Raw genomic sequence first — 57,671 nt, 5'->3', positions numbered from 1 at the left:
AATTGCTTAAACTAGGATTTAACCTCTGATTCGGATAATTTAAGAGTTGAAGTTTCGGTATATATTCCCTCAACTGGCGCAGTCGCCGCAGGTATTCATTTCCGTAGATTTCTTTTTGGGCAAAATCAACTCTGCTGTTAATTTCGGAAATTAGCAGGTACATGACCAAGGTTAACGGTATTGCAAATAGAAAACCAATTAAGGTAAATTTTTGAGGATAGCTCAGCCGATTCATTAAATGGATTCCCAGGGATTTTCTGTTCATAATCGATAGATTTTAAGAATATTGTACTAAAAAAGTAGCGATCGCTACTAAAGTAGTTGCGGGGACGATCGCTCTAGAAAACCCGAATGCTAATATAATTAATCAGCGATAAGCTGTGGATCATTTAAACCAGTAACGAGGCTTGTAGGTGCGTCAGGAGTAAACACTTACGCGCTTATGCGAGAAACAATTCTGTAATGACGCACCCTACTATCCTCTTTTAAATGCCGAACAGCTTAGCTGATTTAATTTCTAATGCGTTTTCGTCCAGTGGCAACAATTTTTGTGGCATCCCTGTGATATCCTTGGCTGAGCTCGCCTCCCCCAGTCTAAAACACGTTTAGCAGTTTTGGAACGAAGAATAGTAATTTGTACTGAGATTCGGGGGCAGGAGTAGAGGCTTTTAAGAATATTTACTTAAGCATAAATTTTTCTTAATACCCGGAGACAACAAGTAAAAATTAAGTAATAACTGGGTAGTGCAAGTTTCCTGAAACACAACTGCCGACAGCGAGTAGAAAATACTTGCCCCCCACGCACCAGCAGTCAAATCGGTTCTGCACAAAGGAACCAATAGCACCAGCAATAGTGTCTAAATAAGTATCTGCAGTTGAGTGTTCAGGAGCGATCGCGCATTGTGTAAAGTGAGGCAGAGGGCATATTATGAAAAGAATCTCCCAAAATAAATTTCAAAAAAATAAAAACCGAGACCAAAAGCAGCCCAATCCAGTAATCTTGGCTTTGGTGCTCACAGGAATTCTGGTATGGGAAATGTATCCGGCACTAAGACACACCGCAGCAGCTAACGCGGGCGCCATCAAAGATTCCCTTGCCCAGTTGGAAAGGCAACAGCAGCAAACCGCGCAGCAATTTTCCTCAGCCGCAGTGCCCCAAAACATCAGCTATTCGGTATTGGCACTCGATACTCTCACTTCCGAACCGGGGAATTTTGCCGAGGGTACGCGCAAAAATCCCCCGAAGCAATTGCCCGCAACCGTAGCAGAAGCAGTTCGCCGAGAGTTGTCGGACTCCACTGGCATTGCTGCTGACAAGTTGAAAGTAACTGAATCAAGCGGACAAAGTTGGCCGAATACTTGTTTAGGACTCGCGAAAGCGGATGAAATTTGCGGTCAAATGATTGTCGAAGGTTGGCGGGTTGTGGTTTCTGATGGTAGGCAAACTTGGGTTTACCGCACTAATGTTAGGGGAAATGTGTTGCGTTTGGAAAAAAAGTTACCTAGGTAAATGTACGTGAAAGGAAATATAAGTTTCCTTTTGGAACAGGCTTTTCGGCCTGTTCCACAAAGAGTGAATTTTCTTGTGGGCTTCTGGGAACAGGCTTTTCGGCCTGTTCCACAAAGAGTGAGTTTTTTTGTAGGTGGGTATCACAAGCAGGCTTTTCGGCCTGTTCCACAAAGAGTGAAGTTTCTTGTGGGCTTCTGGGAACAGGCTTTTCGGCCTGTTCCACAAAGAGTGAATTTTCTTGTGGGAAGTTTCTTGTGGGGAGTAGGGGTTGGGCTTCTAGCCCGCCCCTTGCCTTAATTTGGGACTTGGTTTCTTTCGATAATGCCACCGCCCAACAGCACATCGCCGTCATACCAAACAGCCGCTTGTCCGGGGGTAATGCTCAACTGCGGTTCGTCAAAAATCAACTTAACTCTTGTACCGCCGACTTTTTCCTCTGCTTGGGATGGTTCCACAGGAATAATTGTAGCGGGGACGGGGCGCGATCGATATCGAATCTGTACCTGAGCCCGAATCGGAGTCGTCGGTGCAGCTACAGAAACCCAATTCACTTTCTGGACTGTACATTCAGATTCTACTGCCAACTGTCGATCGCCCACAATTACCCGATTGCCAGCAGCATCAAGTTCAATCACATACAGCGGTTCCGGTGCAGCAATCCCAAGTCCTTTCCGCTGGCCGATGGTGTAGTGGTGAACACCGTCATGCTGTCCGAGCACCCGCCCTGACTTGTCCACAATGTCACCCTTTTGTGGCGCAATGTACTTATCCAGAAAAGCCCGCATCGAACCGTTACTTTCCACCAAGCACAAATCCTGACTTTCCGGCTTATCCGCAGTTGTCAAGCCAAATTCTGCCGCGATTCTGCGAGTTTCTGTCTTGGTAATTTCCCCCAAAGGAAACTCCGTACCCGCCAACAAATCCTGTGTTAGATCGTACAGGAAATAAGACTGATCTTTCGCAGGGTCGATCGCCCGCAGCAACTGATAGCGACCAGTAGCAGCATCGTAAGTAATCCTAGCGTAGTGGCCTGTAGCGATTTTTTCAATTCCGAGTTCTTCGCGAGCAAACTTAAGCATCGGCCCGAACTTCACAGTTTTATTGCACTGCGAACAAGGCAGAGGTGTAACTCCTGCACTGTAACCCTCCACCAAATAATCAATAATACTTGCCTGAAAGACCTCGCGGCTGTCAACAATGTGGTGGGGAACGCCCAAATCTTCGCAAATTTTAGCGGCATCGACCATTCCCTCAGAGCAGCACTGGCCTTTGCCCTTCATCAACCACAGCGTTAAACCCACCACTTCATATCCTTGATGGTGTAAAATTGCGGCTGCTGCGGAACTATCGACCCCGCCGGAGAGGCCTACAACAATCTTGTTCATGGTTGGGGAGAAATTGCTATTTTACTGTTACTTTGTTCGATCGAGCTAATTTATTATACCACAAGTATACTACAAATTGCCACTGCTGCTGTTAGCTGAAATTTTAGCATTAATATGACCATTCAAAAATTTGTTGTCACCGCCGACCAAATGCGGCAAATAGAAACGAGAATTTTTGCTGCGGGAATGCCAGTCGCAGCTTTAATGGAAAAAGTCGCGGGACTGATTGCTAGACGCATTCAGCAGCTTTTGAAAGCGGAAGGAAGTTCGGCAACTAGCAGTGTACGGGATTTAACGGATAGAAGGAAAAGGGAAGAAGGGAAAAAGCTTGTTAATTCTCTATTGCCAGTTATCGGCGTATTGGTTGGGCCCGGACACAACGGCGGCGATGCTTTGGTTGTTGCCCGCGAATTGCACTTTCAAGGGTTCCAAGTAGTTATTTACTGCCCGTTTTCTAAACTTAAGGAACTCACGAAAACTCACGCTGATTATGCGCGTTCTTTAAATATTCCATTTATTGATAAAGTTGAAGGGCTGAAAAACTGTGAGTTGCTCGTAGATGGTTTATTTGGATTTGGATTAGAACGAGAAATTACTAACGCTAGCGCAGCAGCTATTGACGAAATAAATAATTTAAATATACCAATTTTAAGTATAGACATTCCTTCGGGAATTCATACAGATACCGGAGAAGTTTTGGGGACGGCAATTAGGGCAAAACATACATTATGTTTGGGATTGTGGAAAATGGCATTTCTGCAAGACAGAGCGTTAGAATATATCGGCATTTCCGAATTAATTGATTTTGATATTCCCACAGCAGATATTGCAGCAATATTGGGCGAAACGCCAGCAATACAACGCATTACAAAAGCCTCGGCAACTCAGCATTTGCCGTTACCCCGATCGCCAATTTCGCACAAATATACCAACGGTAACATACTAATTATTGCAGGTTCCCGCCGCTACAGCGGAGCAGCAATTTTGGCAGCCTTGGGAGCAAGAGCAAGCGGCATCGGAATGCTATCCATTGCTGTTCCTGAGTCGCTTAAACCGATGTTGAGCTGTCAGTTGCCAGAGGCATTAGTTATAGGATGTCCCGAAACCCAAAGCGGTGCAATTAGCGAGTTACCAGTAGCAATTGATTTGAGTTCTTATGATGCGATCGCCGCAGGGCCAGGTCTGACATTGGAAGCGGCAATAGCTGTAGAATCTGTACTGGAGAGCGATCGACCTCTGGTTTTAGATGCTGACGGTTTAAATATCCTCGCTCAACTCGGCACAGTCCCGATTTTGTCCGAACGCTCAGCACTGACAATTATCACGCCTCATCCGGGCGAATTCAAGCGTTTATTTCCCGAATTAGCCGACGAAACCGGCGACGATCGAATTGCCGCAAGTCAAGCAGCAGCTCAGCTTTGCGGTGCAACGATATTGCTCAAAGGAGCCAGAGTGTGCATAAGTTGGAAGGATGAGGGCGATTCCCTACGGGATAGCTACGCTTCACGTACCATCACCTACCTCAATCCCGAAAGCACTCCAGCCCTCGCCAGAGGCGGCAGCGGCGACGTTCTCACAGGCTTGTTAGGGGGACTATTAGCAAGTGCGATCGCCCGCAAATCCCCCCCCAAATCAGTTGCTGTAACAGCAGCTTGGTGGCACGCTCAAGCCGGAATCATGGCTGCTAAAGAACGGACGGAATTAGGAGTAGATGCCTTTACTTTGACACAGTATTTAATTCCAACATTGCGAGAATTTGCTAAGGATCGTGGATTAAATAACTTCCGTAGGTTGGGTTGAGGAACGAAACCCAACAATCAAGCGTGGCGTTGGGTGGAGTGAAACGGAGGGTTCGTTCCACGGGCCCAACCTACAAAAAATGCAAGTTATTTAATTCTCATTCCTAAGTAAACAATCGACATGAGTTGGTAGAGTGCGTACCCCCCATCTTTGTATTGGGTAGGTGTGCACCGCGCACCTTAGCCCTTGGTTTGTATTGACAACGGAAGTCCTCATAAAGATATTACAACTTGCATTCCTTACGACTGACATCTTGCAGCAATATCAATAAGAGGATTTTTCGTGGGGTCGGGCGGGTTTATAGAACCTATTTGCAAGCTTTAAGGCTGTTGGCGAACCCGCCCCTACGGCTAATTGAGAATGGTGCAATATCTCAGTTACGACAAACCAACGGGTAACTCAAACGAGCGACACTCACATGAGTGACACTCTAAAAAGTGACTGTGCATCCACAAATCCCACCAGTTATACCTGAAATATCAAACACCAAAACTTAAATATTGAGAGGAACCACATTATGTACACCGAAGAAAGAAGCTTGAACAATGAAACTATGGCTCTTGTCGCCGATACTACTGCTCAATCAACTCTGGCATTTGCTGAAACCACTGGAGTAAACAAACCGACTTTGCAAAGGGGTTCAACAGGTCAAGCTGTCAAGGAACTACAACAGCTTCTATTTCATTGGGGTTATTATTTCGGGTCGATTGACGGTATTTTCGGCGTCCAAGTTTACAACGGGGTCATAGGCTATCAACACCGCGTCTTTTTAAAAGAAGATGGGATTGTCGGCCCTCTCACTTGGGAAGCACTATACTCTGGTGCACCTGTGAATATGCCGATCGTCATGAAGGGCAGTTCTGGTAATGCTGTTAAAATTGTTCAGAATGTCTTGAAAATCAATGGATACTATTTCGGATTCATTGACGGATTATTCGGGCCGATGACAAATGTAGCAGTGCGACAATTGCAACTGAGCATGGCTTTACCGCAAGATGGAATTGTCGGCTACAGAACTTGGCACGCCCTCAGCAAGTTACCGCACTAATGACTGGTTGGATTCATATCAATTCCGGTTGTACGAGCGAAATGACTGTTGACTGTTGACTCGATTTTATTATTCTGATGCAACCGGAAACGATATCACTTTCAGTAATCGCAAAAAATCTGTAGATCAATTAGGGATTTAGGCTTTGCCTAAGTCCCTAATTCTCGTTAAGGGTAAGGCAGCGCGCGGGAATGGCGATTGATTCCCTGCGGGATAGCTTCGCTTCACGCAAATTCTGTTACCGTTCCAGGCGATGAAAAATATTCTCGACTTTTCCGTGTTTTTTTGTTAGTATATCTTAGGAAATTGGGAGCCACAATCCGGTTTATTTCCCTTCTGATTTAGTTGTAAATAGTTGCACTCAGAAAAATATTATTTCGATACTTACCTAACAAGACTTACCGATGGCAGGCTTATTCCCGGTTTCTACGAAAAATTCCAGGTTGAGTAACGAGAAATCTAGAAATCAACCGGGTTTTTAAGCCAAGCGCACGCAAGTCCCGAACTAGCCTTTGATGAACTTTTCTAATTTTTGAGCCATCTTCTCGACAATTCCCTCTGAAGTATCTGCAGCCGATGATTCAGCTTCAATACGCTTGACCACATCCTCTGAAAGATTCAGCAACTGCACTAATTTTTGATAAGCTGCGGCTTCTTCAGCGTTAATTTTTGGTTCATCGGGAGTGCGAGAACTAGATGAAATCACTTCATAGCCTAGTTGCAAGACTAATTCCTTTTCATCTTGAGTTTCTAGTTGGCCGATCAACTCGTCAAGGGGGATATTTTGCATGATGTAATCCCGCAGTTCTTGTTGCATTTGTTGTCCGTCGGTATCTGGGGCAAACAAACGACAAAAGCGATCGAGCATTAAATTAACTTCTTCTGTGGCGAGTTCGCCGTCAGCCCAGGCCATAGAAGCAACAATTCTCAGCAGATTCATTTGGCGGGGCGTAATTGATGGAGGAGGTGGGGTTTGCATAATCAAAATGGGTAATTGGTAATATTAATTCCGGTGCAACCGGAATTATTGTTGACTGTTGACTGTTGACTGTTGACTGTTGACTGTTAACTGTCAGTCGAAAAACTGAATGATAGTTGAGTATTGACGGGTGATTCAATTTTACCAGGAGGATGCTAGCGGAATTGGGAATTGGGAATTGAGCTTGATTTCTTCTGGTCTTTTCTTTCCCGTTCACCTTCTGTTAGGTCACAATTTCGATAAAGGAACTCCCAGCCATCCAGTAAAGTTTTGTTTCTGAATAGCAGTGGGCTGTTCCACCGGCACGATCGAGTAACGCATCGGGCGCGGCGGGGCGAGAGTAACAGGACAAGTCCGCAGTTCGTCTTGGTGAAAAACTGTCACCGAGACGATATCCCCAGGCTTGAAATCTTTTAGTCTCTCGCCCGCTTGTTCAGAATTTACACGAAAACCTTCGATCGCCAGCAACTCGTCCCCAGCATCAATTCCGGCCAATTGTGCCGGAGATCCTACTTCGACAAATTTAACCATTTCCCGCCCGTTTTCCGTTCCCAACGTCCAACCGATGCGAGGTATTTCGCTAGTTTCAGTTGCGGTGAGTTCCAGCCCGAAAGGTTCCAGATATTTGTTGTAAGGCAACTCTTCTGTGCCGTCTATATAGCGCGCGAAAAAGTCGCTCAAATCGATGCCGGCGACGGACTCGATCGCACTTTGCAACTGTTCTGGAGTAAAGCCTATTTCTGCGGGTAGCGAAGGAGAATTTAAGTGTCCGTTTGAGGTTAAATGCGCCGATTTGCCGTCTGTTTCCGACTTCAGGTCAAAATCGCCGTTTTGGGCAGAATTAGCATTGCCAAACTTCTGCCACATCAAACGCATCACGTCGTCGAGCGATCGCTCATTGCCGTGTTTGGCGCGAATCAACAAATCGAGCAAAAACGAAACAACTTCCCCTTTCAAATAATAGGAAATCTGCGAGTTGTCGCTGTTAGAATCCCGGCGATAAAGTTTAATCCAAGCATCCCAGCTCGACTCGCTCACAGGCTGTACACTCCGCCCCGGAGTCGTCTGCAAGCGAGTAATTTCCTTAGCCATACCTTGGAAAAAACCTTTCACGCTGTAGAGACCTGAGCGAAAAGGAATCACCAAATCGTAATAACTTGTAGTGCCTTCAGAGAACCATAAAGAAGGAGTATAATTCTCTTTTTCGTAGTCAAATACTTCGAGAGCTTTCGGTCGAATGCGCTTGACATTCCACAGGTGAAAAAACTCGTGAGCTACCAACTGAATAAAGCGTTCATACTTTTCCTTAGCCCGAAAACCAAAACGCGGATAGTTGAGAGTGCAACTCTCCTTGTGTTCCAAACCGCCAAAACCAGAGCCGGACAAATGTAGGAAAAACACATAGCGTTCGTAAGGCAAACCGCCGAACATTTTTGCCTCAACTTCGATCACTTTTTGGATGTCTCGAATCGTGCGATCGGGTTCTAAATTGCCTTTCCCCCAAACAACTAGCTGGTGGGGTTTTCCCATCACTTCAAACTCGTACACTTCGTGACAGCCAATCTCAAAAGGACTATCGACAAGGGTATCAAAATCCGCAGCAGCGAAAGTAAGATTTTGGCCAGAAACAGGCGGCAAAGTAGTAACGGTGCGCCATTCCGGCTGCGGCGGCACAACGGTTACGGTGTAGCAGTTGCTCTCAAAACCGGGCAAGAAAAAGCACAAAGCCGCCGGATTGAAATAACCGTGAGTCGAGTCTAAATGATTGGTTCGCACTGTCAGTTCGTTGGCAAAAATGCGGTAGCGAACCGTGATATCTGACACCGAATCGGTCTCGATTTGCCAGTGATTTTTGCTGAGCTTGCGCCAAGGTAAAGCTCGATCGCCCGATAGCGAGCTAAAATCTTGCAGGTGGCGGGCGTACTCTCGAACCAAGTAAGAACCGGGAGTCCAGACAGGCATTTTTAAATCCAGAACCGACTCCGACCAACCTTGCACGCGCAAAGTTACTTCAAAGAGATGGGATTCAGGATTGGGCATCGCCACCGAATATTGAATTGTCGGTGCTGTTAGTTGCCCCTCACGGTTGCCGGCAGCGGACGAGGTATCCAAAGAAGTAACATCAGTCATTGACTTGCCAAATTAATCAAGTGCTTGAGGTTGAGCAAATGGATAGTTTGGTGGTCTGGATCGATTTTGATCCAACCTTTACTATCGAGTTTTTCCATAATTTTGCTGGTTTCATCTAGGGTGATATCTGTGACATCAGCTAAGTCTTCATAAGGAATATTGAAGATATCTTTGCCCTCAGCAGTTTTCTGACCGTAGTTTTCTGCCAGCTCGACTAAAGTATTTGCTAGTTTAACCGCAGGCTGGCGGTTTCGGAGTTGATAGCGGAGATTGGTTTGGCGGAGTCGCCGCACCATCAGTTGCAGCATCCGGTGGTGCAATTGCGGGTCTTTAAACAGGGTTTGGATAAATCGCTGAGCTGTGACGCTGAGAAGTCGCACGGGCGATAGAGCAAGTACGTCATTCGATCGGGGAGATTCGTCCAGAATGGCCATTTCGCCGAAGAAGGCACCCCGTCCTAAAATAGCCATTGATACAGCTCGATCGTTTGACAAGCGGCGGACTTTTACCCAGCCAGACACGACAAAGTAAATCGCGTTGCCCCAAGAATCCTCCATCACCACAGCTCGGCCCGGGGGATACTCATGCTTGACGGCATTTGATAGCAGCCCTCCCAAGGTTTCTGGGTTAGCACCCTTAAATAGAGGGAATAGCTCACTGAAAGCTTCTGTCTTCATCAAAAAAATGGGTAGAAACTCCGTCCTTCTAGGACGGCTTTATATTGTCTTTTTTTGATTACTACCGCCTTGGGACTGGTTGGCGGGAGTGTGCTTTTGTGTTGCACTTTCAGCGGGACAATTACCGCCTCAAACTTCCCAGCCCTGTACGCATAGTGTTTTGCTCTTTCGAGCCTCCCTTTCGGGGTGATGTTAGCCTGCGCCTTGGTTTAGTGAGCTTGTTGGGCCCAAAGCACTGCCCCAGTGACATTAGGGCTGTTTAACCTTCAGCGACAGAGCCCAAAACTGGCTTCGCATTCAAGGAGTGTCGTGACTCAAAAAACGTAGTCAGTTAAGACGCAAGGCCCGTCAGAATGGCTTGTCAGATTACTCTTCCAAGCCTCACGCCGTCGGGGCTGAGGTTCCTGACGCAAACTCGCGGAGGTGGAAAATATGATTAGGCGACACCCAACAGCTAGGGAAAGATCGATGTTTGGGAACACAAACAATCCGTTGCTCCTTTAATTGATCATAAGGGTGGACAGGCCCGGTTCACGTAAAATTGGCAGATTCTTTAATCTTAAACGGGTTTACAAGCCTGCCACTGCCTTTTGAACTTTACCCAACAGAGGTTCTATGTATTCCGGCCAGCCGATCGCGATTGACTGCCTGTGGGCCAGAGTTTCCGGCTCGATCGCATCTTTACTCCACCTCAGCGGTTGACCTTGCAAGTCGCAACAAACCAATCCGGCTGCTTTTGCTAAAGCCAAAGGGCCGGCGGTATCCCACACTTTAACTCTGCCGTTGAGATACAGGTACAAACCAGCTCGACCGAAGATAACTTCCATAACTTTTAAGCCAAAGCTGCCCAGCGAGTAAAATTCTGCGCCGGGGATGCTTTGGGCGATCGCCAGGGCGTAGTTTTTCTGGTCTTTGTCTCCGAGAATAATTTTACAATTTTCCGCTGTCGGAGCCGGGGGTTTGCATAGGGCGATCGGCTGTGGCGCTTCGGTTCCGACACTTTGGAACAATCCCCAATCTTTGCCGCCAAAATACATTTGGTCAAAAGCCGGGGCGTAGAGCCAGCCGGCCACCGGGTTCCCTTCCAGCAGCAGCCCCACCATGGAAGCGTAGTGCAGTTTTCCCCGAATAAATTCTTCAGTCCCGTCGAGGGGATCGATGCACCAGAGGCGCTGGTAATTGGCGCAGTAAGCTGTTCTGGAGGCGACGTTTTCCTCGGTGATCCTGCCGTCTTCAGGAAACAAAGCGCTAAATGCTGCCGATAGTTGTCGGTCTAGGTATTGATCGATACTCGTCACGTAGTCGTTGGGCCCTTTCTCGGAAACTTCAAAAGGTTCGGCTGCTAGCTTGTAAGCTTCTTGACCGCACTCGCGCAGGGTGTAGCGAATTTTTTGGTCTTGCTCTGGAGAAATATACATGAGGTTAAACATAAATTCTTTAGCTAACTTCAGCATAAAAGCTTAAGTCCTTGGAATCGATCGGCGCGTGTCATTCGATTTTAGATTTTAGATTTTAGATTTTGGATTGACTTGCGCGAGATCAATTCGGGGGACGCAAGGATTTGAGATTTTAGATTTTGGATTGATTTGCGCGAGATAAATCACGTGGCGGTACCATCTAGAAATTCTTGGTCACTGTTTTTGATTCGTACAGGATTTGGGCGCGGGTGTCGATAAACCCGGTTTCCTAACCGTCAGCGCGGTTGCGATACAAGCCCCAGACAGGATCGATCTGATGTGCTGCACCATTGTCAATAATCCTTTTACAAACAGGCTTTCCGGCCTGTTCCACAAGAAATTTATCTTTTGTAGAACGGGCCCCAGAGCCCGTTCTTGAGAATGGTGCAAGATGTGAGATTGATGGAAATCAAAAAAATTTACACATGAGGGAGAACCCCCCAGATTTTTCTAAAATCTAAAATCTAAAATCTAAAATCTAAAATCGACCGATCGATCGTACCAGCACTTTCAACAGCAGAGGATAGAATCTTCAGAGGTTAGATAATTTGTGCCAGCACCAGAATAAATATAAGGAGAATACTTTGAAATACCATTTGGCATTAGGTCGCAAAATAGACCTAGATGGAATTGACCGCGATGCACAACTAGGCAAATGTCCTCGCCACGTCCTGCGGGCCCTCAGAGAGAGCTTAAATGCCACCGTTCACGCCCCGGATGGCGAAGCGATCTCGTTGAGCGACAAGCTGCGATCGAAAATTTCTTCTAAACCCGAACATTGGGCCGCCGCGCGCAAATTGTCCGAGCAAGTCAGCAGCGACGACGTGATATTTTGTAACGGCGAGGACATTGGCATTCCAGTGGCGGCGGTTTGCGGGGCTAAGCCCGATCGCCCGAAAATTGTTGTACATTTCCACAATATCGATCGGCTGCGCGGCCGCGTCGCCCTGAAACTATTTGGTTTGGCTGACAAAATTGACGTGTTCATGGCTTGCGCCAGCCCTCAAACTGACTTCCTCCGCAGTTATTTAGCTTTACCTGAATCCCGGATTTTAGTGCATCTAGACCAGACAGACACTAAGTTTTTCACACCCGGCCCCGTTTCTGGCGATAAAAAGCGACAAACGATTGTTAGCGTCGGGTTAGAAAAGCGCGACTACCGACTCCTAGCAGCAGCAACTGCTGACTTAGATGTTGACGTAAAAATTAGCGGTTTTTCTAAAGATGCCAAAGCTTTATCGCAAGCTTTCCCCGATACTATGCCAGAAAATATGTCCCGCAAGTTCTACGAATGGCCGGATTTAGTGCAGCTTTATCGCGATGCAGACGTAATTGCAGTTTGTTTGGCGGAAAATAAATATGCTGCTGGAGTGCAGGGTTTGCTAGAAGCAATGGCCTGCAAGCGGCCGGTCGTCATTACTCGGACTCAAGGTATGGTCGATTATTTAGCCACCCCGGATATTGCCAAAGTGGTAGATGTGGGAGATGCAGCAGGTTTGCGCGAGGCGATCGTCCATTTGCTTTCAAATCCTCAAGAAGCTGAATCTCAAGCGCAGCGGGGGTACGAAATGGTTGTGAACCAGCACAGCAGCGAACCTTATGTCGATGTTTTAGCCCAGAAGCTGCGATCGCTTTAAACTCGTAATATCAGCAACGGGATCTCCGGCCCGTTCCACAAAACAGAAACTTGGTTGTGGAACAGACCGGAGAGCCTGTTGATTAAAAACTGGTAAAACAAGCCGGAAAGCCTGTTGATTAAAAATCACGACTCGCGTCCACTCGCCCACTTATCCCGCCATTTCACAGTCCCTTCCGAAACTAAAACCCAGCGGCGACAAACCAGGTTTTCTCGCAGCGGCGACAGTCCTTCCCGTAGCAGCGCATACTTATAAGAAATCAACTTCCCCGCACTTTCATTAAAAGGAATTTCCCCAAACCAAGTATTAGTATTGATATACTCCAAGGGGTAGCCCTTACTAATATCCCAATTCCCCAACTCAGGGCAATCTCCAATCACCACAATTCTTTCCCCAGGCTGAGTTCTAACGCTGTTAAGCTGCGCCCGCACAATAGTTTTCGCCTTAACTCGTTCTCCGACGCGACTAAAAATCATTACTTCCCGCGAACCCAACTCTAAATTATACAGCATCCCGTCTTTAACTTCAAACTTGCGGCGCGATAAAACCTCCGTATGCTCTCCATCAGGCAACTCAGTATCCACCTCTTTAAGTGTCACAGAATTGCCACGATTCATCGCTACAAACACCACAGAATCGCGATAGCGGCGCACGTAACAATAAACATCAGGAGTTAGATACTTTTGCCACTGACTCCCCATCGAAATAGCTGGATTCAGCCGTCGCAATCCCGACAGCAAACGCACATCTCGGTAAATCGGCGCATCATTATCCCACTTTTCCATCATCGGGCGGTTGTAAGGGTCATTCCCCCCATCTGTATCATCGTGCAGATACTGTTCAGTGCCGTAATAAATGCAGGGAATACCGCGAGTCGTCATAATTAAACATATCGCCAAATGCAGCATTTCTGGATCGGGATTCAACGACTGAAACCTCGGCATATCGTGGTTGTCAATAAAAGTAATTAACTCCGTCGCCCCGTAGTAGCGGTGATCCAAATTCAGGACATCTTGGACTAACTTAAATCCCGCGCCCGCACCCTTCCCCAATACTTCTCGAATTGCCACGCACAGACCAAAATCTAAAATAGTCATCCCCGACTCGTTGGCAAATTCCACAGAACGATCGTTTCTAGGGTCGCTGTAAATCCATTCGCCAAAAATGAAAACATCAGGTCTGTGTGTTAAAATGTCAGCATTAAATTCCTGCCAAAACCAAATAGGCATATGCTTGACTGTATCAACCCGCAAAGCATCAACACCTCTGTCTAGCCATTGTTTAATTGCTGATTTAATGTAATTGCGGTAGGCAATATTGTTTTCGTTGAAAGTTGCTAAACCCGACAGTTCGCAGTTTTGGACTTGCCATTCGTCTTCCCAGTTTGTGACTTCGCCGTAGTGGTGATACCAGTCATCTTCATCGTCGTTAAAGTCAGCTATTTTTACGCCGTCGTCGTAGAGTTCCCCTTTTTTACCGCTAAAATCTGGGTTGCTGTGATTGCAGACAATATCGAGCACGAGTTTCATGTTTCGCTGGTGCAACTCGTATACTAATTTGTCAAATACGGTATCTTTAGTTTCTTGTGTTTGGTTGATAGAAGGATTGTCGCCTGTGGCAATGAAGCGGGGATTTAGTCGCTTGAAATCTTTAGTCCAGTAGCCGTGAATTGCAGCTTGTTCGACAAATAATGCTTCAACTTGCTCGAACAGTGGAGTCAGCCAAACTGCGCTAACTCCCATATCTTTTAAGTAATCGAGTTTGTCGATAACTCCCTGCAAATCGCCGCCCCAATATCTGCCCCAATCTTTGCCTTCTGGATCGTAAAGTTCTGGGTTAGGGCCTTCGTTATTTGCGGGATCGCCGTCGTAAAAGCGATCGACTACAATAAAATAAATTGTTTCTTGTCGGAATTCAATGTCTCTGGTGTAGAGGAACTCTAAATCGATTTCGCTTTCTGGCTTAACTTCTTCTACCAGAGACTCAATTTTTTCTTCTGGTTCGCTAACTTCGTATTGAGAAGAAGTTTGATTGGGAGTGACTGATGTCATGAGATGTATTTTTTTTTATTGTAAGATTGGTCAGTTATTCGGAGCTAGAGTCGGAGATAGCTTTCCCATCTGACTGACTTTTACAGCATCATACGGAATTTACTGGTTTAATGAAATCTTCCTTTAGAGAGAGGGCAGACTCATCCTTGAACATTAAGTGGATGAGAGTTAATATTTGGCTTCATTCTCAGTCAAAGAGGCAGAGACTCAAAAACCTGTGCTACCAGGCCGATCCTAGTAGGGATAAAAGGTAGAGTAATTGTGCTATCGTACTTTTTCCCTTCCTTTCTATTCCTCCCGCAAGTTTTGGATATCTTCAACGCTCAAACCAGTAGTTTGACTGATTGTTTGATTGTCAAGTACATTGAGAAGTTGCCTAGCAATTTCCAGAGCTTTTTCTCTCATTCCTTGCTGAATTCCTTGCTGAATTCCTTCTTCAATTCCCTTTCGCAAGATTCCCTGCTGATCCAGAATATACCTTTCGCGTGCTTCTAAATCTGCCAACTCTTCTGGATTCAAGTTAGTTTCATTAGCAATAGCAAAAGCTTGCTGTATTTCCGACACTGTTTGCATTGTTTGCGGTATCACTTCCAAACTGGGAGCATTTTTCATAAAATAAACCCACTTATCAGTCAAAGTTTCTAATTCATCCAATTGTTTGTTAAATTTGGGTAACTCGATAAATATCAGTTCTATCTCAGGATCGACATAATCAAATAAACGCTTTTTCTCCTTGAACACAAAGTGAGAAATTACTTCTCGGTCATTGTCTAACATTTCAAAATCGGTAATTGTCAAAGCAATTACAGGTTTTAACTTAAAGTAACCTTCACCGCGAATTAGTTGAGTTGAGTAAGTTTTCGCAGCATTGTAAACCACCCGTTTCGCAAAAGATTCTACATTTAAAACTTGCATCTCGATAATTACAGTTTCGCCTCCTGCAAGTCTGGCTTTGACATCCAGGTAAGAGTCTTTGAGATACTGTACTCTTGATGCTAAATACGGGTCGATGATTTCTAGGTCGGCGATGGTGGGGTTGCCATCATAAATCATGGCATTGAGAAAGCTGATTAAGATTGGTTTGCTTTGATTGGAACCGAATATTTTTTTGAAGGCAAAATCGGTTTTGGGGTTAATGAATCTCATGGTGATTTTTCGTTTTCTGAGCTTTTTAACGATTCAATCTATCTGGTAATCAGGAGCAAAACATTCTTATTCTGTCAAATCGACTTGTCGAATCTCTTCTAGCGTCATATCCAAGCATTGCGCGATCTGCTCGTCGCTCAAACCGACGGCTTGCAAGCGTTTAATCGCCTCCATTTTCGCCCGCTGCTTTCCCCGCAAAAACTCAGGCTACTCTTCCTGCGATGTGCAGACATTCAGCGCTCCGATTAAATGACCACGAGCAACATGATTGCCACTAATGACGCTTCCAGTAACATTGCTAATCCTGGACTTCCGAATCAGTGCCGATCGCAAATTTAACTTATTAACCTCTTCTCCAAAAGCATCAGAGAACAACTCCCATAGCTCGTAGCCCACATCTTTAGCATAACCCTCAGTACAATTCAGCGCTTGGGCAATATCGCCATACTTTTGCCGCTTCAAAACGCCCTCAATCACACCAACTTGCATATCATCTAAATGCTTGCCAGTTTTCGCAAAGACCACTTCATCTGCAAAAGCCAGTGCTTCCTTAACGTTCACCCGCGCCTCCTCACAATATCCGAGCGATCGAACTAAAACCGTCTAGATCCGACTATTTTCGCCTTGAATACAAAAACGATTAAAGCTTTATCAAAACTTTTTATATTATACGACTTTATCCGACCTTTTTCGACTATACAAATTAATTGGCAAGCTGTAGCATTGTGAAAGTAAAACAATCGCTCAAAAAGACTAACTTATGACGACTACCCAACTCGCTCTAGACAAAAAAGCAAATCCTTTGATGATGCACCTGAGCATCTTGCCCAAGTACGGCATCACCGCCGAGGAGACTTTTAGCTACGATCCCACCACGCAGACCTCCAACATCACCTCCATGAGTGGCTCCTGGTGTAATCGCAGTGGCTCCACTGTTAGGCAGTTTGACGAGAATGATGATGACCAGCAAGAGGACGACTAGAATTTGCTCTGGCTAAGGTCGTCTTTTGCTTGCCATCTGATTTCTTGAAAGACCTGCATGAATTTTTGCATGACAGGTCTTTCACTGTCAATTTTATTTCAATTGGTTTGGTTGTGATACCCGTTTCCAAAAATAATGCAATCCCCTATAAGATCCAAACCCATACAGAATCCGTAATTTTTCATCTCAAATCTCAAATCTAAAATATAAAATAGTATGACAGACCTTTTAATCGTGACTTCCGAGACAGACATTCATGCAGATGTCGTTATCAACGAATTGCAAAAATCAAATATTCGAGCAATTCGATTGAATTCAGAAAGTTTTATAAAAAAAAGCAAATATGCTTACTCGTGGCAAGCTTCGGGCAATCCCAGTCAAAGTTTTTTGTCTTTTGAAGACTCTTTGAGAGAAGTTCAAGATGTTGGCGTGATTTGGTGGCGAAAACCAGAAGATTATCAAGTGTTTCCAGAAGTTGATGATGCTTGGGCAATCAAGTATTGTCAAGAAGAAACAGAATCTTTAATGTACTCTCTGTCTGGCTTATATCCCAAAGCGAGGTGGGTCAATAACTACTACAAAATTAGATTGCCTTCCCATCGCATCAATCAGATTCCAATTGCTCAAAAACTGGGAATTACTATCCCTCCAACACTCGTAACCAATTCCTACGATGCTGCTTGCAACTTTGTGACACAACAGGGTAAGTGCATTGTCAAACCGATGCGCTACTCTGGATTCCTACATGATGAAAAGCAGTATGCTTGCTATACTCGCCCCATTGATGTAGAAACACTTGAAGCATTTCGAGAGAGCATTCGATTAGCGCCTGTTTTTATTCAAAAACGCATTCAAAAGAAGGCAGAATATCGCGTTACATTAATCGGCAAGCATGATTTTGTCTGTCGCATTGATGCCAAACATATCAACGATTCAGATGTGACTTTAGATTGGCGCGTCACCGAACCGGATAAACTCGTTCACGTTCCCGACAATTTGCCGATCGACTATCTCAACAAACTTCATCAAATGCTTGACGAATTTGGTTTGAATTTTGGTGCATTCGATATCATTCGCGATGAGGACGACACGCTCTATTTTATCGAACTCAATCCTAACGGACAGTGGTATTGGATCGAAATTCTCACTAAAATGCCTATGGTTCGCGCAATGGTGGAACTCATCGAAGATTTAGCGCTTCAATATCAACAGGATTGCTGAATATCGCCCGACATCCACCCCAACCCTAGCTAACTACAGCCACCGCCGACTTTGGAACCTGAGAATGCTCCACCCGAAAAACATTCGCGCTCAGATTAGCAACAACTTGTTTTCCCTGCTGCGTCAGTTCCAAATAGCCGATCGCATCCTTCACATACCGATGAACCACATTCCAATAAAACTTCGGATAACCATCCCGCAACTCCCCCGGATTCTGATAGCCCAAAACCCGATTTTGCCCAGTCTCCTCAAACTCGTAAAACAGCGCCGCAATCTTTTGCAAATATCGCGGATCGCTCAATTGACCAATTAAATCAGCAGCCCGAACTAAACCCGGATAATTTACAGTATCTTGATAATCTTCATCTGTAGGAACTGGGAAACGAGTCAGCTCAATATTATGCTTAACCAGCTCAGCGTCAATCAGTTTGTGACCGCCAAAACGCTCGTCAATAAACATTTTTCCGCGATCGACATGATAAAGCATCAAACTAGCATCCGTGGCCCCCGGAGGCAGCGTTAATTTCAGGTCGCCTATTCCCGTCGCATACAGTCCCAAATCTGTTCTATCTTGCCTGCAAACACCTTTAACATACCCGATATCGTGACATAGCAAAGCAATGTGGAAGTGCAGCCAATCTTCGCAGGAAACACCCCCTTCGCGGATGTGCTTCCCCCCCAGAATTGCTTGTCCCACCAAGGTCACTAAAATAGTGTGTTCGACATTATGGTAAAGAGCATCGCTATTAGCAATATTTTCTAAAGCCATACTCGCCACCCAAGCAATAATCTCACCATAGTCAGATTTAAACCCGCCATAAGTGTGGCGGTAGCCTTCAATCAGGCGATTGACAAAAGCCTTAATCAGCAGTTCAGTTGCGTTAAACATATTCACTTCCCTGAGCCCACGTAGATTATTAAATTATTTTTATAGTTATTGTTTTTGCTGCTACCGTTTGATGTTATTTTTGGCTTAAGCGCCACGATGGATACCCACTCCTATCGAGAGGCATCCATTGATATTATCAACAATTATGGCTTAAATTATGGCTCTCGCAACTACCAGAGCGACATACCCCATAAATAATTGATATCAAGGGGCGATCGAGGTATGACACCCCTCAATCAGTAGTACAGGGTTACATCTTCGGCGCATACCTCAGTAGATTTTAGATTTTAGATTTACTCCACAGATACATCTGGGGGCGGGAACTAATATCTAAAATTTTGGGTTGCTCACTACTGTTGTCGGAAACTTGTATCTGTTATGGCTGACCCCGCCCAACAACCAGAGCGAGCGAAAGCGTAACCCCATTAATTCCTCATGGACAGGATTAAGCTTGCACATAGGCAGTACGTGGAAAAAATAGTGTCCCAATAACTAGATATATCTCTGACAAGAACACCGTGCGAGTATAAGTTAGCACACCACTGAGTTACTGGTGGCTTTCCCACTGCAATGCTATCGAGCCACTGTCGCATTTGTTGCACGAGGATCTCGCAAAAAGTTAAGTCTTGGCACTGATTTTCCGGGAAAATACTTGTAGTCAACTTCACGATCGATCTCAGTAATCATTACTAACAAAAACTTATGAATCACCCGACTTAATCCTCAACGAAACCCACTGTTGCTCCAGTGACGTGAATAAGTTTTATGGGTGACACTCACAGTCGCAAAATGTGATGCGAAAAGCTAGCATTTGTGATTTAAAAGTCGCTAAAGTGTGAGACAGATCACGCCCTCTGTTCCCTCCAGAATGTATATTTAGATAGATGGCAATAAAATAAGACAGAATAACTAGCCGCCTCCCTCGCATATCCCCTCTCCCATCATCTGCGATCGACGACTCTGTATACTTACTAATATAAGGTTTCAGGCAATGATTAAACAAAAACATAAATATGCCGACCTTGCTCAACTCCCCCACACAGATACCGTGCTCCAAAAACTCCCTGTAGAAGTTAAAGAATGGGCCCAAAGCTTGCCTTGGAACCAACGGCGCTATGTCTTGTCTCTCTGCTACATATTGTGTGCATCTACTCCCGACTTGCAAGCAGAATTTTTAGATAATTATACAGCCGACGGTTTAGTTTCAAAAATGTTTGAAGATGTAGATACTCTACACCGAGTCAAAGAGTATTTAATCAGATTTAGGGTCAAAAAACAATTAAACGAATCAGATTTAAGAAGCTACATCAAACAATTTTATATCCACTCAGCTCAACAATCGCTCCGAGAAACTGACCAATATTTAGAATCTGCACTCCGCTTCGTGTTGAGTACAGAAGAACGCAATAATGTTTTTAACTACATTTTGGGCTTTGAATTTATTAAAATTGTGTTTCAAATGAGCTGGTTGCAACACGAAAGATTAGCGAGACTCCAAAAAAATCAGTCGCAGTTTATTGAGGCCTATATCAAGCCGATTCAACACGCACACAGAATTAATGGCATAATTCTCCCGAAAGATGAGAGAATATTTTTTGCCAGACGCACCTATTACGTTCAACTACCTAACATTTCCTATAGAAGACTTATTGAGTTAGTCATGGCAACTTTTACTACAGAAATGGTGAGTAATTGCGGATTTTCTATCAGTCGCCACTCTCAAGCTCTGCGTTTTGACTGCGATTACATTTATGATCCAGAACCAGAAGAAGAAAGATTTCCTACTGACTTGCAATTTATTCATTAACTGTACGCAGTAAGGTGTATCCTAAGTTGCTGTTTTCTATTTACTTTTATTGGCGCTTTGGGCACAGGATAGTTTTTGAAGTATGGGACTTCTAGTCGGCCGGTTAAAATCGGATGTTGCAGCCTGATTTCATAAAATAGAATGGCTGTATCCATTAACCTTCCGCTTGCATTTCTTCAATGTCAAACCAGCTAACTATCACTCCCGCTAGCGGAATTGCTAGAAATATGCCTAAAAGTCCTGCTGATCTTGCCCCCACTAACAGTGCAAAAAATACCACTACCGGATTGAGGTTAAGGGAATTTTGCATCAGTCTGGGATGAATAAAGTTGTCTTGAATTTGCTGCAAAACAATGCAAGCTGCCAATACTTTTAAAGCTAGCCACACATTTTGAGACAATACAATAAAACAAACTAAGCTAATCCCCAGCGTGGCTCCAATCCCTGGAACTAAATCAAACAATCCGATAATAAATGCTAAAATTAAAGGAAATCTCACATCTAACAGTAGGAAAATTCCAAAACTAGCTGTTGTCAAAAATAACATTAACAGAATTTGTGCCTGAAAAAATCCTAAAAAGTTTTTCTCTATTGTTATACTTAAACGCCTGTGCAGGTGTCGAGGTATAAACTTGAGAACTAACAGCCACAGCCTCTCTCCATCAAGTAACATGAAAGAAGCTACCACCATAATTAATATTAAATTTAATAAATTGGTTAAAAATACTTGTAAGAAAGCAATACTCCAAACAACTCCAGATAAAGCTTGATTTCGCAGTTGTTCCTCAATAACTCGCAGGTTAACTTGCAGGTTTCTCGCCCGCAGGAATGCTTCGAGGCGCTCGGACAGAGGCGCCAGAGCATTCACAAATTCAGTCAGGCTGTCAATTAATTGCTGTCCTTGAGATAAAAGAGTGACGCCTACAGTGACGGTGAGACCGCCAAAAACTAAAATGGTGAGCAAGACAACGAAGGCGACAGCTAAACTTCGCGGTAAAAATCTCTGGAGAGTTCGCACCGGATAGTTGAGCAAAAAAGCCACGAGTGCAGCAATGGTGAAAACCGCGACTGCTGTTTCAAAGTAAGCTAAAAGTTGCAGTCCAGCCCAACCAGAAGCAAATAAAAGCAAAAACCGGACTAAGGCTAAATTGCTTAGCATATTCCAAAAATTGGGAGGAGTTCTGTCTTGCTCTTTCACAGGGATTTTTAGGGGTTAATATTATAGCTCAAAAATATTGCAGAGCTCTCTTTTAGAATCGCACCCAATATATATCTGCGGCTATCCCCCTCAAGGCAGAAAACAGATGTCGAACTGAGGCAGGAGTGGGTTCTATTCACCATAAGTTCGATCGCCCCCAATACCGAATCAAACACAAGCGCGATCGAACAAACAGCCTTTCTGAGTCTAAAACCGCCTCGGAAACTCTTTGTCATGGCAGTATTTGTCGTGGCAGGCCCCCAACTAGGAAACAAATGCTCAAACAAGCTGGCGCAGAAAAACCCCGTTTCAGTGCCAGTCGCGAAAAAAGTCAACTCTGCCTCGTGGGAGATAGTATGAACAGGTCAATTTTTGGGATACTAGAAACTAGCACTCAACTTAGCTGAGGAATAAACGTGCTGCTATCAAAAGGCTTTGAAGTAGAAATGTATACCGGCACTCCCGAAGGTGAGGTTGTCGGTCTCTCCGATCGCATAGTCGCCGATCTAGAGGGATTTGTCCGGGAGCCTGATAGCCGCAATGTGGAGTACACGACCGCCCCGCTGTGCAGCTACGATCGCCTGCTGTGCGCCTTAGTCAAGCCACGAGTTCGGCTGCGCGAGTATTTAAAACAATTGGGCGACTATACCTTGCTGCCGGGAAGTACCTTGTCTCTCGGAGGGAGCGATCGATTTTACCGCTCCGATCCCAACAACCCCTACCACACCTACATCGAGCAAACCTACGGCACCAAAGTCGTCACCGCCAGCATTCACATCAACATCGGCATCTCCCAACCAGAAATGCTGATGCGCGCCATCCGCCTCGCCCGCGTCGAAGCACCACTGTACCTTGCCTTGAGCGCCTCTTCCCCCTTCCTCGACGGCGAAGTGACGGGCTATCATTCGACTCGGTGGGGTTTGTTTCCCAAAACTCCCGCCATCGTCCCCCTGTTTGAAAGTCACAGACATTACATCCAGTGGACTGAAGAACAGCTAGAACTCGGTACTATGCAAAACGTCCGCCATTTGTGGTCTGCAGTGCGACCCAATGGCGATCGTCGCCCCTACTGTCTCAACCGCCTCGAACTGAGAATTTGCGACCTCGAAGTCAATCCTCTGGCTTTGTTAGCCATCACTGCCTTACTAGAAGCTCGCATTTGGCAGATGATGGAAGACCCCAGCTTAGACCCCTTAGAACTCAGCACCTTACCGGAGGCCACGCGCAACCAAGACTTAGTTGCCCTCACAGACGCCAACGAAATTGCTGCATCCGAGCAAAGTTTGGATGCCGAACTTACCCACTGGCAAGACGGCAGAACTATTCTGGCACGAGATTGGATTGAGGAAATTTACCGAGAAGTCTGGCCTATAGCCAAAAAACGCGGCTTTAGTTGCTTTCTCTCGCCACTTAAAAAGATTCTCCGGGAAGGCAACACGGCCCAGCAGTGGTTGAAACTGCACGAGGGAGGTTCGGACACCCGCAGTATTATTCTGCAAGGGATTGATGGCATGGCTCACCAAGAATTGGAGCTAGAAGACAACTTGTGCGCCCAGTTAGTTGCCTGAAGTACCCGCCGTTATGATAACGGGGGCTTTCACTAGCCCCCTGGCTATGCGTACTCAGCGAATACAAATAGCCCGAACCTCCCGGTCAATCGATTTTAGATTTGAGATTTTAGATTTTAGATTGACTTGCGCGAGATAAATACGTTCGGCAAGTTTCATCGGATACAGGTTTTTTATTTCACCGGTCCTGAGTCTGCTTTTGGAATGAATCACGTGGCGGGTATCCTGGATGCGGGAATTGTCAAAAGTTGCAGAGCACCTCCCAAAAACCAATCAGAATATTTAATCAATGGATCTCGACAAAGGTTATAAATAAAAGCTATAAGGTATATCTACCTGTGGGTAGTTTTATAAATTTCCCAATAGCTGTATTTTTCGCTTTTAATTAGCTTCATGCCCCAACTTGTCTTGATTCACCCGCAAATCCCCCCGAATACTGGCAATATCGCCCGCACTTGCGCTGCCACAGGCACGGAACTGCATTTAGTCGGCCCGCTGGGGTTTGAAATTAGCGATCGCTACCTGAAACGGGCCGGCTTAGATTACTGGCCCTACGTCAACCTCCAGTGCCACGAAGACTTAGCGGCTTTTTTGGCCTATCGGGAGCAGCGGGGGGGACGCTCGATCGGATTCAGCACTGGCGGGCGATACAATTACGCGCAATTCCAATTTCAGCCCAGCGACTGGCTGATGTTTGGCTCGGAAACTGTAGGCATTCCCCAATACGTCTTGGATGCCTGCGACGCCACAGTTTTCATTCCGATGAGCCAGCCTGGAGTCAGGAGTTTGAACCTCTCCGTCAGTGCCGCTGTAGGTTTATTTGAGGCTAAACGACAGTTGGGGGAGCTGGGATAAATCATTATCAACACATAAATATATAGATATTTAATAGCTGGTGGAGGCTGCCAAGTCTCCATTTTCATATAAGAAATTTGTATCAAAGGGGTGAAAATCTCGATAGCCGACATTAATATATTTTATTCATTCAAAAACAGATTGTTATCAGCAACACCAAATTACTCCCAAGATGATTCAGCAACAAAAACAGAGGATTTTAGCGATTTAGGGCGCGAGCGAGTACCAGCTTGGGTCTGAACACTATATCTAGTAAATATACGGTTGTAGGCTGTCCGGAAATTAGCCTAAAGTCAGATAATAGGTAAGAGTTCAGAGCCTGTGCGGGAACGAAGATTTTATCTATTCGTTCCAGCTATTGCGGTGTAAGGCTTGTGGGGTTAATTGCAGCAGGTTTGACCGAGAATTTTAAAATTTCTGACGGTTTGAGCTTGTCTAAATTAAAAAAGCAAGGTAATCTGGCCTAAGCATGATAGCTGTCAACAATCAGAATATTTTTGCTTGTTGATTTAAACTCAGCTTCATGCGATCCCCTTGAGTGTTTCCAAGGACAGTTAGCGCTTCTCAGTAGGAGGTCGTTTTTTTGAAACGAACATATCCCCAAATTAAGCCTGTTCAGGCTAGTGAAATCGACAGAGAGGGTTCTGCGGAACCATCCAAACAGACAACGCTCAGCACAGGCAGAGTTCGCTCTCTCGCCACGATCGGGCTGGCAATATCGGTAGGTGCTTCTGGCATCCTGCTACCGAGAAATGGAGACAGCGCTCGCGCGTCTGAACTCGCACCGACATCAGAATCCACCGCTGTACAGCCAGTATCGGCCAACGGGCCGGCTACGTCCGCACAAGTTGACGGTTCCAGGGCCCAACAGCCCGGAACACCTTCTGAGTCGGTGACGGTTAAGGTGCAGGAAGGGCAAAGCCTTTGGGAGCTTTCTCGGGATTATCAAGTTGAACCGTTGGTACTAGCAACTGCCAACGAGATCCAACCCGATACCATACTCCAAGTTGGCCAACAGCTCAGAATTCCGACTGCGACGGAAGCCACACCACAACAGAACGCCGGCTATAGCACATCGGCTTCGCTAGATATCGCAGCGACGGTCAATCCAGAACAAGAGTTAAATCTGACTGGCTCCGAGCCATTGGATAGTGCAGCCATGACAGGGCTGCCATCAACCGCAGCGACCCCGCTGGTCACGACGGTACCGGAACAAAGTTCGATCGAGATCCCGAATGCAGACGGGGCGATCGACAGTTTGAAGAAACAGGAAAACCGCACCACAGAATCGGGTCGAACGATGTTCGGGTCGGAGGGGGGAGCAAATTTATCTACATCTGCGGCATTTTTGCCCGAGTCAGCACCGACGCTGACCTCCCCCGAATATGCAACTGGGACAACTATTCCTGACCTCGATGCCACACCTGTAATTCCCAATTCCGGGGGAGGTCAAGCAGCATCGCCCGATCGAGCATTCGAGTCAATTGAACAGTCTTTAGCAACACCCAGTTTGCCCACGGCTGTGCTAGTCCCCCCTGCAGGAAGTACCGCCGCGCCGGCTGAGGTTCTCTACAGCGTGCGTCCGGGAGATACAGTAGATGCGATCGCCAAAGGTCACGGCGTATCGCCCAAAGATCTGATCTCCGTCAACAAGCTCGGCAACCCCAACTTGCTGAATGTCAATCAACGGCTCAAAATACCCCAAGTTGGGTTTAAAAATCCAGGGGTGCAGGCGGCAGCCTCTTATTCTGCCTCCAACTCTACATCTGTCTGGGCGGCGAATTCGGTTCCCGCATCTTTGAACCCCAGTTCGTCTACTTCGGAAATAGTCGGTGCTGGCGTTGCAGCACCGGCGGCCACAGTGCCTCTTGTCTCTCCCCTGGAGAACCTGGAAGGTCTGAACAATATTTCAGCGCCGATGGTTCCCCAAATTAACAGCATTTCGCTGACTCAAGTTTCCCAAACCATTAGCGATCCACGGAAGCTGGATCTTCAAGGGGAACCAACATTTACAGGTGCTGTTGACACCAGTTCCCTGCCCTCGCCAGCCAGTGCAACTGCTACCGCCATCGCTACGGGAGAATACCCGCAGCCGATCGGGTTCGTGCCAAATACTAGCGCCCAGGGTTCAAATGCCGATCCAACTAGCGCTTTACCAGAATCGAATTCGGAGGCTCGGACTACCGCAGAAGCTCTCAACCCTTATTCCGAACGCTTGAGGGCAGAAGTTGTCAGACTGCGAGAGGAATATCGTGCCTCGCGCAATTCGATCGGCGCCAATGCGGTGTCCCTGGCTCCAAATGACGGGCCCTCGGTCAACCAGTCTGAGGATATGCCAAGTGTCAATCCATATCTCTACACCCCCGACTATACTGAGGCGGTGCAGAATGAAATCAGCAGACCGCCATCAAGAGCTTGGTCTGAGCAGGTTCAGAAGCAGCAGCAAGAGCGTTTAGACCCCGCTCGCGCAGCGGAACTGCAACCGATCAACCTGACGCCAAAAAGCACTCAGGATCAGCCGGTCGTGGCAACTGCTCCTTTGGGATCTGAGGCTTACGACCCCCTAAGCAACCCGTCTTTGGGACGCATGGTTTCTCCAGAACTGCCTCCGCTGTCGAGCCCTGACACTTATCTGCCTAACGGCAAACAACAGTCTGCTAGCCGGTTTATTTGGCCGTCTAAGGGCGTTCTGACTTCTGGCTACGGCTGGCGGTGGGGACGGATGCACAGGGGAATTGATATTGCAGGGCCGATCGGCACGCCAATTGTGGCAGCATCAGACGGGGTGGTTACCTATGCTCAGTGGAACGACGGCGGCTACGGGTATCTGGTGGAAATTACCCATCCTGACGGCACTGAGACTATCTATGCCCACAACAGCCGGATTTTGGTGCAAAAGGGTCAGAGAGTCGCTCAAGGGGAACAGATTTCAGAAATGGGGAGTACCGGCTTTAGTACCGGGCCGCACTTGCACTTTGAAATTCATCCCGCCGGACAGGGTGCTATCAACCCAATGGCTTTACTGCCCGACGATGCGTCCAGCGCTTCTCGGTAACGACTGGTCGAAAGTTATGGGTTTTGAATGATTACCAAAACTCATAACTTTTACTAGAAGTCATTAGAAATAGTGTTGTTTCAAAAGCAGACATAGCTAGCCCTACCGTGCTACGATAGTAAATCGTGAAGTAGATTTGGCTCAGTGGCGCAGTGGTTAGCGCAGGGGACTCATAAGCCCAAGGTCGCAGGTTCAAATCCCGCCTGAGCCATTATTTAATCAAAAAAACTGCGCTCTCAAATTTGAGAGCGTATTTTTTTGATCGATCGAGAAGATACTTGTAGTCGTTATGAGTATGATATATTTGTAACAGTTCGTAAAAAAGGAAACAAAATCTATGACCAGTGAATGCCTCCGGGTTGGTCAAGCTGCACCCGACTTCGCAGCAACAGCCGTAGTGGATCAGGAATTCAAGACAGTGAAACTGTCCGACTATAAAGGCAAAAAGTATGTAGTCCTGTTCTTCTACCCCTTGGACTTCACCTTTGTGTGCCCGACTGAGATTACAGCATTTAGCGATCGCTTCGAGGACTTCAAGAAAATCGATACCGAAATCCTCGGCGTATCCGTGGACAGTGAATTCTCTCACCTCGCTTGGATACAAACAGACCGTAAATCTGGCGGTGTTGGCGACCTCAACTATCCCTTAGTTGCTGACCTCAAAAAAACAATTAGTTCGGCCTACAACGTCCTCGACCCAGAAGCAGGCATTGCCCTCAGAGGTCTGTTCATCATCGACAAAGAAGGCATCATCCAACACTCTACTATCAACAATCTTGCCTTCGGCCGCAACGTGGACGAAACTCTCCGTACTCTGCAAGCTATCCAACACGTCCAGTCTCATCCCGATGAAGTTTGTCCCGCCGGCTGGCAGCCCGGTGACAAGACCATGACTCCCGATCCTGTCAAGTCTAAGGTATTCTTTGCTGCGGTTTAAGCAGATTATATTGGTAGGGACACGGCAGTGTCGTGTCCCTACCCGCAGAGGTATTCCTTTAACCTGACATCTTGCAGCAATATCAATAAGAGGATTTTTCGTGGGGTCGGGCGGGTTTATAGAACCTATTTGCAAGCTTTAAGGCTGTTGGCGAACCCGCCCCTACGGCTAATTGAGAATGCTGCAATATCTCAGTTTAACCGGATTTTTAAATTAGCAATTAGCAATTACCCAATTAGGAAATATGCTGACTTCTACTAATTTTAGCGGCTTGTTAAATGAGCGGTTTTTCCAAAATTTATTGCCTGTTCCGGCGAGTAATGTTCTGAAGCTGGGACAGATGACGCCAGATTTTGAATTGCCGGATATTAATAATGGCAAATTAGTGCGGCTGTCGAATTATCGGGGCGATAGACCGGTGGTTCTGGCTTTTACGCGGATTTTTACAGAAAAGCAATATTGCCCTTTCTGTTTTCCTCACATTAAAGCTTTGAATGAAAACTGGGAAAAATTTGCCGATCGCAATATAGAATTATTGATGGTTGCCAGTACCGACGATCGCCAAAGCCAAATTGTGGTTAGAGATTTAGGCTTGAAAATGCCTCTGCTTTCCGATCCGGGCTGTCAAGTTTTTCGGGCTTATCAAGTCGGTCAGGCTTTAGGTGCTCCTTTGCCCGCTCAGTTTGTTTTGGCTGCAGATGGAAAACTCCTCTTCAAACATTTGTTTTCTTTCATAGACCACAATGCTAGTGTGGACACTTTGCTGAAATATGTCGGTAAGGAAACCGCTGCTGTGTCCTAATTTGGAGTTTTTCACCGCTGATGTACGCTGGTTTAGGCTCATCAGCGGGATTTTTTCAGCGGTTGACCAAGAATTTCTTGATAGTACAAGCCCCCGGATTTATCCGTGGAATCAATCCAAAATCTAAAATCTAAAATCCTCAAGCCCCCGCCTTTATCTCGCGCAAGTCAATCTAAAATCTAAAATCTAAAATCTAAAATCGATTGACACTGGCTGCGACAGGTCTTTAGTAATAAATACTTATTGTGCCAATTTCGATGGCGGAATGTTGCCATGTTCGCTCGACATTAATCTAGGCTATAGCTTGAAGGTACTTAGTACAAGTTTAAGCCAATGTCGTCTCCCAAAGATCGATCGAGCAAAATTGAATTGAGCATCTTAGCGTCGCATCCTGAGTTGTTGACAGGTTTAGATGCGTGGCTGCGGCTAGGTTTACTTTCGCCCGCTGAAGTTGAGGAATTGTGCCGACAGTATTTAGTCTGCCCACTCAGAGATCCCGCTGTAGATTTTTCTGAAATTGAGAACCCGCGAGCTCCTATTGCCGATCCAAAAGTACCTGCCTTATCAACACAAAAAGCAGTACCTAGCAGCCGTGAAAGCGTTGCTAGACCCACAGAAACTACTCAAACCCCTAATTTTATCGCTCAAATTTTGCACTCGCTAATGGCAGAAATTAGCGTGATGTGGCTGTTGTTTTTAGGAGTGTTCATGGTAGTTGTCTCCTCTGGAGTCTTAGCTGCCAGTCAGTGGGAAAGATTTCCTGCCGCCGGACAATATGGAGTTTTATTAGCTTATACTTTAACCTTTTGGGCGATTAGCAGTTGGGCAAACAGACAGCAGAATTTGCACTTGACTGCTCAAACTTTGCAAGAAGTGACGCTGTTGCTAGTGCCGATCAATTTTTGGGCAATGGATACTTTTGGATTGTGGCGGTATCCTTGGGATTGGGCGGTAGCAATCGCAGCGGCACTTATTTTGACTTGGATAACTGCCCGGATTATCAAATATCAATATCAAAGCTGTTCAGGAAAAAACATCACTCGATCGATCGCCCTAAATCACTTGGGATTGAGTTATTTGCACTCTTGGTGGGCATTGGCCGGCTTTGCCCTCACTGCGGTTTATGTGGGTACAGTGGGAACTGCTGCTATTACAGTTTATCAAGTTCAGCAACAACGATTGCAATCTATCCAACGTGGGGGAAATACTGAAACATTCCCCGCTGCTTTCAGTTTGAGCAGAGATTTTTTGACTTACAAAAAAGCAGCTTTAGTAGCTTATTCGTTAGGAATTTTACTGGGTCGAGCGATATTTGTCAAGGATGTAAATATCGCTGAAATGGGTTTAGCTTTGGCGATTTGTGGCGTGCTTTTAGCATGGCTGGATTGGCAGCACCCCCTCGCATCTAGGACTATTCAAAACAATATATCCGACCAGCCAAATCCCAGCAATTTTTTTTACTGGCAATTAGCGGGAGGGGGTTTGTTGGGTTTGGGATACCTAGTTTGTTTCCGCGACATTCCGCTACAGGCGATCGCAGTTAGCGGATTGGCTGTTTGGTTTTTTTATAACCGTTTAGTGCGGTTTTGGCAAAACTTTGATTTGCTAATGCTGGAGGCGGTGGGACTTCAGAGTATTTGGCTGTTTTGGCGAGTGCTTCCTTTAGGGATTAAAACACAATTTGTTGCATTTTTAACTCAGCTTACAAACTCTCAGCAAACTCCTTGGGCTTTTTGGAGTTTTCTGCTGTTGCCTTATTTAATTTTAATGGTAAGTGTGGCGCAGTGGCTCTACCGCAAGCGAAAGTTTCAACTTGCCAGTTTTGGGGAAAACCTTGCTCTCGGTTTGGGGAGTGCTTTAACTGTTATTAGTTTTGTCAATCCGTTTTGGCGATCGCTCAATTTATTAGTCTCTACTTTAATTTTAGGTTGGATTACTTGGAAATACATAATTCCCGATAATTCCCGGCGAGTTTCGAGGCCGGCTTCTGCGGCTGAACAACAGGGAAATCCGGCAATTTTGGTTCTCATAACTCACATTATGGGTTTAGGCGCGATCGCTTCGGCAATTGAGTTATTTTTACCAAACCTGAAACCCAATATTTGGTCGGCAATATTATTAATATTTATGGCGAGTGAATGGGGATTTTTTGTCTGGATGAAAGCGGGACATTCCCGAGAAAGCTCTGCATTTTCCCGCTGGCATCCTGCATGGTTTAAAAGTTCCTGGTATCTGGGCTTAGTATTAGCAGGATTTAGCTTTATAGTGTTGCAAAATTATGTGATTGCGGGTACTGCCACTCATCGCCCTCAGTGGAGTTTGCTCTGGCTGGCGACTCCTTTGGCTTTGACTGCTGTTGCTAAATATACTGAGGTTCCTCACAAACGAGTTGCCAGTACCTGTAGTGCGATCGCCCTAATATTTGCACAATTTCTAATTTTTAGTTTTCCGGGATATCGGTTAATTGGTTTGGGGGTTGCCGCCGGATTAATGTTGGTCAATACTTACTATTTAGTCGAGATACCAGCGGCGGCGATTGGAGTTGGATTTGGCTTGAGTTTCGTAGCTGCGGTGATTTATGAATTAGGTTTTGTTTCGGGTTGGGATTGGGGAATTGCCGGGGCGATCGCACTTTTGTCTCTGTGGTTGCTTCGCAGCATGATTGTTCGTTTTTCCAGCCGTTTACCTGAGCCTTCTCAATTAGCTGAAATTTACGATCGAGCTGTAGATGGGTGGGCAATCTTACTCACCGGCTTACTGTTAACAACTATTACTTTTTATTCCTATGAACTCTACGCAGCCAGTAGCTTGAGTTTTCCGCCCTCTGCTGAAGTTTTGGCTGCTATTTTGGTGATAATGGCTGCGATAATTTTCCGAAGTTTACGCCAACTTTCCCCTCTGGCAATTTATGCCTTGGCTTGGAGTTTGGAGTTGTTGACAGCAGTCGGTTTAAGTTTTGTCGATCGCACTACGATTAATTTGGCAGTTGCTAATATCGCTCTCGGATTGTTTACGCAATTGTTGGGGGATTGGTGGCGGCGCCGTCACCGCGATCCCACACTTTTACCTAGCATTCATGTTATACCTTTGGTTTACGGGGTATTGGGTTTAACTTTCCGATCGCACACTTTGACGAATTGGACTGGTTTAACTGTGTTGGGGGCGTCTTTAATTGCGATCGGCATTGGTAGGCGGGAACCAGAATTCAAACCTTTGGTTTATTTAGGATTAATTGGCGTTTCCGTTGCTGCTTGCGAATCGCTACTATATCAAATTTTTCAAACACCAGGAGGAGCTTTTGGCGACGGCTTAATTGTCCTGGCCACTCTCGGCACAAGTTTAACATATATCTATCGCATTTTATCTCCTTGGCTCAGCAATTATTTACATTTAACTAACGCAGAGTTAAAAATATTTGCTCACCTGCACTGGGTTTTGAGCAGTTGGCTGCTGATTTGGGCTTCTGCGAATGATATTAAGTCCGGTATAAGTTTAGGATTAGTCACTGGTGCTTTATTAGTTCAATATGCTTTCTTGCAAGGGCGAAATAATCTCGATCGCCAATGGGCAGAAATTTGGATTTACTTGGGCTGGCTAGAAGCCTTTGGCATCCGGCTTTATTGGATCAATACGCCTTTAGTTAAGTATATTTCCGGGCCGCTGGGGCCGTGGAAAGTTGCCCTCGCTTCTCTATTTGCCTATTTCATTTACATTTTGCCTTGGGAAAACTGGGGTTGGTCAAAAAAACCTTGGCAGGTAATTGCTTCGCTGATTCCAATAGTGACTATTTTGGAAAGTCCGGCTAAGTTTTATCCGATTAGCTTGCTGATAGCTGCTACCTTCTATTTTTTCCTAGCTTGGGAAAAGGAGGAAGTCCGTTTTACCTATGTGAGTGTGGCGATAATTGACTGGATAATTCTGCGGTGGTTCTGGCAAATAGGATTGACTCAGCCAGAGTTTTATGTTACTCCTTTAGGACTTTCTTTACTTTACATTACTCAGTTCGTGAAGCGTAGCTATCCCGTAGGGAATCGTACTCTCAAATTACCCGCACAAAAACCGCTGCGCCACAATCTGCGAATGCTTGCAACTGCGCTGATTTGCGGGATGCCTCTTTTGACTCAGCAAAGCCACGGTTTAGTTGCGGGGGCTTTTAGTTTGGCGGCTATTGCCGCAGGTTTGGCGCTGCGAGTTCGGGCGTTTTTGTTTGTGGGAACGGCTGTATTTTTAATCAATGTTTTCTATCAGTTGGTGGTTCTGATATTCGATTATCCGCTGATTAAATGGGCGATTGGTTTGGCTTTTGGGATTGTGTTTATCTGGATTGCTGCTACTTTTGAAACGCGGCGCGATCGCATTTCCGCTGTCGTGCAGCATTGGGTTGTACAATTGCAATCGTGGGATTAAATTTTCCCTTAATCAACTTTTGTTGGGTGGTTAGGGTGGGTTTACCAAAACCCTAACCCTATGATTATTTGTTGATGAAGTTTTGAAAAATCGCCTTTTTTTTTTTTGGTAAAAAGCTTGACACTGTTAGCTTGACAATGTATTATTTAATAATGGGAATAGTGGCAATTTTAAAATTTAAGTTACTACTCCCATTATCTAAAATATACCTTAAAAGCAAACTAAGATCAATAGGTAAAAATTCCTTTTTTTGCGCCGCGATTTGAGATTGTGAAAGCAGCAAAGGCGATGAAACAGAAAAAGGGCAACTAAAAGGAGCGCCAAATAAATAAATTATGACAACTCAGTTTATGAAGCGCCTGTTCACAGTAAAAGAATATCATCAGATGATTGAATCTGGCATCTTGACAAAAGATGATAAAGTTGAATTGATTCGAGGAGAAATCGTTCAAATGGCCGCCGTTGGTAGAAGGCATACATCTCATGTCAAGCGTCTGACAGAGTTATTCTATATCCGTTTATTATCGAGAGTAACCATTGGAGTTCAAGATCCGGTAGAATTGGACGATCGCTCGGAACCTGAACCGGATATTTCTTTACTGCGGCGGCGCGATGATTTTTACGAATCGGGACATCCTCAGTCTGAGGATATTTTACTAATTGTGGAAGTAGCGGATGCAACCGCTGAAACTGACAGAAATATCAAAATTCCTCTTTATGCGGAAGACAATATTGTAGAAGTTTGGCTGGTAGATATTAACGAGCAATGTGTAGTAGTTTATCGCGAACCTTCTCCTTCGGGATATCAAAATATTCAAAGATTTCAGCGGGGTCAGGTTTTATCTATTCTAGCTTTTCCAGACATAGAAATTGCTGTAGATAATGTGTTGGGATAATAGAGTCATAACTCATACCATTTTAGATTTTAGATTTTAGATTTTAGATTTTAGAATTGGGAATCATATCGTTTCCGGTTGTATCGGAATGATTTAACCGCAGAGGGCGCAGAGAACGCAGAGGGAGAGAATACAGAGAGGAATAATGTCCGATGCTACCGAATTTGATATGACTGATTATATAAGGATTTGGAGCTTGCCTAAAGTTGCTTTTTTTCAACTGGTTTCATTTAATTAAAAACCCGGTTTCTCGGAGAAACCGGGTTTTTAATTAACAGTATTTATCCGTTGGTAGAGTGCATTAATGGCTTAATGCGAATTCGGGCAATTTCGGCTCAGATGGGCCATCGGGCACTATCTTAACCTGACCGTTTTCATCCACATCAACGATCGCCTTTTGGCCGTCTTTTAGCTTCCCAGACAGCATTTCCTCAGCCAGTACATCTTCCAACAACCGCATGATTGCGCGGCGCAAAGGTCGAGCACCGTAGCTGGGATTGTAGCCTTCTGTAACTAACAAGTCCTTGAACCGGTCTGTCACCGACAAAGTAATACCCTGTTCGGTTAAGCGGCTGAAGACTTGCTGCAACATAATGTCCGCAATCTGCTTCACTTCTTCCCTGTTCAACTGGCGGAAGACGATAATCTCATCCAAGCGGTTGATAAATTCGGGACGGAAAAACTGTTTCAGTTCTTCGTTTACCAAGCTGCGAACGCGGTTGTACTGAACGTCTGCTGCACTGTCAGCAAACTCGAAACCGAGGCCGCCGCCGCCTTTTTCAATTACTCGCGAACCGATGTTTGATGTCATGATCAGCAGTGTATTCTTAAAGTCTACTGTCCGACCTTTAGCATCAGTTAAGCGGCCGTCTTCTAAGATTTGCAGCATCATGTTGAAGACATCTGGGTGAGCTTTTTCGATTTCGTCGAACAAGATGACTGTGTAAGGACGGCGCCGGACTGCTTCTGTTAGTTGGCCACCTTCGTCGTAGCCAACGTAACCCGGAGGCGAACCGATGAGTTTGGAAACCGTGTGGCGTTCCATGAATTCGGACATATCTAACCGAATCATGGCTTCTTCGGAACCGAAGAAATATGTTGCTAGGGCTTTTGTAAGTTCGGTTTTGCCGACGCCTGTGGGCCCGGAAAAGATGAAACTGGCGATCGGGCGATTCGGATTTTTCAAGCCTACCCGCGCGCGACGGATAGCCCTAGAAACTGCGCTGACAGCTTCTTCTTGACCGATCAAGCGCTGGTGCAGCGTGTCTTCCATGTGCAGCAGCAATTCCGATTCGGATTCTGTCAGCTTGCTGACTGGTACTCCCGTCCAATTAGCCACGATGTGGGCGATGTCTTCTTCGGTGACAATGGGAGAAGTTTTGAGTTGGCTTTTGTTGATCGTAGCTTCGGCGATTTCGGCTTCTATTTCTAATTCGCGATCGCGCAATTTTCCAGCTTTGTCGAAGTCTTGCTCGCGCACTGCTGCATCTTTTTCTTTTGTTACTGCGGGCAGTTGCTTTTTGAGCTCTTTAACTTCGGGCGGGGTTTGCGAATTCATCACGCGGACGCGGGAACCTGCTTCGTCAATTAAGTCGATCGCCTTGTCTGGCAAAAACCGATCGTTAATGTACCTGTCTGACAGTGTGGCCGCTGCTTCTAAAGCTGCGTCGGAAATTGTCAGTCTGTGATGCTGTTCGTAAGCCGATCGCAACCCGTACAATATTTCTATTGTTTCAGCCACGCTCGGTTCACCGACTTTTATCGGTTGGAAGCGCCGTTCTAAGGCAGCGTCGCGCTCGATGTGTTTGCGATATTCGTCCAAGGTAGTGGCGCCGACACACTGCAATTCGCCTCTAGCAAGGGCGGGTTTGAGCATATTGGAGGCGTCCATGCTACCTTGAATTGCGCCTGCACCGACTAAGGTGTGAATTTCATCGATTACCAGAATGATGTTGCCTGCAGCGCGAATTTCGGCCATGATTTTCGTCAGCCGTTCTTCAAATTCGCCTCGGAACTTTGTACCAGCAATCAGCGAACCCATATCGAGGCTGATTACTTGTTTGTCTTCTAAAATTTCCGGGACGTTTCTGTTAACAATTCGCTGGGCTAGGCCTTCGGCGAGGGCTGTTTTGCCGACTCCCGGTTCGCCTACTAACACTGGATTGTTCTTCGTGCGGCGGCCGAGCACTTGGATCACGCGCTCGATTTCATTTTCGCGGCCCACTACGGGGTCGAGTTTGCCGGCTGCGGCTAACTTGGTCAGGTTTGTGCCGAATTCTTCTAAAGTCGGGATTTTGCGATCGCCGCTATCTCCCCTGCCTCCGGGTACCGCCGCGACTTCTCCCACGGCACGAATCACCTGGGTGCGTACTCTCTGGCGATCGATCCCCAAGTTTTGCAGCACCTTCGCCGCCACCCCTTCATCGTCCTGAATCAGCCCCAGCAGGATGTGCTCGGTGCCGATGTAATTGTGGCCTAACTGCCGCGCTTCGTTCAGGGCCGTCTCAAAAATGCGCTTAACGCGGGGCGTAAAAGGAATTTCTGGCGGGAGGAACCCAGAACCTCTGCCGATGATATTTTCGATTTCATTGCGCGCCTCTTTCAAGTTGAGGCCCATATCCAGTAATACTTTTGCAGCGATGCCAGTGCCTTCGCCGACGAGTCCCAGAAGAATTTGCTCGGTGCCTACAAAATTGTGACCGAGGCGTCGCGCTTCCTCTTGGGCTAGCATGATTGCTTTAATGGCTTGTTCTGTAAAGCGTTCAAACATATTTTTTCTATCCTACTGTCTTGGCGAGGGCTGTATCGCTGCTGGTGAGGAGCGATTTGGAACACTACACAAATTATAGATGTAAATTTTTGTGTATTTCCTTCTATAACAATGTATCTTGCTAAAGGGGTAGGGACAGTGGGGAGACCCGAATACTATAGGTGTGGTTGCCGTCTCGCAGTACGATCGACAAATGGCAGTGTAAATTAACTACCAGCCGGGAAGTCCCTCGGTATATTCAAAGGGGACGCATCTGAGCGCTGCGCCCCGTACCCCGAATAAATTACTCCTTGGGATGAAAGGCTCGTCGGGTTTCGGTACCGAAACCGACAATTATTCTTTTATACCCCAAGATGATCGGGAAATACTCTGATACTAAATTAGCAAGTGGGGGTGGAACTACCTCACTATAAAAAGCATGAGAAAAAAAAGGAAAAAGAAGCCTGCGGTCTAACTGTACTCAGTTGACCGTCAGGTTTGTTCACATTTGGCTACTATGAATCAATCTTCGGGAGCATCTTGATTTTTTGATGTACCTTCCAAGTATTGAAATAGTAATTTTTGGTATGGCATTTTGGACACACATAAACTATACTATCCAAAGGTCGAAAAAAGGAAGCTTAAAAATGCAGCTAACTTATAAATACCGCCTCAAACCCACAAAAGCCCAACTAACAACAATTGTGGCTCATCTAGAGCTTTGTCGTCGGCAGTACAACTACCGACTCAGCGAAAGATTTAGATGGTGGGAAGCCACGAGAACGCCCGTCAACGCCTGCCCTTTGATTGTTTCGATAGTCCCTGTGGAGGAGATTTATCGAAATATTCCTTTGACGAGAGTGCAGACTAGGGATGGTAGGAAGAAGGATGAATTAGGCAATCCTTTAACCAGGAAAGGCGACGTTTTCTCGAACCTTGAAGGCGGATATGTACAGTGGCAGACGATACAACTTGCCGACCTGAAAAACACTAAGAAGCTGTTTCCTGATTATAAAGTGTTAGATTCTCAGGTCTTACAAGATGTCGTTAACAGAGTTGAAACTTCCTTTTCAAACTTTACCACGCCCGACAAGAATGGTAATCGTAGAGGTAAGCCCAAATTCAAGGGGCTTCATTACTACAAATCCTTCACATACCCTCAACTAGATAATTTACATATCGTTAAGGACGAGCAAAACAGGATTTGTATTGACCTAGCAAAGATAGGTCAAGTGCCGATGGTATTCCATCGTCCAATACCAACAGGGTTCAAAGTTAAGACGGGCAGTGTTATCAGAGAAGCAGATGGGTGGTATATTTCCTTGACGCTAGAAGATAAGACGGTTCCCGTAACGGTTACAGAAATTCAACCGACGGTCGAAAATACTGTTGGTATAGATATGGGGATAACCCATTACGTCTATCTTTCCAATGGCAGAAGAGTTGAGAATCCTAGATTCTTGAGGAAGTCGGCCCAGAAGTTAGCAAGGCTTCAAGCGAAGTTAGCTGGTAGAGTAAAGGGTTCTAAACCTTGGAAGATTATCAAGGGCAAGATTTCCAGACTCCATCAGTTTGTAGCTAGAACTAGATTAGATTTTCAGTTCAAAACAGCACATGAGCTATTCAGTAAATGCGATGTTTTAGTTGTTGAAGACTTGAGCGTCAAAAATCTAACTAGACGTGCCAAGCCCAAGACCGATATTGAGGATGGTAATTTGGTTTACTTGCCGAACGGTCAGTCAGCTAAGAGCGGTTTGAATAAATCAATGCTTGATGCTGCTCACGGGCAATTTGCTAGCGTCCTAAAATATGTCGCCTGGAAGCTAGGTAAAAGCGTTTTGTTTGTTGACCCGAAAGGAACTTCTCAACATTGCTGGAAATGTATCAATAAAGTCCCGAAAGAATTATCGGAACGCTGGCATTCCTGTCAGTGCGGAGAATCTTTGGATCGAGATGAAAATTCAGCTAAACTTATTAGAAAGATTGGTCTGAGTTACAAAAGTGGCGGGGGAACTCCGTCACTCAAAAAAGCCTTTGCAAAAAAGGAAAAAGAAGCCTGCGGTCTAACTGTACCCAGTTGACCGTCAGGTTAGTTCACAGCCATCGTGAAAGCAACTGTTCAATTACTTCCACAAAGCCGATCGCAATTTGGATCAATGGCCAACCCACCAAACAAATTAACACCGCCCAGCGAGTTTTAATATCCAAACCTTGGCGAACCGCCACAATTACAGCTAGCAAACTCCACACAGCTAATATCCGCTCAATTCCTTCTCCCAGCAAAGGAATCAACGTTAAGAAATTCAGCACTTGGGGGGCGTAGGCAAAGCCGATCGGAACCAGCAACTCCCCATAAGTTACGTGTCCCGGCTTCAGCCACTCCCCGATTTTAAAGATAGTGAAAGTCCAAAAATAATAACCCCCCGCGACTGCCAAACCCTCTATCAAAAGTCCTAGAAATAATACTGATGGCTCAGTTCGGTTGATTAACAATATCGCAGCACTGCCCAACACGCGGGACAGCGCAGCTAAAATTACAATTGTTAAAGCTATTCGCTTAGTTCTGCGAGTGTAGGGAGTTTTTTCGTAAAAATTGCCGTTCAAAGAAAGTGCGTTCCAAAGCGTTGCGCCCAAACCTGCAATTGAATCTTCTCCTTTCACGTTGAACTCCTGCTCCTCAAGATAGTTGACAACTTTTACAAAATAAGCTCTAATACAGCAGAATCACCGAAGTATTTCTAGGTAATTAAGTAATTAATTGGCATTCTACCAGATTTTATTAAATGCTAAGATTGATTTTACGGATACTTGCATGGCTGCGCGGGGGAAGTTTAAATTTGTTGCTCATCGCAGGTGTAATCCTGATAATTTGGGGCATTCTTTCGCCGGTGGGAACTGTTATATGGTGGCTGAATCAAAGTGCTGAAACTTTTGGTATCAAGAAAAATCCGCCGGAGATACTGCCCTCAAACAAGGGCAATCTAGAAGCCCGCAAGTCTTCGCCACTCAATTGTTATATCATCTTTTTATCGGGAGTTGGCGATTTTTCCGGGGACGAATTAACCCCAGGTGAAGAGTTGTTTCTCAAGCGTTTAGTTAAAAGTCACCCGCAGTGCGTAGCAGTGGGCGATGTTTTTCCTTATTCAGCTTCTAACAAAAGTTTAGGAGGAGAGCGCTGGCTAGCTCCTTTTTGGCGGTTTGCAGAACAGGCAAAAAGCGGGCCGATTGCGGGAGATATATTAATTAAAATTCGCAATCTCTGGAGATTTGCAATTTCTCTAGATTATCGCTACGGCTTTGCATATAATCAGGGATTGGCTAAGGCAATTATCGATCGCATGAATGCTCAATCTCCCATTTCAGTTAATTCTCAAAAACCTGTGAAAGTTATTTTAATTGGCACTAGCGGCGGAGCACAAGTTGCTTTGGGTGCTACTCGCTATCTTAAAGAATGGCTGAAGGCAGAAATTACGGTTGTTTCGGTTGGGGGCGTGTTTTCGGGAGAAAATGGTTTTGCAGAAGCCGATCGCATTTTCCACTTTCGCGGCACTCGCGATTCAGTTGAGGATATTGGCGGCATAGTTTTTCCCAGTCGCTGGTACTGGTACGCGACTTCTCCTTTCAACCAAGCTCGTTTGCAAGGCCGCTATGCAGCAGCTTTGAGCGGCCCTCACAAGCACGACGGCGATGAGGGATATTTTGGGGAAAATCTGGCGGCGGACGGCAAAAAGTATGTAGATATAACCCTGGACAAGATTAATCAATTGCCTGTTTGGTCTGAGGGCGCGTCTGATTGATAAATTCTTGCGTATTCGATAGTCATTAGTTATTAATTGTGTCATTGTTGGTTGTGCGTTGCTTGAAGCTTGGCCTTGTTGCCTTCCAGTCTCTACATCCAATGCCCAATGCCCAATGCCCAATTCCTAATTCCTAATTCCCCATTCCCTATTATCAATGTCTAGACCAACATTATATATTGCCATCACGAATCACGGATTCGGTCACGCTGTCCGAGTTGCGTCCGTAGCTGCAAAAATTCAAGAATTAAATCCAGATATTTTACTAATTATCACAACAACAGCACCTCGCTGGCTGCTAGAATCTTACATTGGTGGCGACTTTATCCACCGTCCCCGCGCTTTTGATGTGGGTGTGGTGCAAGCTGACAGTTTGAATATGGATAAAGACGCGACGCTGGAAAAATTGCGGGAAATTCGGAAAAAGCAAAATTCCCTAATTGCCAGCGAAGTTACTTTTATCAAGCAAAATCGGGTGGGCTTGGTGCTGGCAGATATTCCTCCTTTGGCAACGCGAATGGCGGCAGCGGCTGGGGTTCCTTGCTGGATGATGAGCAATTTTGGGTGGGATTTTATCTATCGCGATTGGGGCGGGGAATTTGTAGAAATGGCAGATTGGATTGGTGAGTGTTTCGGAATGTGCGATCGGCTTTTTCGTCTTCCTTTGCACGAACCGATGGCAGCTTTCCCAAATATTCAAGATGTGGGCTTGACTGGCGGCAATCCTCGCTACAGTAACGATAAAGTTCGGGAAGCATTCGGCATCGAAACACCGCTGGAAAAAACTGTATTGCTGACGTTCGGCGGATTGGGTTTAGAGGAAATTCCTTATCAAAATTTACAGCAATTTAGCGACTGGCAATTTATTACTTTTGATGCGGGAGCACCCGATTTGCCAAATTTGATTTATGTCAAAAATGAAGAGTTTACACAATCTTTCCCGATTTTACCGCGTCCGGTTGATATTATGCCTGTCTGCGGGCGCTTAGTTTCTAAACCCGGATACAGCACTTTTGCGGAAGCTTTTCGCTTGGAAATACCTGTTGTTTCTATCATGAGAGAAGGTTTTGCAGAAGCTGCGGTGTTGCTGGAATGGCTTCAAAATTATGCGGAACATCAAATTGTGACGGCGGCGGAGTTTTTTGAGGGGGATTGGGAGTTTTTGCGACAACCGCTGCATCCGCCGCGTTTGTCGGATAAATTGGATAAAAATGGTACGGAGGCGATCGCCCAAGCTGTTGTAGACTATTTTTCATAAGTCCGATTAGAAATCGATCTTACACAAACAAAGTCTACCTCCGCCAACAGAAGAGTTTGGCATCAGTCTCATCCAAAATCTAAAATCTAAAATCTAAAATCTAAAATCGAATGAATCACTATCAACAGATACTCAAGATTCAAACTACCGGGAAATCTCTGTCCAAAATCACTCCTAAGATAGAAGATGCGGTGGCGAATTCAGGTATTAAAACGGGACTTTGCAGCTTATTTTTGCGCCATACTTCTGCTAGTTTGGTGATTCAAGAAAATGCTGACCCGGATGTACTTAAGGATTTGGCTAACTTTTTGGCTAAACTGGTACCGGAGGACGATCGCTACATTCACGATGCCGAAGGCCCAGACGATATGCCGGCGCACATTCGCACTGCGCTGACTCATACTTCTGAACAAATCCCGATCGATCGCGGCAGGTTGCTGTTAGGAACTTGGCAGGGAATTTACCTGTGGGAACACCGCCAGCGGGGTCACATTCGCGAATTAGTTGTTCACGTCAGCGGCACTTGATCGGAATTTGTACCTCGCTGATTTTAGTTGCTTCCGGCGTCATCGGGGAATTGTAAAAAAAACGGCGCGGCGGCCCGACTATTTCGTATTCAGGATGTTCTTGAAGCCAATCTTTGAGTTTCTGGAGGTTATTTTCGTAGCTTTCCCAAGTGTAGGCCCCGCCCACGCCAATGCTGACAACCGTCATCGGCGAAGTATCCGTGATTTCTACAGCGGAGTTAACGCTGCTGGGGGCGATATTTGGTGTGGGATAGAGGAACGAAACTTCAGCTTGGGGAACAGCATCGATTGCCTCGGAAGTTTCCGTATAGCGCGCTTCTACTGGCGTTGTCATCGCAATTTGGTTGTTGCTGATGTGTTCAAATAAGGGATTGAAGGCGATGCCAGTTGCTTGTCGCAAATCGCCCGCGTGGGTGTAGGTGACAGCGCGGTACTGAGGATATTGCTTCACTTCTATCACCCCAATCTGTGCGGGTTCAGGGAATCCAGTAGGTAATACCATTTGAGATTTAAAAGTTGAGATTTTACATTGAAGAATGGGGAAAGACTGACTCCGCAAGGGTTTGGAACTTGCTTGCAGTTGCATGGTTTTTGGCAACTGATATAAATAGGCTGAGATTGTTTGCAGACAATCGTTCAGGTGGCACAATTAGTTTAGCAGTTATTTAAGGCGCTGCTAACTATCGATCGCCTAGAATTAGTTGAGAGATTATTAATTAACCTCGTAATAATACGGACGGCACTGACTAAGCAGAGAAACATTAATCTAGTTGTGCTTGAAAAATTAGCGTTTTTCAGGTGTTTGCTATTTGTGTCGGAAAATATTCGGCTGTTGGGCCCATCGATCTGTGCGTTCTCAGTTATTGGGACGCTTATCGCGTTCAGTAACGCCTATCAATTATACCGCTTTCAGGGAATGACGTATGAAAAAGATTCTAGTGATTGAGGACGAGCAAGTAATTCGGGAGAATATTCTCAAACTCCTCAAAGCTGAAGGTTTCGACGTGACGGGTGCAGAAAATGGATCGCAAGGTTTATATGCGGCGGTGTCAAATCTTCCAGACGTGATTATTTGCGACGTGATGATGCCAGAACTTGACGGGTATGGGGTGCTGATGGCCTTGCGATCTAATCCTGTTACTGCTACAGTACCTTTTGTTTTTCTCACCGGTAAAGCCGATCGCTCTGAAATGCGGCAAGGTATGGAATTGGGGGCAGATGATTACCTGACTAAACCTTTTAGTAAAGCTGAACTTGTGGGCGCGATATCGAGCCGCTTGAAAAAACAAGAAGCTGTTGCTGAACAGTACAATACTTTGCGATCGCAAAGCAGCGAATTTATCCAAAAGACTGCCGACAAACTAGAGCAGATCAAAACTCGTTTGTGCAACGCACTGGAACGAGAAGAATTCCAAGTTTACTATCAGCCGCAGGTCAATGTCCAGACTGGTAAAATTATGAGCGCAGAAGCTTTAGTGCGCTGGGTACATCCAGAAAAAGGGCTGATTTCGCCCGCAGAATTTATTCCCCATGCCGAAGAAACTGGCTTCATTGTAGAGTTAGGTGAGTGGGTTTTGCAGACAGCTTGCAAGCAAATGCAAGTTTGGCAAAATGCTGGTTTTTCGGGGCTGCGGGTAGCGGTGAATCTGTCGCCACGCCAATTTCACCAACCGGATCTCAGCAGCAGAGTTGCCCAAATTTTAGCAGAAACTGGTTTGGAAGCGAGCAGTTTGGAATTAGAGCTGACAGAAAGTTTGATGGTAGAGGATGCCGAAAGTGCGATCGCGACTTTGCAACATTTGAAAAATTTGGGAGTTTGTATATCTCTTGACGATTTCGGCACTGGGTATTCTTCTTTAAGCTATCTGACGCAATACCCCTTCGATACTTTAAAAATAGACCGATGTTTTATCAGCAATATTACCGATGGTTGCACAAATGCAGCGATTGTGAAAGCTATTATTGAAATGGCGCACAGTCTCTGTCTTGAGGTAATTGCCGAAGGAGTTGAAACAGAAGCAGAAAAAGATTTTCTCTGGCGCTATAAGTGCGATATAATGCAAGGATATTTGTTTAGTCCTCCTTTGGCTGCAGCGGATTTTGAATACTTGTTAATGACCGGAAAATAAAATATCTATAAAGTCAATATAGAGCAGATAATTAAGTGCCATAGTTGGGGTAAAATATGTTTTTATAATCTACCAGTAACGTTGAGTAAATCAAGTCAAGCAATACAATAAGGATGTTTACATAGCTGTTAAACTAGCTCGATAGTATTTTTAGCTATTTTGTCCAAATTGCTTGTCATTGTCAACCTCGGAGAACTGGGCGTGCTGATGCAGTTTGGTAAAGTGCAATAACAGTTAGTAGGAGAAGAAAATCACGTAATAACCCCCACAGTTTATACTGTAAAAAAGTTGAGCGTCAGGGTGGAAAAACAGGAAAGTTCCGCTGAAGCTTCCTCAAAATATTTGCAAGATTTTTTCACATATGTAGCGCTCAACAGGCACATTCTATTAGAAGAAGTCCCAGCTATTTTTAAACAAATAGATGACGAAGAATAAGTCATTGCTCGCATTATATATCCGGCGGTTGAAGAAGTATTAAAAGGAGTCATGGCCAAATACACGGCTGAAGAAATTATTACTAAGGGGGAGAACTTAAAGCCGGAGTTGATATTTTTTTGACCTACGGAAGGAAGAACCGCTCCTCCGATTTATATCCACAAGACAGCATTACCAGGCACAAGCCTGGTAACGATGTGGCAACAGTGTTTTGTAGGAGATCCTCGATAGTATTTTGAGTAAGATGCAGCCACGGATTTAAGCTGAATAAGCAGGGAAAGTCATCGCGTGTTTGGCCTTGACGTAAACTTGCTGATCTTGCTTGAGCTGTAGATAATCGAAGCGATCGCGACTTACGTAAGCTGTTACTACCTGACCCGATTCTAACAATAACTGGGTTTGAATTTCGCGTCCTACATGAATGATGCGGCTGACTTTTGCTAATGCAAAACCAGACTCCGGCTTAGTTTGAATTTCCACGTCATGGGGGCGCCAAAATACTAATTCACAATGAGCCGCTCCACTATTTTGAGGCGTTGTACCGTTGCTCGCGAACAAACCCGCAGCATTGGGCAACACATTGACAGGCCCAATAAAAGTCATCACAAAAGCTGTTGCCGGTTTGTCGTAAATTTCAGCAGGAGTGCCAACTTGTTCGACTCTACCTTGGTTCATCACCACAATTTCATCGGCTACTTCCATAGCTTCTTCTTGGTCATGAGTCACAAAAACTGTGGTGATGTTAACTTCTTTGTGAAGGTTGTGCAGCCACGATCGCAATTCTTTGCGAACTTTAGCATCTAATGCTCCAAAAGGTTCGTCTAGCAGCAGCACTTTCGGTTGAACTGCTAGAGATCTGGCTAAAGCCACCCGCTGCCGCTGGCCGCCGGAAAGTTGCGAAGGATAGCGATCGCCCAAACCTTTCAACTGAACTAAATCCAAAAGTTCATCAACCCGCCTGCGAATAGAGTCTTTAGGAACTTTGCGAATTTCCATCGCAAAAGCAATATTTTTCCGAATAGTCATGTGTTTGAACAAAGCATAGTGCTGAAACACAAAACCAATATTCCGTTCCTGCACCGACTGGTGGGTAGCATCCTCGCCGATCAGGTAAATATGACCCGTGTCCGGCGGTTCTAGTCCAGCAATCATCCTCAGCAGAGTCGATTTCCCCGAACCGGAAGGCCCTAAAAGCGCGACTAGAGAGCCGTTTTTTATTTTCAAACTCACGTTGTCAATCGCGTGGAAGGAGCCGAAGTGTTTCGATACGTTCTCAATTGTAATGCTCATGACTTTGTGTACCTATTTTAGGAGTTGATGGTATTAACTCCATATATCTGACCGATTTACAGTAGTATATCCTGAAATTAATATTTTGCAAGGTCTGTAACTTTTTGTATTGTATTTCGAGCCATCCTGATGGGGACGGCGCTTGGAAGTTGACGCTGGCGGGCCGTCTGAGTTAACCCGCGAGGGTTTTCAGATGTGGCTGTAGCCGTAAATGCGATCGTCCCAGAATAAGCCATGCTGAAATTACGTAGAAACCGGGTTTGATGGACGAAAATACTGCATCAAAACCTTTAAAACCTTTAATTCCCGTAAAAAACCCGGTTTCTTTGCTGTCGATATATCTATATTTTACCGCTGCCGACAATTCCCCGACTCCCGGCGATATTAAAGATTTCATGTACAAATTGCTCAATCTGAGGTGCGATCGCACACAATTTAGATCACAATAGTTAATTCAGAAGCCCGCCAGCTTCACCTTTGAGAAACGGACAGAATAGTAAATTCTAACCAGAACACCACTATGGGAAAACCAACAGGCTTTATCGAATTCTTGCGCGAACTGCCCTCCGAACTCTCACCAGTCGAGAGAGTCCACAACTGGGACGAATTTCACCTACCGATGGATGAGGACAAACTCCGCAGCCAAGGAGCGCGCTGCATGGATTGCGGCATTCCGTTTTGCCACACGGGGACAATTATCAGCGGCATGGCAAGCGGCTGCCCGATTAACAACCTCATCCCGGAATGGAACGACCTAGTATATCGCGGACTGTGGAAAGAAGCCCTTGACAGACTCCACAAAACCAACAACTTCCCTGAATTCACCGGCCGCGTCTGTCCCGCCCCCTGCGAAGGCGCTTGCGTGCTCGGCATCAACAATCCGCCGGTGACGATTAAAAACATCGAAGCCTCGATTATCGATAAAGGCTGGGATGAAGGCTGGATTGCCGCCGAACCACCCGCCAAACGCACCGGCAAAAAAATCGCCGTCATCGGTTCCGGGCCCGCCGGTTTGTCCGCCGCCGCGCAACTAAATAAAGCCGGTCATTGGGTAACAGTATACGAAAGAGCCGATCGACCAGGCGGCCTGCTAATGTATGGCATCCCCAACATGAAGCTAGACAAAGAACAAGTCGTAATGCGCCGCCTGAAAGTCCTCGAAGACGAAGGCGTGACATTCGTCTGCAACACCGAAGTCGGCAAAGACTTACCAGCAGAACAACTGCTAAAAGAATACGACTCCGTTGTGCTCTGTACCGGCGCGACAAAACCCCGCGACTTGGGCATCCCCGGCCGGGAATTAAAAGGCATCCACTTCGCAATGGACTTCCTGACTGCGAACACCAAAGCAGTTCTCGACAAGAGCACCAACGGCAACTTCATCTCCGCCGAAGGCAAAGATATCGTGATCATCGGCGGTGGCGACACCGGCACCGACTGCGTGGGCACCTCCATCCGCCACGGCTGCAAAAGCCTCGTACAGCTAGAAATCCTGCCCAAACCGCCCTCGGAACGCGCGGCCAACAATCCCTGGCCTGAATGGCCAAAAGTCTACCGTCTCGACTACGGCCAAGAAGAAGCCGCAGCCAAATTCGGCGATGACCCCCGCGGCTATCTCACCACGGCGACAAAGTTCGAGGGCGACGAAAACGGCAATGTCAAAGCTGTGCACACCGTTGAGGTGGAGTGGGCGAAAAACGAGAAAGGGCAGTTTATTCCGAACCACATCCCCGGCACCGAAAAAGTGTTGCCGGCACAGCTTGTTTTGTTAGCGATGGGCTTCCTCGGCCCGGAACAGCCCTTGCTGGATGACTTGGGATTGGAACGTGACGCCCGCAGCAACGTGAAAGCCGAGCACGAAAAATATACAACCAGCATTCCGGGAGTTTTCGCGGCTGGTGATTGTCGCCGGGGACAAAGTTTGGTGGTTTGGGCGATTAACGAAGGGCGGGGCGTGGCCCGGGAGTGCGACCTTTATCTGATGGGGAGCACTGATTTGCCTTAGTTGGTAGGTGTGGGTCGATCGAGATTGTTTAATTTCCCATAATTTACAGCTTATTCCATGTAGATGTAGATCGCGATCGACCGGGTTTCGAGCAACAGAATCAGTAATGAGGCGAGAACTGTAAAGAAACCCCGTGAGAGCGCGGTGTACTTCATAAACCTGGAATACGCTGTATTAAGCCCGTAGGGGCGGATTCGCCAAGATTTTGATTTAAAAACCCAAAATGTTGTAAACCCGCCCTTTGTACCTTGAAATAGGTAGATTGCGATTTACCGTTGGGTGGGGGCGGGTTTACGAAATTATGGATTTTAGGCAAATATTGTTGGTGAAACCCGCCCCTTGTATCTTAGGAATCAAAAATAAATAAGTTGATGAGTTATCGGTTATAAGGAAAAAATTTTAAGATTACAATCTTTACTCCTACAGAGATCAACTTACAACTGATTTTTCTCTTTAACTATTCTAATTTACTTTTAAATCGATGTCTGATTCTAATTCACTTGAGTCAGAAATGAAAAACGGTTCTTCCTTACTTGGTATGCTAAATCAATAGCTAAATCAGTCAAATAAATTGAGGTTAAAAATATGTGTCCCAATCTTGCAGAAAGGCATAAATTACAAGAAAATTTCCGACAAATATTTGAGTAAAAAAAACAAATTGGTTGAGGGCATTGTTGAGAATTGGTATCTGCCAGGAAAGAACTCAACAATATTTTCCAGATACTGTTAAGACTCTTACTAATTGGTTTGACGAGATAATTGCTTACTTTGATAATAGGACAACAAGTGGTATTGTTGAAGGTATTAACAAAAAGCTTAAGTTAATAAAACGTTCTGCCTATCGCTTTATAAATTTTGCAAGCTACAAAAATAGATGTTTGCTTACTTGGCATTTTAATTATTAGTTTGGCATACTAAGTAAAGAAGAACCGGAATTATTTATAATGAAATAGCCGTGATTATTGTTGGGTAGACAAAGCGTTTTATCAGGTTTAATAGCAGGTGTTTTCTTATTGTGGATTCAAAAAATTACCTAATTAATTTTATAAATTTTTGATAAATTTAATTTTAATATATTAAAATATCAAAAAAATTTGGGCTATTAAACTACTAAAATAAGATAATTTACTTGCTAATCGCTAATCGCCCCAAAGCAATTAGCAATTAGCAATTTTACTCAAATTATCACATTTTGCTGATAATTCTTTGCAGGATTTCTACGCCTGATACCGCTTGCCAGCCAAACAGCCCCAAGAGCACAATATTCAGAAAGATGTGAGTGTTTCTGGCCAAATCATTGCCTTTTTGCATCAAAGGAGTCAGCGATGCTGCGATCGCAATTATTGCCGTCATTCCCAACCCTGCTAGCAAGTGCGGGCCGACAAATAGTTTGCCGTTGTTGATGTAGGTGACGGCCATTCCGCCGACTGCACCCGTTACCATCAAGGCTAGCAGCAAAGAACCCATCTGGTGATGCTTGATGTTGAATTTACCCTTAATTAACTCTTTTTTGACTTCGCCTTCCGCACTTCTGGTACGGCGGATTTGCAAGCCGAGATACAAAGCATAAAATGAGATGGCCAGCAGTACCCACATTAAAACTGGGTGGAAGAATTGGCTCCAAACTTTCACTGACTGAGGAATTTCGAGATTCATGGTGTTCTGAGGATTAGCAAACATACTTCATAAAACTTAGCATACCAGTCAGGCCGTCTCGTGCGACGGTAAAAATATACGGTATGAGAGACTATTATGGCTGCCACTAAACAAGACGCTGTATTGATTCAAGCCGCCAAGACTGGCAACATTATTCACGTCCAAGCTTTACTCGCTAAGGGTGTTAACGCTAACGCCAAAGACTCTGAGGGGACGACGGCTTTGATGTTTGCTGCCCAAAAGGGCTATACAGAAATCGTGCGTAGTTTACTAAACAATGACGCTAATGTCAACCAGGTGAGCAGGCGTTTTGGGCTAACGGCTTTGATGCTGGCGGCGGCTCACAAACAGGCTGACTCTGTGCGACTGTTGCTGGCGGCGGGTGCTGATGTTAATGCTAAAAATGATGATGGAAGTACGGCTTTGATGGCGGCTTCTCTCAAAGGAGATATCAATGTTGTGCGGATGTTACTTGATGCTAATGCTGATGTAAATGTCCGAGATAAAGATGGAGATTCTGCTCTGAAAATAGCTGCTTTATCGGGTCACGAAGCTGTTGTCAAAGCTTTGGTGGATGCGGGTGCGGTTGCTGAGAATTCTATGCTGTTTTTAGCTGTCCGTCAAGGTAGCGCTGAAATTGTGCGAATTTTGCTCAAGTGTGGGGCGGATGCTAATGTTAAAAATCTAGAGAGCAAAACTGCTTTGATGCTGGCTGCGACGGCGGGAAATTTGGCTGTTGTCGAGGCGCTGTTGGCTGCTGGTGCTGATGTCGAAATTCCCGACAAAAACGGAGAAACTGCTTTAACTTTGGCTGCGGATTCTGGCAATACTGATGTGGTGCAAACTTTGCTTGGTGCGGGTGCTAATGCGAATGTAAAAAATGGAGATGGGGGCACGGCTTTGATGGCGGCTGCTGCTGGGGGAAATGCGCCGATCGCCCATATCTTACTCGATGCTGGCGCGGATATCAACGCTAAGGATAAAGATGATGAAACTGCTTTGAATTTTGCGGTGGTTGAAGGCTGCGAAGATGTGGTGGAATTGCTCTTAAACCGAGGTGCTAGTGTCGGTGCTAGAAATAGGTTGGGCGATACGCCTTTACTGGTGGCGGCTGTTCACGGCCACAGTGCGATCGTATCGGCTTTGCTGCAAAAAGTAAACTCAAATCGGGATGAGTTTCTGAATGCGAAAAACTTTGGGGAGACGGCTTTGACGCTGGCTGCGTTTCACGGACATACCGAGACTGTGAAGGCTTTGCTTGAGGGCGGTGCTGATCCGAATGTCCCGGCGGATTTGGGGAAAACGGCTTTAATGAAGGCGTGCGATCGCGGTTATATGGCGATCGTCCAATTATTAGTCGAAAAAGGTGCCGATGTCAACGTGCTGGATGATTCGGGCGCAACTGCTTTAATGTGGGCCGCACATCGGGGTTATCCTGATGCAGTAAAGATTTTAATTGATGCTGGTTCAGAACTAAACCACAAAAATCCGGGAAATTATACAGCTTTAATGCTGGCTGAGTTTAAGGGTTATTCCAGTGTGGTAAAATTGCTCAAAAGTGCTGGAGCACTGGAGTAAGAATGAAATAGTTTTGAGTAAGATAATTCTGTCATTCTGAGGGTAGGCTTTGGGAAGTGAAGAATCTCCTACCAAATTCATAAAATAGCGCTACATATCTACCCCCCCAACCCCCCCTTATTAAGGGGGGGAGTAAAACTTTCTATGTAGCATAACTTTATGAAATTGGTATCAGATATCGGGACTTACCCATTGTAATGGTGTGGCAATAATTTGAGATTCTTCGCTTCACTCAGAATGACATAATTAGGTGATTAGTGCGTCCCGGACAATGAATTATATCATGTCCGATCGATTAACCATAATATCCCGGTCGGGGCGGGTTTTTGAGATTGTCAATTATTGGCGATTATGGTTGGTGGAACCCGCCCCTACAAAAATCGCGGTAGCTCGACCCGACATGATATTAACCTCAATTTGCTTTACGTACCCAGCCGTTAATAGTAAATCGGCTATCAGCAAAAGCTTTTGAGGGACAGCTAACTCGCAAAACTTCGTGCATATAGCGACTCAGAAAAAATACTATGCTGTTATTGCGAGGTTCAACAGTTCTGAATGTCTTGTCTGCAACATAAAAATTGTTCTCAATTTTGCTGTCGTAAATTTGCAATTCGCCACCTGAAAAAGCTTTGGGTTCTCGATAGAAATAGTAAACGTAAGTGAAAAACCGGGTGGCGGTATCTGGAGAGCCGCTGTCGTTGTGAAGCTTATAAAAGTTGTTGTCATTGTGCATGGTTAACTGAGCTTCTATTTCACCAAGCGGAAATGAGGGAATATTTAATTTTTGCAGCACGTCGGGGAGAATTGCTTTGATGCGATTAACCATCAGTTCGGAAAATTCGGGGAACGAGTGGAGTACCATCGAACGGCGGTAGTCTTCGGCATTAGTTGAGGTGCTGGTTGTCACAAATTCTGATTCTTTTGCTAAGACATATTTAAGGAGTTTGTTTTTTTCGGCAGGGGTCAAAAAGTTGTCTATTTGGGCGTAGCGAGATATTAAGTCGTCATTTACAGGCGGCGCAGGGGCGGGAATTTCGGCGGGAATTTCGGCGGGAATTTCTACAGGAGTTGCAGGCTGCTGCGGTTGCAGTTGCTGCAAGTAAATTGGGGGTTCTGTGACTAATCCGACTAGGTGTTCGCCGGGAAAAGAAAGGGCGGAACGCCCGTCGTCTATGGGGATTTGAAATAAGGGCGAAAAACCCAGTGTTTGTTGGGTGCGATCGACTAATGTTTTGATCAGGCTGTGCAATAATGGTGTATCAGATTTGAGGGTGACGGTGCATTGATGTCCCCCGGTGAGCAGGATTTTGACTTTTATGTCTTGGGGTTTAATTTGCGGTTGAATTGTGCTAGTCATAATTTTTGAAGGACGCAACTGGGAATTTGGTACGACATAACAGTGTTGATTGGTGTCATAGCCTTCCCGATCCCCCCTAACCCCCCTTAAAAAGGGGGGGACAAGAGTGTAAAAGTTCCCCTTGTTAAGGGGGAGACAAGAGTGTCAAAGTCTCCCGTCTTAAGACGGGAAAGGATTCTTCTCAAAGTCCCCCTTCTTAAGGGGGATTTAGGGGGATCGAGACTTAGAGTAAAACCAGAGATACAAATAATTTCCGACTTAAGTTAAGACCAATAAACACTATTGTATCCCTACAATATGGCACACAATTGAAAATTGCTTTAGGTCTTATTCCTAATGCAAGAAGTGGCGGATATCAGTGAAAACCATTGTGATTCCGAGTTGGTTGGCGGCTTCAATGGAATCTCGATCGCGCATACTTCCTCCTGGTTGGACGATCGCAATTATGCCCGCCTCAGCCGCCGTTTTTACGGAATCGTCGAAGGGGAAGAAACCGTCGCTAGCCAAAATCGCTCCTTTGCTCTTTTCTCCTGCTTGTTCCAATGCTAGTTTAACCGAACCCACGCGATTCATTTGTCCGGCGCCGACACCGATTGTAGTGCGATCGCGCGTCACAACGATCGCATTAGATTTGACGTGTTTCGCTACTTTCCAAGCAAACAGCAATTCTTCCAACTCTCCCGCCGTCGGCTGTTTCTCAGTAACAACCCGCCATTTGCTAGTTTCTTCTACTATATTATCTGAGTCTTGCACCAGCAAACCGCCTGCAATAACTTTAACAGTTTGTGGCGGCCCTTGAGTCAAATCTGGCAAAATTAATACTCGAACTTTCGCCTTTTTTTTGATAATTTCTTCTGCTTCTGGCTCGCACCCCGGCGCGACAATACATTCTAAAAATGTTTGAGTTAACGCCGTTGCGGTAGCAGCATCAATCGGGCGATTGAGGGCGACAATTCCGCCGAAAGCTGAGACTGAATCGGTGTCGAAGGCTTTTTGATAAGCTTCAGAAATAGTTGTTCCCAAGGCTGTACCGCAAGGATTTGTGTGCTTCAGAATAGCGGCGGCAGGTGTGTCGGGGAATTCTACGATTAGCCGCCTTGCTGCTTCTAAATCTACTAAATTATTGTAGCTTAATTCTTTGCCTTGCAGGATGGTGCTAGTCGTCCAGCCTGTCGGTGTAGTTCCGCTTTGATACCAGGTGGCGGCTTGATGGGGATTTTCGCCGTAGCGGAGAGTTTGCAACTCTTTTCCTGATAAATTAAACTCGTCTGGTAGCGAAGATTTTTCAGCGGATTGGCTGCTGCTGAGATAAGTTGCGATCGCGCGATCGTAGTTGGCTGTATGTTTAAAGGTTTCTAGAGCGCATTTTTGCCGAAACTCTAAGGATGCTTCGCCACCATTTTCCCGCAGTTCTTTTAAATAAGTATTGTACTGTTCTGGGTCGCACAAAACTGTCAAATGAGCATGGTTTTTGGCGGAAGCTCTCAACATTGCCGGCCCGCCGATATCTATCTGCTCAATTGCGTCTGCTAGAGTAACTCCTGGTTTAGAAATTGTCTCTTCAAAGGGATACAGATTGACTACAACTAGATCGATCGCCCGAATTTGATTTGCGGTTAAATCTGCGAGGTCTTCCGGTACGTCGCGGCGTGCTAAAATGCCACCGTGGATTCGTGGGTGAAGTGTTTTGACTCGCCCTCCCAAAATTTCGGGGGAACCAGTATATTCTGCAACTTTGGTGACTGGGATGCCTGCTTCTTTGAGAGCCGTTGCTGTCCCGCCACTACTAATTATGTCAAATTCAAATTCTTCTACTAGACTGCGCGCTAAGTCGATTAGTCCGGTTTTATTGGATGTGCTCAGAAGTGCTAGACGTGCCATTGGTTTGAAGTTGCGATCGCAAAAATAGATAGGTTATATTCTATACCAAATCGGCCCGCAGGGAGATGATTTGGTCATGGCTAATTATGATTATTTTTAATAATCAAAGATGAGTTCGCTTATTTGTGACCATATTTTTTGTCAAATTTATATAATATTTTATACTGACCAGTGGTTTCTAGATATCTAGAACTTGCGCGTGGAACTGATTATTTTGTGAGTGCGAGGGGGATTGAAGCCATATCCAGCTTCCACAGTTCGTGTCGCTACGTAAGTGTCAATGTTGTTGAAATTACTTAATAAAACTTAATAGATAATTATAGGGCGATCGCTCTTGAATTTTAACGATGTTTTATGATGAATTCTAAAAGTAATGTGCTAGCATCGGGTGTAAATTGCTCTCTCCCTAAATTTCCCGAAAAATAGGGCGATCGCCACACATTAATCTAAACAATAATTTGGTAGGGTTAACATATGTTTTTTCAAGAAGCAGATCCAGAAAATAAGCTCAGTAATATTAGCAGGAATCATAAACAAACTGCTCCCAATCTGACTAATAGAACAGGCTACCAACAGATTTCAAAAAAAAGAATCCAGAATTCACCAGAGACCAATATTTCCGAAGCTTATAGTGTTAGTTTGTGCGAATTGCAGCAGATGGAGCGAGCAATGGAACAGCTAAAGCAGGATTTGAAAGCTAGCGAATCTCGGTTTAGGAATGTGATCGAAAAAAATGCCGACGGCATCGCAATCGTTAACAAGCTAGGACTTGTCTGTTTTGCCAACCAGTCAGCAGAAGCGCTGTTTAACTGCACCGCAGATGAACTTTTAGGGCAAGCATTTTTTGGCAATTTAGTAGTAGAAGTTTCCGCTTGTGACCTTGAGATGGCGACGGATATTATTCCCCAAGTTGGAAAAACAGAAGCACCAGGAACTCGCGTCGTGCAAACAGAAGTTGAAGCTATTCGCAAGCAAAAAGCAAATGCTGTAGTAGAAATGCGGGTGGTGGAAACGGAATGGGACGGAGAAATGGCTTATTTAGCTACGCTGCGGGACATTACCGATCGCAAGCGCGCAGAAGAAATGCTTTGGTTGTACGATCGAGCTATCGCAGCTACTAGCACCGGAGTTACGATTTCTGACGCCACTGACCCCGAAAATCCAATTATTTATTGCAATCCCGCATTTGAAAGCATGACAGGTTATCGGCGGCAGGAAATTATCGGAAAAAACGGCCGATTTTTGCACGGAAGCGATACGGATCCGGCGGCAGTAGAAATAATTCGCCAAGCCTTGCAAGCAGAAAGCGAATGCAAGGTAATATTAAAGAATTACCGCAAAGACGGAACCGCTTTCTGGAATTGTTTCTCCATATCTCCCGTGCGCGATCGAATGGGCCAATTAACTCATTTTATTGGCGTACAGAGAGACATCACGGAGCGCAAACAAGCCGAAGAAGCCTTGCATAATTCCGAAGCACAAAGCCGAGAACAAGCAGCTCAACTAGCAGCCACACTGGAGCAACTAAAAGCCACTAATTCCCAATTAGTTCAAAGCGAAAAAATGTCTAGTTTGGGATTGCTACTTGCCGGCGTCGCTCACGAAATTAACAACCCAGTCAGCTTCATTTACGGCAATCTCGCTCATCTGACCAATTATACTCAAGACTTGTTCGATCACCTCGAACTCTATCAACAACACTATCCTAATCCAGTCGCAGAAATTCAAGAGCAAAGAGAAAAAAATGATCTAGATTTTTTAGCTGAAGATTTACCTAAAATACTATCTTCAATGAGCGTTGGTGTCGATCGCATTTGCCAGATTGTGCAGTCGCTGCGGAACTTTTCGCGGCATGACGATTCACAGATGAAACCCGTTAACCTCCACGAAGGTATCGACAGCACGCTGTTAATTCTCAATCACCGTTTGAAAGGGAACGGAGAAAAGCAGCCAATTCAAATTGTAAAACACTACGGAAAATTGCCAACCGTTGAGTGTTTCGCTGGGCCGATCAATCAAGTTTTTATGAATATCCTCAGCAATGCGATCGATGCTTTAGAAGATGCCAACAGTAGGCAAACTTGTCGAGAAATGCTAGAAAATCCCAGCCAGATTATGATTGGTACGGAAGTTGTCGGCAATTTTGTAGAAATTAAAATTGCCGACAACGGCCCTGGAATAACTGAGGAAGTCAAACAGCAGATATTCGATACATTTTTTACTACCAAGCCCATTGGCAAAGGCACGGGAATGGGTTTGTCAATTAGCTATCAAATTATTGTAGAAAGACACAAAGGCGAATTATATTGTAATTCGGAATTGGGCAAGGGCACGGAATTTGCTATCAGAATTCCGATCGCACCTTAGCGCGGAATGTGCAATCTACACGTTACCAACTTGATATATAGGCAAACAAGCGAGGGGGACTCGCACTCCTACAAAACGAGAAAAATCGTTTTTTCTCGTTCCCAGACTCTGGCTGGGAACGCATACTTAGGATCGCGAATTAAATAACTTACAATTTTAATTGTTATTGTGGGATGGGCGTCCCGCCCGTCCTTTTTGGACGGGC

At 45.5% G+C, this 57,671-nt stretch carries 44 protein-coding genes and 1 tRNA gene (1 of these 45 running past the window's edge); 24 read left to right on the top strand and 21 right to left on the bottom strand.

The annotated features are described in order from the left end of the window. On the bottom strand, positions 1 to 265 hold the start of the coding sequence (locus tag QUB51_RS13325; protein WP_333209431.1) for a SpoIIE family protein phosphatase. 1,715 nt of this gene lie to the left of the window's left edge; only the first 265 of its 1,980 coding nucleotides appear in the window; its start codon is at positions 263 to 265; its stop codon lies beyond the left edge, outside the window. Between the two features lie 663 nt (positions 266 to 928). On the opposite strand from QUB51_RS13325, the gene QUB51_RS13320 reads away from it, so the two are divergent. Beyond that, entirely contained in the window at positions 929 to 1,510 is a 582-nt protein-coding gene (locus QUB51_RS13320; protein WP_333054013.1) for a hypothetical protein, read from the top strand. On the opposite strand, the gene QUB51_RS13315 is transcribed toward QUB51_RS13320, so the two are convergent. Beyond that, a complete protein-coding gene (locus QUB51_RS13315; protein WP_333209433.1) occupies positions 1,503 to 1,733 on the bottom strand; it encodes a hypothetical protein in 231 nt (76 codons plus the stop codon). The two genes, QUB51_RS13320 and QUB51_RS13315, sit on opposite strands and share 8 nt — an antisense overlap. A gap of 70 nt (positions 1,734 to 1,803) precedes the next feature. Then, on the bottom strand, positions 1,804 to 2,895 hold the full coding sequence (mnmA, locus tag QUB51_RS13310) for a tRNA 2-thiouridine(34) synthase MnmA (RefSeq protein ID WP_333054014.1): 1,092 nt from the start codon (positions 2,893 to 2,895) through the stop codon (positions 1,804 to 1,806). A gap of 114 nt (positions 2,896 to 3,009) precedes the next feature. Between mnmA and QUB51_RS13305 the strand changes: the two genes are divergently transcribed. Together QUB51_RS13305 and QUB51_RS13300 are read left to right on the top strand one after the other, a co-directional pair. Further along, entirely contained in the window at positions 3,010 to 4,695 is a 1,686-nt protein-coding gene (locus QUB51_RS13305) for an NAD(P)H-hydrate dehydratase (protein WP_333209436.1), read from the top strand. Between the two features lie 517 nt (positions 4,696 to 5,212). After that, the gene (locus QUB51_RS13300) at positions 5,213 to 5,743 is read left to right on the top strand and encodes a peptidoglycan-binding protein (protein WP_333209438.1); all 531 of its coding nucleotides are present in this window, start codon (positions 5,213 to 5,215) and stop codon (positions 5,741 to 5,743) included. 505 nt (positions 5,744 to 6,248) lie between these two features. Here QUB51_RS13300 and QUB51_RS13295 read toward each other — a convergent pair. The 4 genes from QUB51_RS13295 to QUB51_RS13280 all read right to left on the bottom strand — a co-directional run bounded on the left by QUB51_RS13295 (position 6,249) and on the right by QUB51_RS13280 (position 10,983). Next, complete coding sequence (locus tag QUB51_RS13295) at positions 6,249 to 6,722, bottom strand: TerB family tellurite resistance protein (RefSeq protein ID WP_333209439.1); 474 nt, start codon at positions 6,720 to 6,722, stop codon at positions 6,249 to 6,251. 228 nt (positions 6,723 to 6,950) lie between these two features. Beyond that, positions 6,951 to 8,852 (bottom strand): M61 family metallopeptidase, encoded by a 1,902-nt coding sequence (locus QUB51_RS13290; RefSeq protein ID WP_333054018.1) that lies wholly within the window; start codon positions 8,850 to 8,852, stop codon positions 6,951 to 6,953. Further along, a complete protein-coding gene (locus tag QUB51_RS13285) occupies positions 8,849 to 9,529 on the bottom strand; it encodes a Crp/Fnr family transcriptional regulator (protein WP_333054019.1) in 681 nt (226 codons plus the stop codon). Before QUB51_RS13285 ends, QUB51_RS13290 begins: the two co-directional genes overlap by 4 nt. A 569-nt stretch (positions 9,530 to 10,098) precedes the next feature. Beyond that, complete coding sequence (locus tag QUB51_RS13280; RefSeq protein WP_333261952.1) at positions 10,099 to 10,983, bottom strand: inositol monophosphatase family protein; 885 nt, start codon at positions 10,981 to 10,983, stop codon at positions 10,099 to 10,101. 587 nt (positions 10,984 to 11,570) lie between these two features. On the opposite strand from QUB51_RS13280, the gene QUB51_RS13275 reads away from it, so the two are divergent. Beyond that, entirely contained in the window at positions 11,571 to 12,623 is a 1,053-nt protein-coding gene (locus QUB51_RS13275) for a glycosyltransferase family 4 protein (RefSeq protein WP_333231966.1), read from the top strand. Positions 12,624 to 12,748: 125 nt separating this feature from the next. Here the strand turns inward: QUB51_RS13275 and QUB51_RS13270 are convergent, their stop codons facing one another. The 3 genes from QUB51_RS13270 to QUB51_RS13260 form a co-directional block, all read right to left on the bottom strand. Beyond that, positions 12,749 to 14,674, bottom strand: coding sequence for an alpha-amylase family glycosyl hydrolase (locus QUB51_RS13270; protein ID WP_333209442.1), 1,926 nt, complete (start codon positions 14,672 to 14,674; stop codon positions 12,749 to 12,751). 288 nt (positions 14,675 to 14,962) lie between these two features. Beyond that, positions 14,963 to 15,820, bottom strand: a complete 858-nt coding sequence (locus tag QUB51_RS13265) for an Rpn family recombination-promoting nuclease/putative transposase (RefSeq protein WP_333209444.1) — start codon at positions 15,818 to 15,820, stop codon at positions 14,963 to 14,965. Positions 15,821 to 16,027: 207 nt separating this feature from the next. Further along, positions 16,028 to 16,381 carry a hypothetical protein gene (locus QUB51_RS13260; protein WP_333209446.1) on the bottom strand — a complete coding sequence of 118 codons (354 nt, stop codon included), beginning with the start codon at positions 16,379 to 16,381 and terminating at the stop codon, positions 16,028 to 16,030. A gap of 199 nt (positions 16,382 to 16,580) precedes the next feature. Here QUB51_RS13260 and QUB51_RS13255 point away from each other — a divergent pair, with 199 nt between their 5' ends. Together QUB51_RS13255 and QUB51_RS13250 are read left to right on the top strand one after the other, a co-directional pair. Next, positions 16,581 to 16,802, top strand: coding sequence for a hypothetical protein (locus QUB51_RS13255; RefSeq protein WP_333054024.1), 222 nt, complete (start codon positions 16,581 to 16,583; stop codon positions 16,800 to 16,802). A 216-nt stretch (positions 16,803 to 17,018) separates the two neighbouring features. Continuing rightward, positions 17,019 to 18,023, top strand: coding sequence for an MvdC/MvdD family ATP grasp protein (locus QUB51_RS13250; protein ID WP_333054025.1), 1,005 nt, complete (start codon positions 17,019 to 17,021; stop codon positions 18,021 to 18,023). Between the two features lie 25 nt (positions 18,024 to 18,048). Here the strand turns inward: QUB51_RS13250 and QUB51_RS13245 are convergent, their stop codons facing one another. Both QUB51_RS13245 and QUB51_RS30405 read right to left on the bottom strand, forming a co-directional pair. Continuing rightward, positions 18,049 to 18,912, bottom strand: a complete 864-nt coding sequence (locus QUB51_RS13245; RefSeq protein WP_333209448.1) for an Npun_R2479 family HD domain-containing metalloprotein — start codon at positions 18,910 to 18,912, stop codon at positions 18,049 to 18,051. Positions 18,913 to 19,242: 330 nt separating this feature from the next. After that, complete coding sequence (locus QUB51_RS30405) at positions 19,243 to 19,401, bottom strand: Mo-dependent nitrogenase C-terminal domain-containing protein (protein WP_445243025.1); 159 nt, start codon at positions 19,399 to 19,401, stop codon at positions 19,243 to 19,245. A 502-nt stretch (positions 19,402 to 19,903) separates the two neighbouring features. Between QUB51_RS30405 and QUB51_RS13240 the strand changes: the two genes are divergently transcribed. Further along, on the top strand, positions 19,904 to 20,719 hold the full coding sequence (locus tag QUB51_RS13240; RefSeq protein WP_333054027.1) for a cobyrinic acid a,c-diamide synthase: 816 nt from the start codon (positions 19,904 to 19,906) through the stop codon (positions 20,717 to 20,719). A gap of 154 nt (positions 20,720 to 20,873) precedes the next feature. Here the strand turns inward: QUB51_RS13240 and QUB51_RS13235 are convergent, their stop codons facing one another. Then, a complete protein-coding gene (locus QUB51_RS13235; protein WP_333054028.1) occupies positions 20,874 to 21,917 on the bottom strand; it encodes an AI-2E family transporter in 1,044 nt (347 codons plus the stop codon). 416 nt (positions 21,918 to 22,333) lie between these two features. Here QUB51_RS13235 and gshA point away from each other — a divergent pair, with 416 nt between their 5' ends. The 8 genes from gshA to QUB51_RS13195 all read left to right on the top strand — a co-directional run bounded on the left by gshA (position 22,334) and on the right by QUB51_RS13195 (position 34,437). After that, positions 22,334 to 23,485 carry a glutamate--cysteine ligase gene (gene gshA, locus QUB51_RS13230; RefSeq protein WP_333054029.1) on the top strand — a complete coding sequence of 384 codons (1,152 nt, stop codon included), beginning with the start codon at positions 22,334 to 22,336 and terminating at the stop codon, positions 23,483 to 23,485. A gap of 393 nt (positions 23,486 to 23,878) precedes the next feature. Continuing rightward, positions 23,879 to 24,340, top strand: coding sequence for a tRNA (cytidine(34)-2'-O)-methyltransferase (locus tag QUB51_RS13225; RefSeq protein WP_333054030.1), 462 nt, complete (start codon positions 23,879 to 23,881; stop codon positions 24,338 to 24,340). Positions 24,341 to 24,923: 583 nt separating this feature from the next. After that, positions 24,924 to 27,395, top strand: coding sequence for a peptidoglycan DD-metalloendopeptidase family protein (locus QUB51_RS13220; RefSeq protein WP_333054031.1), 2,472 nt, complete (start codon positions 24,924 to 24,926; stop codon positions 27,393 to 27,395). 138 nt (positions 27,396 to 27,533) lie between these two features. Beyond that, positions 27,534 to 27,606, top strand: a tRNA-Met gene (locus tag QUB51_RS13215). A gap of 126 nt (positions 27,607 to 27,732) precedes the next feature. After that, positions 27,733 to 28,332: a peroxiredoxin gene (locus QUB51_RS13210; protein WP_015178160.1), complete on the top strand. Its 600-nt coding sequence runs from the start codon at positions 27,733 to 27,735 to the stop codon at positions 28,330 to 28,332. Positions 28,333 to 28,576: 244 nt separating this feature from the next. Next, complete coding sequence (locus QUB51_RS13205) at positions 28,577 to 29,134, top strand: redoxin domain-containing protein (protein ID WP_333054032.1); 558 nt, start codon at positions 28,577 to 28,579, stop codon at positions 29,132 to 29,134. 333 nt (positions 29,135 to 29,467) lie between these two features. Beyond that, positions 29,468 to 33,541, top strand: coding sequence for a hypothetical protein (locus QUB51_RS13200; protein WP_333261956.1), 4,074 nt, complete (start codon positions 29,468 to 29,470; stop codon positions 33,539 to 33,541). A gap of 335 nt (positions 33,542 to 33,876) precedes the next feature. Then, entirely contained in the window at positions 33,877 to 34,437 is a 561-nt protein-coding gene (locus QUB51_RS13195) for a Uma2 family endonuclease (RefSeq protein ID WP_333054034.1), read from the top strand. A 301-nt stretch (positions 34,438 to 34,738) separates the two neighbouring features. On the opposite strand, the gene QUB51_RS13190 is transcribed toward QUB51_RS13195, so the two are convergent. Beyond that, the gene (locus QUB51_RS13190; protein ID WP_333054035.1) at positions 34,739 to 37,207 is read right to left on the bottom strand and encodes an ATP-dependent Clp protease ATP-binding subunit; all 2,469 of its coding nucleotides are present in this window, start codon (positions 37,205 to 37,207) and stop codon (positions 34,739 to 34,741) included. A 626-nt stretch (positions 37,208 to 37,833) separates the two neighbouring features. Between QUB51_RS13190 and QUB51_RS13185 the strand changes: the two genes are divergently transcribed. Further along, the gene (locus tag QUB51_RS13185; RefSeq protein WP_333209454.1) at positions 37,834 to 39,267 is read left to right on the top strand and encodes a transposase; all 1,434 of its coding nucleotides are present in this window, start codon (positions 37,834 to 37,836) and stop codon (positions 39,265 to 39,267) included. A 13-nt stretch (positions 39,268 to 39,280) separates the two neighbouring features. Here QUB51_RS13185 and QUB51_RS13180 read toward each other — a convergent pair whose 3' ends face one another. Further along, the gene (locus tag QUB51_RS13180) at positions 39,281 to 39,847 is read right to left on the bottom strand and encodes a hypothetical protein (protein ID WP_333261959.1); all 567 of its coding nucleotides are present in this window, start codon (positions 39,845 to 39,847) and stop codon (positions 39,281 to 39,283) included. A 122-nt stretch (positions 39,848 to 39,969) separates the two neighbouring features. Here QUB51_RS13180 and QUB51_RS13175 point away from each other — a divergent pair, with 122 nt between their 5' ends. The 3 genes from QUB51_RS13175 (at position 39,970) to QUB51_RS13165 (ending at position 42,768) form a co-directional block, all read left to right on the top strand. Then, positions 39,970 to 40,983, top strand: a complete 1,014-nt coding sequence (locus QUB51_RS13175; protein WP_333054038.1) for a hypothetical protein — start codon at positions 39,970 to 39,972, stop codon at positions 40,981 to 40,983. Positions 40,984 to 41,140: 157 nt separating this feature from the next. Further along, positions 41,141 to 42,241: a glycosyl transferase gene (locus QUB51_RS13170; protein WP_333209456.1), complete on the top strand. Its 1,101-nt coding sequence runs from the start codon at positions 41,141 to 41,143 to the stop codon at positions 42,239 to 42,241. A 110-nt stretch (positions 42,242 to 42,351) separates the two neighbouring features. Next, positions 42,352 to 42,768 carry a secondary thiamine-phosphate synthase enzyme YjbQ gene (locus tag QUB51_RS13165; protein ID WP_006631723.1) on the top strand — a complete coding sequence of 139 codons (417 nt, stop codon included), beginning with the start codon at positions 42,352 to 42,354 and terminating at the stop codon, positions 42,766 to 42,768. Here the strand turns inward: QUB51_RS13165 and QUB51_RS13160 are convergent. Then, complete coding sequence (locus QUB51_RS13160) at positions 42,755 to 43,270, bottom strand: heme-binding protein (RefSeq protein ID WP_333261962.1); 516 nt, start codon at positions 43,268 to 43,270, stop codon at positions 42,755 to 42,757. The genes QUB51_RS13165 and QUB51_RS13160 overlap by 14 nt on opposite strands. A gap of 421 nt (positions 43,271 to 43,691) precedes the next feature. Here QUB51_RS13160 and QUB51_RS13155 point away from each other — a divergent pair, with 421 nt between their 5' ends. Continuing rightward, positions 43,692 to 44,897: an EAL domain-containing response regulator gene (locus QUB51_RS13155; protein WP_333209458.1), complete on the top strand. Its 1,206-nt coding sequence runs from the start codon at positions 43,692 to 43,694 to the stop codon at positions 44,895 to 44,897. Between the two features lie 693 nt (positions 44,898 to 45,590). On the opposite strand, the gene QUB51_RS13150 is transcribed toward QUB51_RS13155, so the two are convergent. Both QUB51_RS13150 and QUB51_RS13145 read right to left on the bottom strand, forming a co-directional pair. Further along, complete coding sequence (locus QUB51_RS13150) at positions 45,591 to 46,622, bottom strand: sulfate ABC transporter ATP-binding protein (protein ID WP_333054043.1); 1,032 nt, start codon at positions 46,620 to 46,622, stop codon at positions 45,591 to 45,593. A 172-nt stretch (positions 46,623 to 46,794) separates the two neighbouring features. Continuing rightward, on the bottom strand, positions 46,795 to 47,019 hold the full coding sequence (locus tag QUB51_RS13145) for a hypothetical protein (RefSeq protein ID WP_333054044.1): 225 nt from the start codon (positions 47,017 to 47,019) through the stop codon (positions 46,795 to 46,797). 123 nt (positions 47,020 to 47,142) lie between these two features. Here QUB51_RS13145 and gltD point away from each other — a divergent pair, with 123 nt between their 5' ends. Further along, on the top strand, positions 47,143 to 48,627 hold the full coding sequence (gene gltD, locus QUB51_RS13140) for a glutamate synthase small subunit (protein ID WP_333054045.1): 1,485 nt from the start codon (positions 47,143 to 47,145) through the stop codon (positions 48,625 to 48,627). Positions 48,628 to 49,289: 662 nt separating this feature from the next. Next, positions 49,290 to 49,532 (top strand): transposase, encoded by a 243-nt coding sequence (locus QUB51_RS13135; protein WP_333240593.1) that lies wholly within the window; start codon positions 49,290 to 49,292, stop codon positions 49,530 to 49,532. A gap of 280 nt (positions 49,533 to 49,812) precedes the next feature. Here the strand turns inward: QUB51_RS13135 and QUB51_RS13130 are convergent, their stop codons facing one another. Continuing rightward, a complete protein-coding gene (locus tag QUB51_RS13130) occupies positions 49,813 to 50,283 on the bottom strand; it encodes a DUF4079 domain-containing protein (protein WP_333054092.1) in 471 nt (156 codons plus the stop codon). 96 nt (positions 50,284 to 50,379) lie between these two features. On the opposite strand from QUB51_RS13130, the gene QUB51_RS13125 reads away from it, so the two are divergent. Further along, a complete protein-coding gene (locus tag QUB51_RS13125) occupies positions 50,380 to 51,861 on the top strand; it encodes an ankyrin repeat domain-containing protein (RefSeq protein ID WP_333054047.1) in 1,482 nt (493 codons plus the stop codon). Between the two features lie 412 nt (positions 51,862 to 52,273). Here the strand turns inward: QUB51_RS13125 and QUB51_RS13120 are convergent, their stop codons facing one another. Together QUB51_RS13120 and purH are read right to left on the bottom strand one after the other, a co-directional pair. Then, positions 52,274 to 53,218 carry a 2OG-Fe(II) oxygenase gene (locus QUB51_RS13120; protein WP_333054048.1) on the bottom strand — a complete coding sequence of 315 codons (945 nt, stop codon included), beginning with the start codon at positions 53,216 to 53,218 and terminating at the stop codon, positions 52,274 to 52,276. A 333-nt stretch (positions 53,219 to 53,551) separates the two neighbouring features. Then, the gene (gene purH / locus QUB51_RS13115; protein WP_333054049.1) at positions 53,552 to 55,099 is read right to left on the bottom strand and encodes a bifunctional phosphoribosylaminoimidazolecarboxamide formyltransferase/IMP cyclohydrolase; all 1,548 of its coding nucleotides are present in this window, start codon (positions 55,097 to 55,099) and stop codon (positions 53,552 to 53,554) included. Positions 55,100 to 55,573: 474 nt separating this feature from the next. On the opposite strand from purH, the gene QUB51_RS13110 reads away from it, so the two are divergent. Continuing rightward, positions 55,574 to 57,466, top strand: coding sequence for a PAS domain S-box protein (locus tag QUB51_RS13110; RefSeq protein WP_333261965.1), 1,893 nt, complete (start codon positions 55,574 to 55,576; stop codon positions 57,464 to 57,466). Positions 57,467 to 57,671 lie beyond the last annotated feature (205 nt).

This window comes from Microcoleus sp. AT8-A3 (assembly GCF_036705675.1).
Classification (GTDB): Bacteria; Cyanobacteriota; Cyanobacteriia; order Cyanobacteriales; family Microcoleaceae; genus Microcoleus.
This window is presented reverse-complemented; position numbering and strand designations above follow the sequence as displayed.

Bases quoted from the DNA above. Each gene is read 5' to 3' on its own strand.
- QUB51_RS13150 (WP_333054043.1), bottom strand. From the start codon at position 46,622: ATGAGCATTACAATTGAGAACGTATCGAAACACTTCGGCTCCTTCCAC.
- purH (WP_333054049.1), bottom strand. From the start codon at position 55,099: ATGGCACGTCTAGCACTTCTGAGCACATCCAATAAAACCGGACTAATC.
- QUB51_RS13250 (WP_333054025.1), top strand. From the start codon at position 17,019: ATGACAGACCTTTTAATCGTGACTTCCGAGACAGACATTCATGCAGAT.
- QUB51_RS13170 (WP_333209456.1), top strand. From the start codon at position 41,141: ATGTCTAGACCAACATTATATATTGCCATCACGAATCACGGATTCGGT.
- QUB51_RS13295 (WP_333209439.1), bottom strand. From the start codon at position 6,722: ATGCAAACCCCACCTCCTCCATCAATTACGCCCCGCCAAATGAATCTG.
- QUB51_RS13240 (WP_333054027.1), top strand. From the start codon at position 19,904: ATGATTAAACAAAAACATAAATATGCCGACCTTGCTCAACTCCCCCAC.
- QUB51_RS13245 (WP_333209448.1), bottom strand. From the start codon at position 18,912: ATGTTTAACGCAACTGAACTGCTGATTAAGGCTTTTGTCAATCGCCTG.
- QUB51_RS13300 (WP_333209438.1), top strand. From the start codon at position 5,213: ATGTACACCGAAGAAAGAAGCTTGAACAATGAAACTATGGCTCTTGTC.
- gltD (WP_333054045.1), top strand. From the start codon at position 47,143: ATGGGAAAACCAACAGGCTTTATCGAATTCTTGCGCGAACTGCCCTCC.
- QUB51_RS13165 (WP_006631723.1), top strand. From the start codon at position 42,352: ATGAATCACTATCAACAGATACTCAAGATTCAAACTACCGGGAAATCT.
- QUB51_RS13210 (WP_015178160.1), top strand. From the start codon at position 27,733: ATGACCAGTGAATGCCTCCGGGTTGGTCAAGCTGCACCCGACTTCGCA.
- QUB51_RS13160 (WP_333261962.1), bottom strand. From the start codon at position 43,270: ATGGTATTACCTACTGGATTCCCTGAACCCGCACAGATTGGGGTGATA.
- QUB51_RS13280 (WP_333261952.1), bottom strand. From the start codon at position 10,983: ATGCTGAAGTTAGCTAAAGAATTTATGTTTAACCTCATGTATATTTCT.
- QUB51_RS13125 (WP_333054047.1), top strand. From the start codon at position 50,380: ATGGCTGCCACTAAACAAGACGCTGTATTGATTCAAGCCGCCAAGACT.
- QUB51_RS13190 (WP_333054035.1), bottom strand. From the start codon at position 37,207: ATGTTTGAACGCTTTACAGAACAAGCCATTAAAGCAATCATGCTAGCC.
- QUB51_RS13265 (WP_333209444.1), bottom strand. From the start codon at position 15,820: ATGAGATTCATTAACCCCAAAACCGATTTTGCCTTCAAAAAAATATTC.
- QUB51_RS13270 (WP_333209442.1), bottom strand. From the start codon at position 14,674: ATGACATCAGTCACTCCCAATCAAACTTCTTCTCAATACGAAGTTAGC.
- QUB51_RS13225 (WP_333054030.1), top strand. From the start codon at position 23,879: ATGCCCCAACTTGTCTTGATTCACCCGCAAATCCCCCCGAATACTGGC.
- QUB51_RS13290 (WP_333054018.1), bottom strand. From the start codon at position 8,852: ATGACTGATGTTACTTCTTTGGATACCTCGTCCGCTGCCGGCAACCGT.
- QUB51_RS13110 (WP_333261965.1), top strand. From the start codon at position 55,574: ATGTTTTTTCAAGAAGCAGATCCAGAAAATAAGCTCAGTAATATTAGC.
- QUB51_RS13120 (WP_333054048.1), bottom strand. From the start codon at position 53,218: ATGACTAGCACAATTCAACCGCAAATTAAACCCCAAGACATAAAAGTC.
- QUB51_RS13205 (WP_333054032.1), top strand. From the start codon at position 28,577: ATGCTGACTTCTACTAATTTTAGCGGCTTGTTAAATGAGCGGTTTTTC.
- mnmA (WP_333054014.1), bottom strand. From the start codon at position 2,895: ATGAACAAGATTGTTGTAGGCCTCTCCGGCGGGGTCGATAGTTCCGCA.
- QUB51_RS13320 (WP_333054013.1), top strand. From the start codon at position 929: ATGAAAAGAATCTCCCAAAATAAATTTCAAAAAAATAAAAACCGAGAC.
- QUB51_RS13285 (WP_333054019.1), bottom strand. From the start codon at position 9,529: ATGAAGACAGAAGCTTTCAGTGAGCTATTCCCTCTATTTAAGGGTGCT.
- QUB51_RS13200 (WP_333261956.1), top strand. From the start codon at position 29,468: ATGTCGTCTCCCAAAGATCGATCGAGCAAAATTGAATTGAGCATCTTA.
- QUB51_RS13130 (WP_333054092.1), bottom strand. From the start codon at position 50,283: ATGAATCTCGAAATTCCTCAGTCAGTGAAAGTTTGGAGCCAATTCTTC.
- QUB51_RS13155 (WP_333209458.1), top strand. From the start codon at position 43,692: ATGAAAAAGATTCTAGTGATTGAGGACGAGCAAGTAATTCGGGAGAAT.
- QUB51_RS13195 (WP_333054034.1), top strand. From the start codon at position 33,877: ATGACAACTCAGTTTATGAAGCGCCTGTTCACAGTAAAAGAATATCAT.
- QUB51_RS13175 (WP_333054038.1), top strand. From the start codon at position 39,970: ATGCTAAGATTGATTTTACGGATACTTGCATGGCTGCGCGGGGGAAGT.
- QUB51_RS13255 (WP_333054024.1), top strand. From the start codon at position 16,581: ATGACGACTACCCAACTCGCTCTAGACAAAAAAGCAAATCCTTTGATG.
- QUB51_RS13305 (WP_333209436.1), top strand. From the start codon at position 3,010: ATGACCATTCAAAAATTTGTTGTCACCGCCGACCAAATGCGGCAAATA.
- QUB51_RS13185 (WP_333209454.1), top strand. From the start codon at position 37,834: ATGCAGCTAACTTATAAATACCGCCTCAAACCCACAAAAGCCCAACTA.
- QUB51_RS13145 (WP_333054044.1), bottom strand. From the start codon at position 47,019: ATGAAATCTTTAATATCGCCGGGAGTCGGGGAATTGTCGGCAGCGGTA.